Annotated in this window: 56 protein-coding genes (1 of these 56 cut by a window edge); 33 read left to right on the forward strand and 23 right to left on the reverse strand. The window is 64.1% G+C overall.

Annotation, left to right across the window (positions count from 1 at the left end):
* The 6 genes from AB4068_RS08715 to AB4068_RS08740 all read right to left on the reverse strand — a co-directional run.
* Positions 1–237, reverse strand: the 5' end (the start) of a protein-coding gene (locus tag AB4068_RS08715) for a hypothetical protein (protein WP_284754665.1). Its footprint begins 633 nt before the window's first position; the window shows 237 of its 870 coding nt (coding positions 1–237); it begins with the start codon at positions 235–237; its stop codon lies off the left edge, out of view.
* 32 nt (positions 238–269) lie between these two features.
* Positions 270–1,076 carry an exodeoxyribonuclease III gene (locus tag AB4068_RS08720; protein WP_284991862.1) on the reverse strand — a complete coding sequence of 269 codons (807 nt, stop codon included), beginning with the start codon at positions 1,074–1,076 and terminating at the stop codon, positions 270–272.
* Positions 1,077–1,139: 63 nt separating this feature from the next.
* Positions 1,140–1,706 (reverse strand): HdeD family acid-resistance protein, encoded by a 567-nt coding sequence (locus AB4068_RS08725; RefSeq protein WP_059388482.1) that lies wholly within the window; start codon positions 1,704–1,706, stop codon positions 1,140–1,142.
* A 66-nt stretch (positions 1,707–1,772) separates the two neighbouring features.
* Positions 1,773–2,357 (reverse strand): dihydrofolate reductase family protein, encoded by a 585-nt coding sequence (locus AB4068_RS08730; RefSeq protein ID WP_441433170.1) that lies wholly within the window; start codon positions 2,355–2,357, stop codon positions 1,773–1,775.
* Positions 2,358–2,455: 98 nt separating this feature from the next.
* Positions 2,456–3,082, reverse strand: coding sequence for a response regulator (locus tag AB4068_RS08735; protein WP_441433171.1), 627 nt, complete (start codon positions 3,080–3,082; stop codon positions 2,456–2,458).
* On the reverse strand, positions 3,079–4,302 hold the full coding sequence (locus tag AB4068_RS08740) for a histidine kinase (protein WP_441433172.1): 1,224 nt from the start codon (positions 4,300–4,302) through the stop codon (positions 3,079–3,081). The genes AB4068_RS08735 and AB4068_RS08740 overlap by 4 nt, the downstream gene beginning before the upstream one ends.
* A 161-nt stretch (positions 4,303–4,463) precedes the next feature.
* Between AB4068_RS08740 and AB4068_RS08745 the strand changes: the two genes are divergently transcribed.
* Entirely contained in the window at positions 4,464–5,024 is a 561-nt protein-coding gene (locus tag AB4068_RS08745) for a GlcG/HbpS family heme-binding protein (protein ID WP_441433199.1), read from the forward strand.
* A 114-nt stretch (positions 5,025–5,138) separates the two neighbouring features.
* Here the strand turns inward: AB4068_RS08745 and AB4068_RS08750 are convergent, their stop codons facing one another.
* Genes AB4068_RS08750 through AB4068_RS08760 form a run of 3 tightly spaced genes read right to left on the reverse strand, consistent with a single transcriptional unit; the run spans position 5,139 to position 7,767 of the window.
* Positions 5,139–6,344, reverse strand: coding sequence for an acetyl-CoA acetyltransferase (locus AB4068_RS08750; RefSeq protein ID WP_441433173.1), 1,206 nt, complete (start codon positions 6,342–6,344; stop codon positions 5,139–5,141).
* The gene (locus AB4068_RS08755; RefSeq protein WP_307052890.1) at positions 6,341–7,024 is read right to left on the reverse strand and encodes a CoA transferase subunit B; all 684 of its coding nucleotides are present in this window, start codon (positions 7,022–7,024) and stop codon (positions 6,341–6,343) included. Before AB4068_RS08755 ends, AB4068_RS08750 begins: the two co-directional genes overlap by 4 nt.
* A 26-nt stretch (positions 7,025–7,050) precedes the next feature.
* Positions 7,051–7,767: a CoA transferase subunit A gene (locus AB4068_RS08760; protein WP_441433174.1), complete on the reverse strand. Its 717-nt coding sequence runs from the start codon at positions 7,765–7,767 to the stop codon at positions 7,051–7,053.
* A 208-nt stretch (positions 7,768–7,975) separates the two neighbouring features.
* Here AB4068_RS08760 and AB4068_RS08765 point away from each other — a divergent pair, with 208 nt between their 5' ends.
* From AB4068_RS08765 to AB4068_RS08795, 7 genes are all read left to right on the forward strand, one after another.
* Entirely contained in the window at positions 7,976–8,752 is a 777-nt protein-coding gene (locus tag AB4068_RS08765) for an IclR family transcriptional regulator (protein ID WP_332602495.1), read from the forward strand.
* A gap of 148 nt (positions 8,753–8,900) precedes the next feature.
* Positions 8,901–9,572, forward strand: coding sequence for a fasciclin domain-containing protein (locus tag AB4068_RS08770; RefSeq protein ID WP_441433175.1), 672 nt, complete (start codon positions 8,901–8,903; stop codon positions 9,570–9,572).
* A 74-nt stretch (positions 9,573–9,646) separates the two neighbouring features.
* Positions 9,647–11,038 (forward strand): cryptochrome/photolyase family protein, encoded by a 1,392-nt coding sequence (locus AB4068_RS08775; protein ID WP_441433176.1) that lies wholly within the window; start codon positions 9,647–9,649, stop codon positions 11,036–11,038.
* Between the two features lie 146 nt (positions 11,039–11,184).
* Entirely contained in the window at positions 11,185–12,684 is a 1,500-nt protein-coding gene (locus AB4068_RS08780; RefSeq protein WP_284991241.1) for a CoA-acylating methylmalonate-semialdehyde dehydrogenase, read from the forward strand.
* A complete protein-coding gene (locus tag AB4068_RS08785; RefSeq protein WP_306964096.1) occupies positions 12,684–13,730 on the forward strand; it encodes an enoyl-CoA hydratase/isomerase family protein in 1,047 nt (348 codons plus the stop codon). The genes AB4068_RS08780 and AB4068_RS08785 overlap by 1 nt, the downstream gene beginning before the upstream one ends.
* Entirely contained in the window at positions 13,723–14,643 is a 921-nt protein-coding gene (gene mmsB, locus AB4068_RS08790) for a 3-hydroxyisobutyrate dehydrogenase (RefSeq protein ID WP_284764097.1), read from the forward strand. The genes AB4068_RS08785 and mmsB overlap by 8 nt, the downstream gene beginning before the upstream one ends.
* Positions 14,644–14,722: 79 nt before the next feature.
* Complete coding sequence (locus tag AB4068_RS08795) at positions 14,723–15,502, forward strand: enoyl-CoA hydratase (protein WP_307052885.1); 780 nt, start codon at positions 14,723–14,725, stop codon at positions 15,500–15,502.
* Here the strand turns inward: AB4068_RS08795 and AB4068_RS08800 are convergent.
* From AB4068_RS08800 to AB4068_RS08820, 5 genes are all read right to left on the reverse strand, one after another.
* Positions 15,489–16,319, reverse strand: coding sequence for a sulfurtransferase (locus AB4068_RS08800; RefSeq protein ID WP_441433177.1), 831 nt, complete (start codon positions 16,317–16,319; stop codon positions 15,489–15,491). The two genes, AB4068_RS08795 and AB4068_RS08800, sit on opposite strands and share 14 nt — an antisense overlap.
* Positions 16,320–16,405: 86 nt before the next feature.
* Positions 16,406–16,912 carry a MarR family winged helix-turn-helix transcriptional regulator gene (locus AB4068_RS08805; RefSeq protein ID WP_306964104.1) on the reverse strand — a complete coding sequence of 169 codons (507 nt, stop codon included), beginning with the start codon at positions 16,910–16,912 and terminating at the stop codon, positions 16,406–16,408.
* 26 nt (positions 16,913–16,938) lie between these two features.
* Positions 16,939–18,654 carry an AMP-binding protein gene (locus AB4068_RS08810; RefSeq protein ID WP_284991246.1) on the reverse strand — a complete coding sequence of 572 codons (1,716 nt, stop codon included), beginning with the start codon at positions 18,652–18,654 and terminating at the stop codon, positions 16,939–16,941.
* A 255-nt stretch (positions 18,655–18,909) separates the two neighbouring features.
* The gene (gene nadE / locus AB4068_RS08815) at positions 18,910–19,731 is read right to left on the reverse strand and encodes an ammonia-dependent NAD(+) synthetase (protein ID WP_059388495.1); all 822 of its coding nucleotides are present in this window, start codon (positions 19,729–19,731) and stop codon (positions 18,910–18,912) included.
* 296 nt (positions 19,732–20,027) lie between these two features.
* Entirely contained in the window at positions 20,028–21,047 is a 1,020-nt protein-coding gene (locus AB4068_RS08820) for a LacI family DNA-binding transcriptional regulator (RefSeq protein ID WP_441433178.1), read from the reverse strand.
* Positions 21,048–21,232: 185 nt separating this feature from the next.
* Between AB4068_RS08820 and AB4068_RS08825 the strand changes: the two genes are divergently transcribed.
* The 6 genes from AB4068_RS08825 to AB4068_RS08850 all read left to right on the forward strand — a co-directional run bounded on the left by AB4068_RS08825 (position 21,233) and on the right by AB4068_RS08850 (position 27,480).
* The gene (locus AB4068_RS08825; RefSeq protein WP_441433179.1) at positions 21,233–22,588 is read left to right on the forward strand and encodes an ABC transporter substrate-binding protein; all 1,356 of its coding nucleotides are present in this window, start codon (positions 21,233–21,235) and stop codon (positions 22,586–22,588) included.
* A 12-nt stretch (positions 22,589–22,600) separates the two neighbouring features.
* Positions 22,601–23,596: a carbohydrate ABC transporter permease gene (locus AB4068_RS08830; RefSeq protein ID WP_332602486.1), complete on the forward strand. Its 996-nt coding sequence runs from the start codon at positions 22,601–22,603 to the stop codon at positions 23,594–23,596.
* 83 nt (positions 23,597–23,679) lie between these two features.
* The gene (locus AB4068_RS08835) at positions 23,680–24,513 is read left to right on the forward strand and encodes a carbohydrate ABC transporter permease (RefSeq protein ID WP_307052942.1); all 834 of its coding nucleotides are present in this window, start codon (positions 23,680–23,682) and stop codon (positions 24,511–24,513) included.
* A gap of 2 nt (positions 24,514–24,515) precedes the next feature.
* Complete coding sequence (locus AB4068_RS08840; RefSeq protein WP_284988621.1) at positions 24,516–25,361, forward strand: sugar phosphate isomerase/epimerase family protein; 846 nt, start codon at positions 24,516–24,518, stop codon at positions 25,359–25,361.
* A complete protein-coding gene (locus tag AB4068_RS08845; RefSeq protein WP_441433180.1) occupies positions 25,358–26,572 on the forward strand; it encodes a Gfo/Idh/MocA family protein in 1,215 nt (404 codons plus the stop codon). The genes AB4068_RS08840 and AB4068_RS08845 overlap by 4 nt, the downstream gene beginning before the upstream one ends.
* Positions 26,569–27,480 (forward strand): sugar phosphate isomerase/epimerase family protein, encoded by a 912-nt coding sequence (locus tag AB4068_RS08850; protein ID WP_441433181.1) that lies wholly within the window; start codon positions 26,569–26,571, stop codon positions 27,478–27,480. The genes AB4068_RS08845 and AB4068_RS08850 overlap by 4 nt, the downstream gene beginning before the upstream one ends.
* A 75-nt stretch (positions 27,481–27,555) precedes the next feature.
* Here the strand turns inward: AB4068_RS08850 and AB4068_RS08855 are convergent, their stop codons facing one another.
* Positions 27,556–28,197: an NADPH-dependent F420 reductase gene (locus AB4068_RS08855; protein ID WP_284988624.1), complete on the reverse strand. Its 642-nt coding sequence runs from the start codon at positions 28,195–28,197 to the stop codon at positions 27,556–27,558.
* A 127-nt stretch (positions 28,198–28,324) separates the two neighbouring features.
* Here AB4068_RS08855 and pyrE point away from each other — a divergent pair, with 127 nt between their 5' ends.
* Together pyrE and AB4068_RS08865 are read left to right on the forward strand one after the other, a co-directional pair.
* Positions 28,325–28,897 (forward strand): orotate phosphoribosyltransferase, encoded by a 573-nt coding sequence (gene pyrE, locus AB4068_RS08860; RefSeq protein ID WP_268023778.1) that lies wholly within the window; start codon positions 28,325–28,327, stop codon positions 28,895–28,897.
* Positions 28,898–28,964: 67 nt separating this feature from the next.
* A complete protein-coding gene (locus AB4068_RS08865) occupies positions 28,965–30,014 on the forward strand; it encodes a thioesterase domain-containing protein (RefSeq protein ID WP_441433182.1) in 1,050 nt (349 codons plus the stop codon).
* 10 nt (positions 30,015–30,024) lie between these two features.
* On the opposite strand, the gene AB4068_RS08870 is transcribed toward AB4068_RS08865, so the two are convergent.
* Together AB4068_RS08870 and AB4068_RS08875 are read right to left on the reverse strand one after the other, a co-directional pair.
* The gene (locus AB4068_RS08870) at positions 30,025–30,702 is read right to left on the reverse strand and encodes a tyrosine-protein phosphatase (RefSeq protein ID WP_059388501.1); all 678 of its coding nucleotides are present in this window, start codon (positions 30,700–30,702) and stop codon (positions 30,025–30,027) included.
* Between the two features lie 17 nt (positions 30,703–30,719).
* Entirely contained in the window at positions 30,720–31,550 is an 831-nt protein-coding gene (locus tag AB4068_RS08875) for an HAD-IIA family hydrolase (RefSeq protein WP_113990628.1), read from the reverse strand.
* Between the two features lie 133 nt (positions 31,551–31,683).
* Between AB4068_RS08875 and AB4068_RS08880 the strand changes: the two genes are divergently transcribed.
* From AB4068_RS08880 to AB4068_RS08890, 3 genes are all read left to right on the forward strand, one after another.
* Positions 31,684–32,373 (forward strand): TrmH family RNA methyltransferase, encoded by a 690-nt coding sequence (locus AB4068_RS08880; protein ID WP_441433183.1) that lies wholly within the window; start codon positions 31,684–31,686, stop codon positions 32,371–32,373.
* 96 nt (positions 32,374–32,469) lie between these two features.
* Positions 32,470–33,561: a class II fructose-bisphosphate aldolase gene (fbaA, locus tag AB4068_RS08885; RefSeq protein WP_268819367.1), complete on the forward strand. Its 1,092-nt coding sequence runs from the start codon at positions 32,470–32,472 to the stop codon at positions 33,559–33,561.
* Positions 33,561–33,980 carry a DUF3151 domain-containing protein gene (locus AB4068_RS08890; protein WP_059388503.1) on the forward strand — a complete coding sequence of 140 codons (420 nt, stop codon included), beginning with the start codon at positions 33,561–33,563 and terminating at the stop codon, positions 33,978–33,980. The genes fbaA and AB4068_RS08890 overlap by 1 nt, the downstream gene beginning before the upstream one ends.
* 144 nt (positions 33,981–34,124) lie before the next feature.
* On the opposite strand, the gene AB4068_RS08895 is transcribed toward AB4068_RS08890, so the two are convergent.
* Both AB4068_RS08895 and AB4068_RS08900 read right to left on the reverse strand, forming a co-directional pair.
* Entirely contained in the window at positions 34,125–34,757 is a 633-nt protein-coding gene (locus AB4068_RS08895) for a hypothetical protein (protein WP_059388504.1), read from the reverse strand.
* A 269-nt stretch (positions 34,758–35,026) separates the two neighbouring features.
* Positions 35,027–36,718: a phospholipase C gene (locus tag AB4068_RS08900; protein ID WP_059388505.1), complete on the reverse strand. Its 1,692-nt coding sequence runs from the start codon at positions 36,716–36,718 to the stop codon at positions 35,027–35,029.
* Positions 36,719–37,091: 373 nt separating this feature from the next.
* Here AB4068_RS08900 and AB4068_RS08905 point away from each other — a divergent pair, with 373 nt between their 5' ends.
* The 10 genes from AB4068_RS08905 (at position 37,092) to AB4068_RS08950 (ending at position 46,146) form a co-directional block, all read left to right on the forward strand.
* A complete protein-coding gene (locus AB4068_RS08905; protein WP_441433184.1) occupies positions 37,092–38,381 on the forward strand; it encodes an adenylosuccinate synthase in 1,290 nt (429 codons plus the stop codon).
* A gap of 393 nt (positions 38,382–38,774) precedes the next feature.
* Positions 38,775–39,329: an RNA polymerase sigma factor gene (locus AB4068_RS08910; protein ID WP_059388507.1), complete on the forward strand. Its 555-nt coding sequence runs from the start codon at positions 38,775–38,777 to the stop codon at positions 39,327–39,329.
* A complete protein-coding gene (locus AB4068_RS08915; RefSeq protein ID WP_441433185.1) occupies positions 39,326–40,120 on the forward strand; it encodes a hypothetical protein in 795 nt (264 codons plus the stop codon). Before AB4068_RS08910 ends, AB4068_RS08915 begins: the two co-directional genes overlap by 4 nt.
* 12 nt (positions 40,121–40,132) lie before the next feature.
* Positions 40,133–40,558, forward strand: a complete 426-nt coding sequence (locus tag AB4068_RS08920; protein ID WP_059388508.1) for a CoA-binding protein — start codon at positions 40,133–40,135, stop codon at positions 40,556–40,558.
* A 71-nt stretch (positions 40,559–40,629) separates the two neighbouring features.
* Entirely contained in the window at positions 40,630–41,472 is an 843-nt protein-coding gene (locus AB4068_RS08925) for a polysaccharide deacetylase family protein (RefSeq protein ID WP_306964136.1), read from the forward strand.
* 26 nt (positions 41,473–41,498) lie between these two features.
* Positions 41,499–41,900 (forward strand): MmcQ/YjbR family DNA-binding protein, encoded by a 402-nt coding sequence (locus AB4068_RS08930; RefSeq protein ID WP_441433186.1) that lies wholly within the window; start codon positions 41,499–41,501, stop codon positions 41,898–41,900.
* 82 nt (positions 41,901–41,982) lie between these two features.
* Positions 41,983–42,612: a hypothetical protein gene (locus AB4068_RS08935; protein ID WP_441433187.1), complete on the forward strand. Its 630-nt coding sequence runs from the start codon at positions 41,983–41,985 to the stop codon at positions 42,610–42,612.
* Positions 42,613–42,821: 209 nt separating this feature from the next.
* Positions 42,822–44,231: an N-acetylglucosamine/diacetylchitobiose ABC transporter substrate-binding protein gene (gene ngcE / locus AB4068_RS08940; RefSeq protein ID WP_307052874.1), complete on the forward strand. Its 1,410-nt coding sequence runs from the start codon at positions 42,822–42,824 to the stop codon at positions 44,229–44,231.
* On the forward strand, positions 44,228–45,253 hold the full coding sequence (locus AB4068_RS08945) for a carbohydrate ABC transporter permease (RefSeq protein ID WP_172465567.1): 1,026 nt from the start codon (positions 44,228–44,230) through the stop codon (positions 45,251–45,253). Before ngcE ends, AB4068_RS08945 begins: the two co-directional genes overlap by 4 nt.
* On the forward strand, positions 45,253–46,146 hold the full coding sequence (locus tag AB4068_RS08950; protein ID WP_441433188.1) for a carbohydrate ABC transporter permease: 894 nt from the start codon (positions 45,253–45,255) through the stop codon (positions 46,144–46,146). Before AB4068_RS08945 ends, AB4068_RS08950 begins: the two co-directional genes overlap by 1 nt.
* 97 nt (positions 46,147–46,243) lie before the next feature.
* Here the strand turns inward: AB4068_RS08950 and AB4068_RS08955 are convergent, their stop codons facing one another.
* Positions 46,244–47,101 (reverse strand): DUF1206 domain-containing protein, encoded by an 858-nt coding sequence (locus AB4068_RS08955; protein WP_059388512.1) that lies wholly within the window; start codon positions 47,099–47,101, stop codon positions 46,244–46,246.
* Between the two features lie 82 nt (positions 47,102–47,183).
* Between AB4068_RS08955 and AB4068_RS08960 the strand changes: the two genes are divergently transcribed.
* Complete coding sequence (locus tag AB4068_RS08960) at positions 47,184–47,477, forward strand: DUF503 domain-containing protein (protein WP_236814542.1); 294 nt, start codon at positions 47,184–47,186, stop codon at positions 47,475–47,477.
* An 81-nt stretch (positions 47,478–47,558) separates the two neighbouring features.
* Here the strand turns inward: AB4068_RS08960 and purL are convergent, their stop codons facing one another.
* From purL to purS, 3 genes are read right to left on the reverse strand one after another with little or no spacing between them, the layout of a single operon-like run.
* Positions 47,559–49,877, reverse strand: a complete 2,319-nt coding sequence (gene purL, locus AB4068_RS08965) for a phosphoribosylformylglycinamidine synthase subunit PurL (RefSeq protein WP_441433189.1) — start codon at positions 49,875–49,877, stop codon at positions 47,559–47,561.
* Complete coding sequence (gene purQ, locus AB4068_RS08970; RefSeq protein ID WP_441433190.1) at positions 49,874–50,629, reverse strand: phosphoribosylformylglycinamidine synthase subunit PurQ; 756 nt, start codon at positions 50,627–50,629, stop codon at positions 49,874–49,876. Before purQ ends, purL begins: the two co-directional genes overlap by 4 nt.
* Before the next feature lies 1 nt (position 50,630).
* Complete coding sequence (gene purS, locus AB4068_RS08975) at positions 50,631–50,882, reverse strand: phosphoribosylformylglycinamidine synthase subunit PurS (protein ID WP_028265707.1); 252 nt, start codon at positions 50,880–50,882, stop codon at positions 50,631–50,633.
* Between the two features lie 352 nt (positions 50,883–51,234).
* Between purS and AB4068_RS08980 the strand changes: the two genes are divergently transcribed.
* The 3 genes from AB4068_RS08980 to AB4068_RS08990 all read left to right on the forward strand — a co-directional run bounded on the left by AB4068_RS08980 (position 51,235) and on the right by AB4068_RS08990 (position 55,318).
* A complete protein-coding gene (locus AB4068_RS08980) occupies positions 51,235–51,420 on the forward strand; it encodes a hypothetical protein (protein ID WP_059388516.1) in 186 nt (61 codons plus the stop codon).
* A gap of 135 nt (positions 51,421–51,555) precedes the next feature.
* A complete protein-coding gene (locus AB4068_RS08985) occupies positions 51,556–51,846 on the forward strand; it encodes a DUF1540 domain-containing protein (RefSeq protein WP_059388517.1) in 291 nt (96 codons plus the stop codon).
* Positions 51,847–52,126: 280 nt separating this feature from the next.
* Positions 52,127–55,318, forward strand: coding sequence for a S8 family serine peptidase (locus AB4068_RS08990; RefSeq protein WP_441433191.1), 3,192 nt, complete (start codon positions 52,127–52,129; stop codon positions 55,316–55,318).
* Positions 55,319–55,398: the final 80 nt, after the last annotated feature.

The raw sequence follows: 55,398 nt of genomic DNA on the forward strand, positions 1-55,398 counted from the left end.
AGTGATGCGCACCAGATCCGTGCTCCCGGTCGGGAAAGGGTCCCCGCCCTTGCGGGTGACCCGTCCGAGGGAAGCGAGCAGCTCGGCATTTTCGACGGCGGCCCGCGAGCCGCTGCGGGTACCGCTCGCCACGAGCTGCTGCCGCTGGTCCTCGGGGAACGCTTCGAGCGGTTCGTAGACGCGCAACGCCGAAGAGAAGGGCAGTCCTGCCTGGCTCCCGTATAGCTTTCCGCTCATCGCGGGCCCGCCTCCTCCGTCATTGTTGCTACTCAGTCCGTAAGCTCCACGATCACGGGAGCGTGGTCCGAGGCGCCCTTGCCCTTGCGTTCCTCGCGGTCGATCGACGCCCCGGTGACGCGGGCGGCCAGCGCGGGGGAGGCCATGACGAAGTCGATGCGCATGCCCTCCTTCTTGGGGAACCGCAGCTGTGTGTAGTCCCAGTAGGTGTAGACGCCGGGACCTGGTGTGTAGGCGCGGGCGACGTCGGTGAAACCGGCCGTTTCGAACGCCCGGAAGGCCTCGCGCTCGGGTTCGCTGACGTGGGTGAGTGCGTTCGCCCTGAAGTAATCGATGTCCCAGACATCCTCGTCAAGCGGCGCGATGTTCCAGTCGCCCATGAGCGCCACCTGGGTCTCGGGGTTCTGCGTGATCCAGCCGGCGGCGTGGCCCTTCAGGGTGTCCAGCCACTTGAGCTTGTACGGCATGTGTTCGTCGTCCAGGGATCGGCCGTTGGGAACGTACAGGCTCCACACCCGTACCCCGCCACACGTTGCCGCAATGGCGCGGGCTTCCTGGACAGGGTCCTTGCCGGCCTTTCCGAAGGCGGGCTGGTCAACAAAGGTGCGTTCGACGTCGTCGAGCCCTACGCGCGAGGCGATCGCAACGCCGTTCCATTGGCTCAGGCCGAAGTGGGCAACCTCGTAGCCCATGCGCTCGAAGAGCTCCCACGGGAAGTTGTCGTCCTTGCACTTGGTTTCCTGCATGGCGAGGACGTCGCAGTCACTGCGCTGCAGCCAGGCCTCGACGCGGTCGGCACGTGCGCGGAGCGAATTTACATTCCAGGTAGCTATCTTCACAGCCACTAACTTACCGAACTTGGGACCTTGCGCATCCCCTCGCAGCAGATTGCTGCCGCAAGCCTAATGGGCGAGCATCACCGAAGAGGAGGCGCGCCTGCGGAGCTTGATGCCGGAGGCGATCAACAAAACGCCGCTGACCGCGGAGTATGTCGCGAGGAGTGCCACTACGCCCAGGAATCCCGCGCCCGGATTGACCAGCACAAAGAGCCCAAACAAAGTTGTGACCAACGCCGTCAACATCCAAATCCACCAAGCCCTGACCGTCGTCCTGGTGTCCATGGCAAGGATGATCTGCGAAACCCCGAGGACCAAGGCCCATGCTCCTATGAGGACGCCTAGTGCCGCGGCGGTAATTCCCGGCCACGAAACGGCAACGATGCCGGTCGCGACCGAGATGAAGCCGCCGATCAGGCTCCAGCGGGAGTGCCGTGCAGGATCGTAGAAGTAGTGGGCCATATTGGTGAGCCCGTCGGTCATGGCGTACACGCCAAACACGTAGACGAGGGCAAACACCGTGGCGACCGGCAGGGAAGCGACCAGGAAGGCCAAGAGAAGGGCCAAAGCTCCCCGGAAGATCAGCGCCGTTCCTGAATGCTGAAACAACTTGCGACCTGCGGTGTCGGACATAGGGTCAGTTTAGACCCGGCGCGGTAGCTGGGGAATGGGCCGGCACGCGTGAGGCCACCCCTTTCGTTATCGGCGGGTGTAGTGGGCGATGATGACGCCCTTGGTGGTGGTGACGGAGCCGGTGAGCTCGAACTCGGTCAGCGGGGCTGGACCTTCGAACAGCCGCGTCCCGGTACCCAGGGTGAGCGGGTGGATCAGCAGCGTGAAGTTGTCGATGAGGCCTTCGGCGTGCAGGGAGCGGACAAGCGACGCACTGCCGATGATCGTCAGATCGTTCCCCGGCTCGGCCTTGAGTTTGGCCACCGTCTCGGCGGCCTCGCCGGAGAGCAGAATGGAGTTCTGCCAGGCGTCGGCGTTCTCCAGCGTCCTTGACACAACGTACTTCGATGCCGCGTTCATGTACACGGTGAACGGGTTGTCGTCGGCGCGGGTGCCCCAGGCGGTGATGAAATCGGTCCAGGTCCGGTGTCCGAACAGCATGTCCGCGGTTTTCGCCATGCCCTTGCCCATCTCACGGCCCATGACCTCGTCGTTGTACCTGCCGCCCCACCCACCGTGGGTGAAGCCACCGCGGGTGTCCTCGTCCGGACGGCCCAGGCCCTGAATGACTCCGTCGAGGGTGATGGACAACGTGGCATTTATCTGGCGCATGACATGCTCCCTCGCTCCTGCAGACCGCTGTCTGCGGCCCTGTCACCCCCTATACGAATGGCGACCGGTCAAATCGACACCGGCACCCGCATTTTTTCTTAACGCATCCCCTCGCGGCGAATGGCCACCGCAATCGCCGCGGCCCGTGTCTCGACGCCGAGCTTGGCGTAGATGTGCGCCAAATGCGTTTTGACCGTGGCCTCGGAGATGAACAGGCGTTTGCCGAGCTCGCGGTTGCTGAGGCCTTGAATGAGGAGGCTGAGCAGTTCGGCTTCCCGCGGGGTGAGGACCTCGTCCGGGTTGCGCAATTGCTGGAACAGCTTGCTGGCCACAGGCGCGCTCATGACGCTCTTGCCTTGGGCCGCGCCCCGGACCGCGGCGAAGATCTCCTCCGGCGCGGCGTCCTTGAGCACGTAGCCCATGGCACCTGCATCCACGGCCCTCACGATGTCGGCATCGGAATCATAGGTGGTGAACACCAATACCGCTTGCTGCTTGCTCGCTTGGAGCAATCGCTTGATCGCCTCGATTCCGTCCATGCCCTCGCCCATGGCTAGGTCCATCATGACGACGTCGGCCAGGTGTTGTTGTGCAATGACGAGGGCTTCCTCGCCCGATGCGGCTTCGGCGACGACGGTGATGTCCGGCTGGGTGCCGAGCAACGCCTTGAGTCCGCTGCGGACCACCAAATGGTCATCGACGAGCAGGACCGAAATGGGGTTCATGGGGCGTCTTTCTTGATGGGCGACTGGTGTGCTTGATTCGGTTCTGTAACCGGCAGCGGTAGTTGCGCGGCTACGACGGTTCCCTCTCCGGGGGAGCTCTCCACCGAAAATACCCCGCCGAGTTGTTCCACCCGTTGGCGCATGGCACGCAGACCGTAGCCGCCCTTTTCCGACGGCGGAGGTACCGCAATGGGATCAAAGCCGCGGCCGTCGTCGAACACGTCCAGGGTGACGGCCCCGGGCAGGAATCCAAGCGTCAAACTGGCCTGTTGAGAGTGGGCGTGGAGCTTGATGTTGGCCGCCGCGCTTTGCGTCACGCGCATCAGGGCGTGGCGAACTTCGGCCGGTACCGGGCGGGGATCCCCGGTGACGTGGACGATCACGGAGTCGAGGTATTGGCGGGCGGCCTGTTCGAGGGCCTGGGGCAGCGGTCCGCTCTCCAGGCCAGGGGCGGAAAGTTCGTGGACCAGGCTGCGGGTGTCGGCCAGGTTCTGCCGCAGGAGGGTCCCGGCCTTCTGCACTTCCGCTTTCGCGCCCTCTTCAGGCCACGAGCGCTGCGCGGCTTCGAGCAGGAGCAGGCTGCTGGCAAGGCCTTGAGTGACGGTGTCGTGGATTTCCCTCGAGACACGTTCGCGCTCCGCGGCGATCCCGGCCGCGCGTTCGCTCGCGGCCAGGCGTTCCTGCGCTTGGGACACGTCGGCGTGGAGTTGGCGTTGCAGCGCGGCGTCGTCCTCAATGCGGTCGTAGATCAACGTGAGCAGAACCGCTGCGGCGATGGGCCCGAGCAGCATGGCTACGTCGGTGTCGCCGCTGAGGCGGAACAGCCCGATGGCCGTGGCACTTGCCGTCAAACCCGCGGCCAGATAGGCGATCCAACCGCTGAAGGCCGCGCGGGACAGGAAAAACAAAGCGAAGGAGCACCAAGCGAAACTCGGTGCGGCAATGACCAGCACGGCCCAGGCGAGCACGAGCGCCACCATCCACAACAGCCACGGTTGGCGCCGCTTGGCCAGCACCGCCACCACTGCATAGAGAACGCAGACCGCGGCAGCCAGGGCAACAGTCCAGAGATTGTCGGCCGGGCTGTGCCGCAGGACGTAGCGCACGCCGGATGCCACCATGAGCACGGCGAAGCTGAGGTGGACCACTGCATCGATCGGGCCCCGGGTGGGGCGGAAGGCAGCGGGACGGGAGGCCATCCTGTTCGGAGATTCCGGCATTCTTCCCATGCTAGGCGCGTTCAGGTCGCTGGTCTCTCCGCCTTTTGGCTGATACCGGGACCGGAAGGGATGAGGCCGGGCACGACGAGCGCCGGATGTGGTGAGGGAGCCCTACAGGAAGCATGGAACTGTACCCGTTGCCGACCTCCCGGAGGACCACCATGAAGAAGTCCAACAAGATCTTTGCCGCCGCTGCCGTTGGAGCCTTGCTCCTGACCGGAGGGGCAACCGCCGTCGCGAACGCCGTGACGCCGGCCGCGGCCAAAACCGCGACGGCCGCCGTTGACGTCAGTCCCTCCGCGGAAAACGTGGTCCCCCAGAACCGCATCACCGTCGGTGCATCCAGCCAGGCAGTCAACGCCGCTTTGGCGAAGTGCCAGGCCGACAAGCTTCCTTTCGTCACGGTTGCGCTCGTGGACCGCTTCGGGACAGTCCAAGCCTTGCTCCGCGGCGACAATGCGGCCGAACACACCATCGAGGCCGCCAAGCAGAAGGCCTACACCGCAGCCGCCTTCGGTGCGCCCACCAGCGAACTCGCCAAGCGAATCAACGGCAACGGACCGTCGATCGCCGACCTCCCGGGCACACTCTTCCGGCCCGGCGGAGTGCCGCTCAAGGTGAACGGCGTGTCCGTGGCGGGGATCGGCGTCGGCGGCGCACCGGACGGCGCCCTGGACGAAGCCTGCGCGGCAGCTGGTGCGGCGGTGCTAGCGGCGAAGTAGGGCCGCGCCTGCACCTCCGGGTGCCCAACTGACTCGCAGTTGTTGTCGTTATGCGGGCTGAAAACGACAACAACTGCGAGTCAGTTGGGGTGGCCGCCCCGTGAAATACCGAGGCTAGACTGCTTCTAGGACGCTCACGTAGTTCGCGATGCCTACGCCGCCCATGTTCTGTACGGCTCCGCGGCGGGCGTTGGGCAGTTGCATCGCGCCCGCGGTTCCCGTGAGCTGCATGGCTGCGATGACGTGTTGCGATACCCCGGTGGCGCCCACTGGGTGGCCTTTGGCCTTGAGCCCGCCGGACACATTGATGGGCAGCTTGCCGTCCTTGTAGACCCAGCCTTCCTGCATCGCGCGGGAACCTTCGCCGCGCGGCGTCAGCCCCATGGCCTCGTACATGATTAGTTCGGCGATCGTGAAGCAATCGTGCACTTCGGCGAAGTCCAGCCCGTCGATCCCGACGCCGGCCATCCCCAGCGCGCGCTCCCAGGACACCCGCGTGGCCGCGAACTCCGTAGGGTCGCGGCGTTCTGCCGGGAAGAAGTCGTTTGCGTGCCCGAAGCCCGCCAGCCGCACGGGTTCAGTAGCAGCGCCCGACGCCGGGCCGAGGGAGAGCACGACGGCGGCGGCGCCGTCGGACACGGGGGAGCAGTCGGTGCGGCGGAGCGGTTCGGCCACCATGGGATTCTTCTCGGAAACCGTCCGGCAGAACTCCTCGCCGAAGTCCCGGTGCATCTGCGCGTAGGGGTTGTCCATGCCGTTGTGGTGGTTCTTGGCGGCGATGGAACCAAGGATATCGCCGAGATCCGCTCCGCCCAGGCCCGCTCCGTAGCGCTTCTCGTAGTGCTTGGCCACCTCGGCGAAGAGCCCCGTGAAGCCGGTGGTGGAGGCCTTGCCTGCCATCTCGTAGGACGCGCCAAGGAGTGCGGCTCCCACCACGTCGGCCCCGGCGTCCGTCATCTTTTCGGCACCGATCACCAGGACGTTGCGGGCCGTCCCGGCAAGCACGGATTTCACGCCCTGTTGGAATGCGGCGGAACCGGAGGCGCAGGCGTTCTCCGTCCGGGTAGCCGGCACGTTGGCGAGGTCCTCGGACAACTGCAGGGCCAAGGAAGACGTGAAGCCCAGGGGCTGCATGCCCGAGTTGAACTGGCCGAGGTAGATCTCATCGATGTCCCGCGGCTCAAGGCCCGAGTTCCGGATGGCCTCCGCGGACACCTGAACGATCAGGGACTCGAGCGTCTCGTCCGTGAGTTTGCCGAACTTGCTGTGTCCCCAACCGGTGAGGAGGACGTCTTTGCCGAACTGGTTTTGCAGGCTCATGCTGTGGCTCCTTCGAGGGCGGCTTCTTCCAAGGAGACCGTGAACGCGGCCCCCGTCTTGCTTTGGATCTCTTCGACGGTGACCCCGGGCGCGAGGCGGGTCAGCGTCAGCTGCCGCCCATGGTCGTTGTCGTTCTTGAACAAATCGAACACTGCGAGGTCACTGACAATGCGGTCCACTACCCGGAGGCCGGTCAACGGCAGGGTGCATTCCCGGACGATCTTGGCGCTCCCGTCCTTGGCGTTGTGCTCGGTGAGGACCACGACGCGCGGTGTCCCGGCCACCAGGTCCATGGCGCCGCCCATGCCCTTGACCATCTTTCCCGGAATGGTCCAGTTGGCGAGGTCGCCGTTGCCCGAAACCTGCATGGCGCCGAGGATGGCAACCTTGACGTGTCCGCCGCGGATCATGCCGAACGACGTCGCGGAGTCGAAGATGCTGCCGCCGGGCAGGACTGTGACGGTCTGCTTACCGGCGTTGATGAGGTCAGCGTCTTCCTCGCCTTCGTAGGGGAAAGGCCCCATCCCGAGGAGGCCGTTCTCGCTCTGCAGCACGACCCGTACGCCGTCGGGCAGGTTGTTGGCTACGAGGGTGGGAATGCCGATGCCGAGGTTGACGTAATCGCCGTCGTTGAGTTCCTGGGCCGCAATGGCGGCCATCTCGTCGCGGGTCCATGCCATGGTGGTACTCCTTCGCTTGGTGGTGTTCAGACGGCCAGGGCTTCAGTGCGGGGCCGGACGGTACGCTGCTCAATGTCCTTGGCCCGGCCGCTCGCCTGGACCAGCCGCTGGACGTAGACGCCGGGTGTCACGACGTGGTTCGGATCCAATTCGCCGGGCTCCACGATCACTTCGGCCTCCGCGATGGTCACGATTCCCGCCGTCGCCACCACCGGGTTGAAGTTCCGGGCCGTGTAGCGGTAGATCAGGTTGCCGTCCGTGTCCGCGGTATGGGCGTGGACCAGCGCGACGTCGGCGACGATCCCGCGCTCGCGGACGTACGTGACGCCGTCGAACTCTTCGAGCTGTTTGCCCTCGGCAACCAGGGTTCCGACGCCGGTCCGCGTGTAGAAGGCGGGAATGCCGGCACCGCCGGCGCGGAGGCGTTCGGCGAGGGTGCCCTGCGGGGCGAACTCGACCTCAAGCTGGCCGGAGAGGTACTGCTCGGCGAAGAGCTTGTTCTCGCCCACGTACGAGGCGATGACCTTGCGGACCTGGCCGGCTTCGATGAGGACGCCGAGGCCCTTGCCGTCAATGCCCATGTTGTTGGAGACCACGGTCAGCTCCTTGACGCCGGAATCGCGGACGGCGTCGATCAGGTCCGCGGGGATGCCGCTGAGGCCGAAGCCCCCGACGGCGATCGTCTGGCCGTCGCGCAGGACGTCTTGCAGTGCAACGGCGGCGCTGGAATGGATTTTGGCCATGGCGTTGTCCTCGTCTTTGAGTTGGGTCGCTCAGCAGCTATCCACTTTGTGGACATTGGGCTGAGTTGGCGGTCTGAAAAGGAGCATAGGGCGGTTCTGCGCGGAGGGTCAACGGCGTTCCTTGGCCAGTAAGGCTGAACTTGCACAGTGTGGACGCTACTCTTTGAAGTGTCCACATTGTGGAGGAAATCTTTGGAGAGGGGTAGCGTTGCCAACTCAGCAGCCGCAAACCAAGCCGGTCCAGGGCGCCCAAGTGGTAGGCCGGGTCGCTGCGCTCCTCCGGCTCGTGGGACGCAAGCCGGAGGGCATGTCCATCGCTGGCCTGGTCCGCGAGTCGGGCTTGACCCGCCCCACGGTGCACCGCTTGCTCGCGTCCCTCGCCGCTGAAGGCCTGCTGGACCACGATCAGCGGACCGGTAACTGGATCTTGGGGCCGGAGATCTTCCTCCTGGGCTCGGTGGCGGCGGCCCGGTTCCCGGTTGAGGACCTGGCGCGGCCCAGCCTCCGCCGCCTCGCCGAGGAGAGCGGCGAAAGCGCCTTCTATTCGATCCGTCGTGGCCACGAAACCGTGTGCGTGCTTCGCGAGGAAGGCAGCTTCCCGGTGCGGTCATTCGTCTTGCACGAGGGCGTCAGGTTCCCGCTCGGCGTCGCGTCGGCGGGCACAGCGATCATGGCCTTCCTGGCGGACGAGGAGCAGGAAACGATCTTGTCCGGCTGGGAACGGCACGCCGGGGACTTCGCCGCTGGCCACACCGAGAGCGTGGTGCGCCGGAACCTTGAGCAGACCCGGATGGCCGGGTACTCGGTGAATCCCGGTTTGGTGCTGGAGGGTAGTTGGGGGATGGCCGCCGCCGTCTTCGACCAGCTGGGCCGGCCAATCGGCGCTTTGTCCCTCACAGGGATCGAACCGCGGTTCCGTCCTGAACGCCAGGAATTCCTCGGCAAGTTGCTCATGGAAGAAGCCCACCGCATGAGCTCCGCTTAACCCCTTTCAAATTAAGTTTTGAAACTCACCCATCCCTGTGGCCCGCACCTCCGAATAGCTGGCATAAGGACTTAGCCCGCAAGGGTGAAGTGCTTTCACGCCGGAATCAACCGGCACCGAATGTCAGTCCGTTTGAAGGAGAAATGTCATGCTTGCTACAAAGCGCACGTCTTTTGCGATCGCCGGCCTCGCCGCTTCCGCCCTGCTGGGCCTCACTGCATGTGGCGGCTCCGCTACCACGGCTTCACCCTCATCGGGGGCTCCGAGCCCGTCGTCCACCATGGCAGCGACCCCCTCAGCGTCGGCAAGTGCCGCGATGGACCCGAGCAAAGACCTGGTTGGCCCGGGCTGTGCAGCTTACGCCTCCCAGGTTCCCAGCGGTGCAGGTTCCGTTGCCGGCATGGCGCTCGACCCCGTAGCCGTGGCCGCTTCCAACAACCCGTTGCTCAAGACCCTGACGGCCGCTGTGTCCGGCAAGCTGAACCCCAAGGTCAACCTGGTGGACACGCTTAATGGCAGCCAGTTCACTGTCTTCGCTCCCGTGGACAGCGCTTTCGCCAAGATCCCCGCCGCCACCATCGACGGCCTCAAGACCGACGACGCTACACTGAGCAAGATCCTCACCTACCACGTCATCCCCGGCCAGCTGACCCCGGACCAGATCGTGGGAACCCACAAGACGGTTGAGGGCGACTCCGTGACCGTTACGGGAACCAAGGACGCACTCAAGGTTGACGGAGGTTCCGCCGTGATCTGCGGCGGCGTCCACACTGCCAACGCCACGGTGTACCTGGTTGACTCCGTCCTGATGCCTAAGTAAATCTCAACACAGATCATGCCCCTTAGGATTCGTCCTAGGGGGCATGGCCTTTGCGCGAAATCCGAGGGGAAATAGTGAAGCCGTCGATCGTGTGGTTCCGGGACGACCTCCGGGCCACGGACAACCCGGCGCTGCGGGCGGCAGCCGAGGACGGCGCCGCCGTCGCGCTCTATGTACTCGACGAGGAATCGCCGGGCATCAGGCCGCTTGGCGGAGCCTCCCGATGGTGGCTGCATCATTCCCTGCTTGCCCTTCGCGAAGACCTCGCCGCCCTGGGCGTGCCGCTCTTGCTGCGCCGCGGACGGGCGGCGGAGATCGTCCGGCAGACCGCGACGGCGATGGGTTCCGGATCGCTGTACTGGAACCGCCGTTACGGCGAGGCAGAGCGAACGCTCGACGCCGGCATCAAGGCCTGGGCGCGCGAGTCCGGAATGCACTCGGAGAGTTTCCAGGCATCGTTGCTGCATGAACCGTGGGCCGTCACCACGAAGCAAGGGGGGCCGTTCAAGGTCTTCACGCCCTTTTGGCGGACCGTGTCCGGGCTGGATTTCCGTGATCCGTTGGAGGCTCCGGAACCGGGCCGGGGATTCTCCGCCCAGCTGCCTGAATCCGAGGAATTGGACTCTTGGGGATTGTTGCCCCGCAACCCAGACTGGTCGGCCGGATTGTCCGAAAGCTGGCAGCCGGGTTCGGCCCAGGCACATGAGTTTCTTGATGACTTCGTGGAGCACGGGCTGGCGGACTATTCGGTGAACCGGGACCGGCCGGACCTGCCGGGCAGCAGCCGGTTGTCGCCCTTCTTGCGGTGGGGACAGCTCAGCCCGTTCGAGGTGTGGCATGCCCAGCAGGGCCGGCGCCGGGAACCGGGCGACGGTGCGGCAGTTTTCGCCTCGGAACTCGGTTGGCGTGAATTCTGCTGGCACCAATACTTCCATCATCCGGACCTGGCAACGGCCAATTTGCGGCCCGGTTTCGACCACTACCCGTGGGCTTGGCCGGGTGGTCAGGGTGCAGGCCCGCTTGGAGAAGTCACGGAGGCCGCCGACCTCCTTCGCGCATGGCAGGAGGGCCGCACCGGGTTCCCCATGGTGGACGCCGGCCAGCGGCAATTGTGGCACACGGGATGGATGCACAACCGGGTCCGCATGGTTTCCGCCAGCCTCCTGGTGAAGAACCTGGGCATCCATTGGCAAGTGGGCGAGCAATGGTTCTGGGACACCTTGGTGGATGCCGATCCTGCGTCCAATCCTGCGAACTGGCAGTGGGTAGCCGGTTCCGGCGCGGACGCCTCGCCTTTCTTCAGGATCTTCAATCCGGAGACCCAGGCAGCGAAATTCGATCCCGACGGCAGATACGTTGGCCAGTGGATCCCTGAGCTGTCCACGGCGGACTATCCGGAGCCGGTGGTGGACCTTAAGGCCTCGCGGCGGGAGGCCCTGGATGCCTACGGCTCGCTTCCTCGTTGAGCCAGGCCACCTGGGCACGAGCTGACGTCCTCTAGAAATTAGTAGGAAGTCCGAGTATATTCGGGATCAAAGACGTCCGGGAGCGCAGTTGGACTTGCGCTTTCGAGGCCGATGGCGGGCATTCCCCCTATGCAAAGGAGCATTCCATGGTGCGCGAACTTTCCCACTACATTGACGGCCAGAGGGTCGATGGCACCTCCACGCGCTTTGGCGATGTCTACAATCCTTGTACCGGCGAGGTCCAGGCCCGGCTTCCCCTGGCAAGTGCTGATGAGGTCAGGAACGCCATTGCGAGCGCGGAGAAAGGCCAGCTCGAATGGGGCGCCATGAACCCGCAGCGCCGCGGCCGGATCCTGCTGAAGTTCGTGGACTTGGTCAACGAGCACATGGACGAACTCGCCACGCTCCTTTCGTCCGAGCACGGCAAGACCTTCCCCGACGCCAAGGGTGATATCCAGCGCGGCATCGAGGTGGTGGAGTTCGCCGCCGGGGCACCGCACCTGCTCAAGGGCGAATTCTCGGACAACGCCGGCACCGGCATCGACGTCCACTCGCTGCGCCAGCCGCTCGGCGTCGTCGCGGGCATCACGCCTTTCAACTTCCCGGCCATGATTCCGCTCTGGAAGTCCGGCCCGGCGCTGGCGGCCGGCAACGCCTTCATCCTCAAGCCTTCGGAGCGCGACCCTTCGGTGCCGCTGCGCCTGGCGGAACTTTTCACCGAGGCGGGGTTGCCGGACGGCGTCTTCAACGTCATCAACGGCGACAAGGAAGCCGTGGATACCCTCCTCGAGGATCCGCGGGTGAAGGCTATCGGCTTCGTTGGATCCACGCCGATTGCCCAGTACATTTACGCCACGGCAGCGGCCCACGGGAAGCGCGCCCAGTGTTTCGGCGGCGCCAAGAACCACATGGTGATCATGCCCGACGCCGATCTTGACATGGCAGCGGATGCCCTCATCGGTGCCGGCTTCGGTTCCGCCGGCGAGCGTTGTATGGCGATTTCGGTGGCCGTGCCGGTTGGCCAGGAGACGGCGGACCAGCTCGTCTCGAAGCTGCAGGACCGCATCAAGGGCCTGAAGGTGGGCCCCAGCCTGGCTGCGGATTCGGACTTCGGACCTGTCGTGGCCGCCTCGGCGAAACACCGTATCGAGGGGTACATCCAGGCCGGCGTCGACCAGGGTGCCACGCTCGTCACCGATGGGCGCGACCTGAAGGTGGACGGCTACGCCGGAGGTTTCTGGGTGGGCCCCACCCTCTTCGACAACGTCACGAAGGACATGTCCATCTACAAGGAGGAGATCTTCGGCCCGGTCCTGAGCGTCCTCCGCGCAGCTGACTACGAAGAAGCGCTGCGGCTCTGCTCCGAGCATGAGTTCGGCAACGGCGTCGCGATCTTCACCCGCGACGGCGACGCTGCCCGCGACTTCGCGAGCCGCGTCGAAGTGGGCATGGTGGGCATCAACGTTCCCATTCCCGTCCCGATTGCGTACTACACGTTCGGCGGATGGAAGGCCTCGGGCTTCGGCGACCTCAACCAGCACGGCGCGGACGCGTTCCGCTTCTACACCAAGACCAAGACGGTCACCACCCGTTGGCCCTCCGGCATCCGCCAGGGCGCCAGCTTCGTGATGCCGGCCGGCAGCTGATGGCCGAGGTCCTGTTCGAGAAGCGCGGCCACCTCGGCGTCATCACCCTGAACCGGCCACAGGCCGTCAACGCCCTCACCGCCGGCATGGTGCACGCCATGCTGGAGCAGCTCACCGCGTGGGCGGAGGACGACGCCGTCAAGACCGTTCTGGTGCACGGCGCCGGGGACCGCGGACTATGCGCGGGTGGGGACATCGTGGCGATCTACGACGACATCCTGCGCCGCGGAGACCGGACCGCGGATTTCTGGGCTGCGGAATACCGCTTGAACTCACTCATTGCCCGGTACCCGAAGCCCTACGTGGCCTTCATGGATGGACTGGTCCTCGGCGGCGGGGTCGGGATATCGGCCCATGGCTCAGTCCGTGTGGTCACAGAGAGGACCCGCACGGGCATGCCGGAAACCACCATTGGTTTTGTGCCCGACGTCGGCGGGACCCTTCTGCTCTCCCGCTCGCCGGGGGAGTCCGGTACCCACGCCGCCCTCACGGGTGCCCATTTAAGCGGAGCTGACGCCTTGTTCCTGGGGCTCGCGGACCACTTCGTCCCGTCCGAAAGCCTGCCCGCGCTCGCGGAAGCGCTGGAAAGCTCGACGGCGGAGGCCGCCGTCGGGCGTTTCGCGCAGGAACCGCCGGCCTCGGCGCTGTCCGGCCAGCGCAAGTGGATCGACGACGCCTACGCTTCGGATGACGCCGAGGAAATCGTCGCGAGGCTGCGCAACGCCGGCGGGGAAGCCGCTTCAGCCGCCGAGACGATCGGGGCAAAGTCGCCTACAGCCGTGAAAGTCACCCTGGAATCGCTGCGGCGGGTCAAGGGGCTCTCCCTCGACGAGGCCTTGGAGCAGGAATACCGCGTTGGCGTGCGGTGCCTGGCCGGGCCTGATTTTCGCGAGGGGATCCGTGCCCAGGTGGTGGACAAGGACCGCAACCCGCAGTGGAAGCCGGCTTCCCTGGCGGAGGTGTCGCCGGCCGCCGTCGAGGGCTTCTTCGCGCCGCTCGGCGATCGTGAACTCAAACTTCATTCAAAGGAGTCCGACCATGTCTGACGCAGTTTCCGGCACCATCGCTTTCCTCGGCCTTGGCCACATGGGCGGCCCGATGGCCGTGAACCTTGTCAAAGCAGGGCATCACGTCGTCGCGTACGATCCCGTGCCGGCAGCACTCGAGGCGGCCCGTGAACACGGTATTGCCACGGTGGATTCCGCCCCGGAAGCGGTCGCGGGGGCCTCCGTTGTCCTGACCATGTTGCCCAGCGGCAAGCACGTCCTGGACGCCTACCGGGGAGTGGACGGAGCACCGGGCCTGCTCTCGGTAGCTGCGCCGGACACGCTGTTCCTCGACTGCTCCACGATCAACGTAGACGAGGCCCGCGAGGCAGCAGCCATTGCGCTGGAGGCTGGCCACCGCTCCGTGGACGCGCCGGTTTCCGGAGGCGTGGTGGGTGCCGAAGCCGGGACCCTGACCTTCATGGTGGGGGCACTGCCCGAGGACTTCGAAACGGTGAAGCCGATCCTGGAACTCATGGGCCGGAGGATCGTGCACTGCGGCGACCACGGAGCCGGGCAGGCCGCCAAAGTCTGCAACAACATGATCCTGGGCGTTTCCATGATTGCCGTCAGCGAGGCGTTCGTGCTGGGCGAGAAGCTGGGCCTCACTCACCAGGCGTTGTTCGACGTCGCCTCCAACGCCTCGGGGCAGTGCTGGGCGCTGACCACTAACTGCCCGGTTCCCGGACCGGTTCCCACGAGCCCGGCCAACCGCGACTACCAGCCCGGATTCGCCGGAGCGCTCATGGCCAAGGACCTGCGGCTCGCGGTCAACGCGCTTGAGAGCACCGGAGTGGACGGGCAAATGGGACACCTCGCCTCGAGGATTTACGACGCTTTCGCCGCCGAAGGCGGAGCCGGGCGCGACTTCTCCGGCATCATCACGGACATCCGGGACAAGTCCGCCAAGTAGCCTTGGCGGGTAGGTCATTTCCGGGGGTCCACAACGTGGGCAACCGACACAACTGAGCAACCGACAAAAGGGGCACGGCTTGGCGCAGCAGTACGAAAACATCCTGGTGGAACTCCGTGGACGGGTAGGCCTGGTGACCCTGAACCGGCCGAAGGCGCTCAACGCGTTGAACCAGGCCACCATGAATGAGATCGTGGCCGCCGTGTCGGACATGGATGCGGATCCCGGGGTGGGCGCCGTGGTGATCACCGGCTCGGAGAAGGCCTTCGCGGCCGGCGCCGACATCAAGGAGATGGCATCCAAGGGGTACATGGAAATGTACGCCGCCGACTGGTTCCGCGCCTGGGAAAACCTCACGCGCCTGCGCATTCCCGTGATTGCCGCGGTGTCCGGTTTCGCCCTCGGCGGGGGCTGCGAACTTGCCATGATGTGCGATTTCATCATTGCCGGGGACAACGCCAAGTTCGGCCAGCCGGAAATCAACCTCGGCGTCATTCCGGGCATGGGCGGCTCGCAACGGTTGACCCATGCCGTGGGCAAGGCCAAAGCGATGGACATGATCCTCACCGGGCGGTTCATGGACGCCAATGAAGCCGAGCGGGCGGGACTCGTTTCCCGCGTCGTGCCGGCCGCATCCGTGGTGGAGGAGGCCCTGGAGGCCGCCAAAGTGATCGCGTCCAAGTCCAAACCGGTTGCCATGGTGGCCAAGGAAGCCGTCAACGCAGCCTTCGAAACCGGCCTCTCCCAGGGTGTCCTGTTCGAGCGCCGGATCTTCCACTCATTGTTTGCCACCGAGGACCAAAAAGAAGGCATGGCGGCGTTCACCGAGAAGCGCCAGCCGGAGTTCAAGCACCGCTAGTCCCGAGCTCGACCGGGTATTCGAGCGCGTGGCCGTATTGGGACCACCCTCCGGTGAAGAGCCGCCCTTGTCCGAGGCCGGCGTGCTCCAGGGCTAAAAGATTGTGGCAAGCCGTTACTCCGGACCCGCAATAGCTGATCACGTTCTCGGCCGATGTGATGCCCGCCGTAGCGAAGATGCGCAGCAAATCGGCCTTGCTGCGCAGTTTCCCGTTGGGGTCCAGGTTCTCCCTGCACGGGACGTTCCGCGCGCCGGGCACATGCCCGGGCCTTGGATCGATGGGGTCCTGCCTGCCCTCGAATCGGTCGCGGTTGCGTGCGTCCACGGCGAGGTTTGATTCGATCGAGAGCTCGTGGATCTCCGCCAGGCGGTTCCTGGGCCACGGTTGTGCGGTGAAATCACCTGCGGGCCTCGAAGGATGTTCGGTTTCCAAGGGCCCTTCATAGTTCGCCAACCCGCCATCCAGCAGAGCGGAGCTGTGGCCTGTGGCGCGCAGCATCCAAACCAAGCGTGCGGCGATGACTCCGCCGGCGTCGTCGTATGCCACCACGATGTCGTCGTCGCTGATTCCCACTTCCCGCATCCCAAGGGCAAAATCTTCCGGCGGGGGGAGCGGGTTTCTTCCCTTGAGAGGCGATCCCTCAGCCGAGAGCCATCGATCCAGGTCGACAAAAACGGCACCGGGGATGTGCCCGCCGTCGTACGCCGCCCGGCCCGAGCGCCCGTCGAGGTACCAGCGCACATCGGCCAGTACCACGCGGCGACCGTTTTGAGATAACCATTCGACGTCGACAAAGGGTTCCACGGCTGAGCTCATGGCCACAATGCTACGTGTGAGTCTCACTATTTGATATATGAATCTCGCAATGTGGTCAAGAGGTGGTGGGCCTACGCCGGCGGGGTTCAGTCCGTGAAGTCGCCCGCCGCCTTGCGGAAGTCTCCCAGTACGCGGATCAGGTGCTCGACGTCTTCGTCCCCGAAACCGGACTGGCCGAACACCTCGTTGTTGAGTGCCGTCGTCGCGCGCTTCGCGAGGGTGCGGCCCTCCGCGGTGAGCTCGATCAGCGTGGTGCGCCCGTCAGTGGGGTGCGGGGAGCGGACCACGAGGGCTGCCTTTTCCAGACGGTCGACGGCGTTGGTCACCGACGTCGGATGCACCTGGAGCAGCGCGCTGGCCTTGTTCATGGGCAACGCGCCGCTGCGGGCGAAACTCAGTAGCGCCAGGAGCTCGTAGCGCGCGAAGGTCAGGCCGAATGGTTTCAAGACCCCCTCGATCCGCGCCAACAGGATCTGCTGCGTGCGCATGATCGCGGTGATGGCCGCCATGGGCGCGGCGACGTCGCCCCAGCCGTGGCGTTCCCAGTTTCGCTGGGCGTCGGCGATGGGGTCGCGGGGGAGTGGGCTGCCCACGGTACCTCCTGACATTGCTTGGCTGCCTATTCTTTCAGACTCGGGAACTCGTCCTCGGTGTACTCCACACCCAGGCCGGCCGGCAGCGGACCATCGCCATGGCGGGCCACCTCCGTGCCCCGAAGTTCGACGCGCCTGATCTTGCCGGAAATCGTCTTGGGCAGTTCGCCGAATTCGAGCCGCCGGATGCGCTTGAATGGCGCCAAATGCTGCCGGCAGTATCTGAGGATGTCCTCCGCCACAGCCGGGCCGGGCTCGTAGCCGGCGGCGAGCACCACGAACGCTTTGGGCACCGAAAGCTTCACCGGATCCGGAGAGGGCACGACGGCGGCCTCCGCCACCGCGGGGTGTTCGATCAGGACGCTTTCGAGTTCGAAAGGGGACAAGCGGTAGTCCGATGACTTGAAGACATCGTCCCCGCGGCCCACGTAGGTAATGACGCCGTTCCCGTCCCGGCTGGCCATGTCGCCCGTGTGGTAATAACCGTCGCGGAAGGCCTCGGCCGTCTTTTCCGGGTCGCCGAAGTAGGACTTCATGAGCCCCACGGGGCGGGGGTCCAGGCGCAAGCACAGCTCGCCGTCGTCGGCCTCTTCGCCAGTGGCAGGGTCAACGAGCACCACGTCGTAGCCCGGCAGCGGCCGTCCCATGGAGCCTGTCTTGACCGGCTGCCCCGGAGTGTTCGCGACCTGGACTGTTGACTCTGTCTGGCCGAAGCCGTCGCGGATGGTTTGGCCCCAGGCCCTCTCCACCTGCCCGATCACCTCGGCGTTGAGCGGTTCGCCCGCTGAAACCACCTTGGTGGGCGGGGTTTTGAGCAGGGTCAGGTCGGCCTGGATGAGCATGCGCCATACTGTGGGCGGGGCGCAGAAACTCGTGACTCCTTCGCGGCCCATCTGTTCCATGAGGGCCTTGGCATCGAAGCGGTCGTAGTTGTAGACGAAGACGCAGGCCTCGGCGATCCAGGGCGTGAAAACGTTGGACCACGCGTGCTTGGCCCAACCGGGGGACGCCACGTTGAGGTGGACGTCTCCAGGCTCCAGGCCGATCCAATACATTGTGGAGAGGTGCCCGACCGGATACGAGGTGTGGGTGTGCTCCACCAGCTTCGCCCGCGACGTAGTGCCCGAGGTGAAGTAGAGGAGCATGGTTTCGTCGGCGACGGTGGGGGCGTCCGGGACGAACGTCGTCTCTGCGGAACCCGATTCGACATACTGAAGGGCACCGGGGGTCTGGCCGTCGCCCACTTCAATGAGGGTGTAATCGCCCGGGACCTCGGCGAACTTGGCGATATTGGCGCTTCCGACGGCGGCCCAGCGGGCGCCGCCGCGTTCCACGCGATCCGCGATGTCGCGTGGGCCCATGAGCGTGGTGGTGGGGATCAGGACCGCGCCGAGTTTGATCCCGGCGAGCATGAGTTCCCACAGTTCCACCTGGTTGCCGAGCATGATGATCATGCGGTCTCCCCGACGGACGCCCTTGGCTTGGAGCCAGTTGGCGAGCTGCGAGGACCGTGCGGAGAGCTCGGCGAAGCTGCGGCGGGTGGAGCTGCCGTCCTGCTCGACGATGACGAGCGCAGGGTTGTTGGCCATGGCGGGATTGGCTGCGATCTGGTCGAACCAGTCGAGGGCGAAGTTGAACTCGCTGAAGCGGGGCCACTGGAATTCGCTGTGTGCGCGGGAGTAGTCGGTGCGCAGCTCAAGGAGCCGGTCGCGGGCTGCACGGAAGTCGTCGGTGACTGTCATTGTCTGCCTTTCGCCCTGCGTGGAATGGGTAAACGCGGACCGGGAAGGGGCTGCCCGTGTGATCCGCCTCACCTGCAATATACTAGGACATCCAAGGGTTTGGAAGAGGCAGCCGTGCGGTGGTGCGTCCCGTCACGCAGGGCAGGCTTTTGTGGAATGACGACGGCGGCGCCCCCCGCTACGGCGCGGCAGACCGCCGTCGTGCGCTGCAAAAAGTCGCTCGGCGTGACGGCGGCGCGCCGGTTCAGGCGATTGCTATTTCCACCACGTGTCGAAAATCGTGACCGGAACGGTGCGCTTGTGCCGCGTGCGCAGGTACTTCTGTTCGATGGTCTCCGCGACCTCGTCGGAGACGTCCCGGCCTTCGAGGTAGTCGTCGATCTGGTCGTACTTGATGCCGAGCTCGTCCTCGTCGGTGCGGCCGGGCGTGCCGTCCAGGAGGTCGGCCGTGGGGACCTTGTCCCAAATGCGGGACGGGGCGCCCAGCTCGGCGAGGAGTGCACGGTTCTGCCGTTTGTTGAGGCCGAAGAGCGGCAGGATGTCCGCGCCGCCGTCGCCGAACTTGGTGAAGAACCCGGTGACGGATTCGGCTCCATGGTCCGTGCCGATCACCAGGTAGTTGTGCTCGCCGGCGAGGGCGTACTGGGCGGTCATGCGGGCCCGGGCCTTCGTGTTTCCCTTGTGGAAATCCGAGATGCGCGCGCCCGTGGTCTTTTCGAACTCATCCTCGAAACCGTCCACTGCGCGCGAGATGTTGAATGTCCATTCGGTCTTGGCCTGGATGAAGTCGAGCGCGGCCTGGGCGTCGTCCTCATCGTGCTGGGTGCCGTAAGGGAGCCGGACGGCCACGAAGTTCGCCTCGACGCCCTCGGCCTCAAGCTCTTGGACGGCCAGCTGGGCAAGCCGGCCGGCAAGGGAAGAGTCGAGTCCGCCGGAAATGCCGAGGACAAAGCCCTTGGTGTGTGTGGCCTTGAGGTATTCCTTCAGGAACGTGACGCGTTTGCGGACCTCCTCGGCAGGGTCGATCCGGGGCTGGACGCCCATTTCCGCAATGATCGTGGCCTGGAGTGTGCGCATGTCCCCAACACTAGTAACCAGTACTTGAAACACTCAACTGTGTCACCTCAAGTCCGCCAATCGAGGAACGCTCGCTCAGATGATGTGAGCGAGGGTCGCGCCAAAACGCACTATAAGTGAGCGAGCGTCCTGGGAGGGGCTCCGCCGTCGTGTGTCCGGGCTGTTTGTCACCACCCCCTGAGCTACTTCGACGATCGCTCGCTCAGATATGGGCGCCAATCGAGGAACGCTCGCTCAGATGATGTGAGCGAGGGTCGCGCCAAAACGCACTATAAGTGAGCGAGCGTCGGTGGGGATTACGACGGCGCGGTGCCCGTCGATGCCCGGACCGTGAGGTGCGTGGGCATGACCGCCAGGCGCCGGCTGGTGCCGCCATATTGGGGATTGAGCCTGGACAACAGCATGGAGACGGCCACTCGCCCGGCCTGTTCAATGGGCGACGCCATGGTGGTCAGGGGAGGGTTGCAGAAATCGGCTCCGAAGATGTCGTCGCAGCCCACAATGCTCATGTCATCGGGCACCCGAATACCGCGTTCGCGCAGGCGCTGCAGCATTCCGATGGCCAGCAGGTCGTTGAAGACGATGCACGCAGTGGCCCCAGTGTGCACTGCGGCGTCCGCTGCGGCCGCTCCGGAGGTGGTCTTGGGCGCGAACGGCCCCACGCTGAACGTGGTCAGCTTCCGCTCGGTGGTTTCGTCCTGGAATGCCTGCCACCGCTTGGCATTGGACCAGGACGTGGCCGGGCCTCCTACAAAGCAAATACGTGTGTGCCCCAGCGAGACCAGATGTTCCAGCGCCTGGATGATGGCCGACGGCGTATCGATCACCACGGTGGGTGCGATGGCCGGAGCCCGGTTGATGGTGACCAAAGGCTGCTGTGCCGCCGCCTCGGCCAGCTGCGCATCCGTCAGGCGGGACGCGGCAAGAATGAATCCGTCTGCCGAGCGGCGCATTTTCTGCAGGGCATCTGCTTCCATCTCCGCTGATTCCTCGGTGTCTACGAGCAATTGCGTGTAGCCGGCGGCCTTCAACTGGTGCTGCGCCCCACGGATGATGTCGAAGTAGAACGGATTGGTGATGTCCGGAACCAGGACGGCAACTGTCTGGGTGCGTCCGGAGCTGAGCCCGCGGGCCTGGGAGCTTGGAATGTAATTCAGTTGCGCGGCCGCTTCTTCGATCCGCTCGCGCGTTACCCGGTTCACTCGGCCGGGATTGCTCAGGGCCCTCGAGACTGTTGATGTTGCCACTCCCGCAAGCTCCGCGACATCGCGGATAGTGGGCTGCCTGCCTGGTGACTGGAGCTGGAGTTCTGCCATCGCCTAGGTGTTCCTCATCTGCCGCAGCCGCTCTTCAACGAGTGACTTGTCCCACAATTGCAGCACCGATGACAATTTTTGGCAATCGCTTGTCATCGCTGTTGCGCTTCCCTAGACTCGGAGAAATCACCCGATGTGACGCGCACCACGCCAATGAGGCCATCGGGTCTCCAGGGAGGAAAACAATGAAGTTTGCATCGTCCGCCAAATTTGCCGCTGTTGTCGTAACAGCCGCCCTAGCTTTGACCGCTTGCGGAGGCGGCACCAGCAGCTCCGGGGGGAGCGCCGGACCCGTTGACGGAAAGGGCAAGAAGCTGAGCGTCCTGGTCAACTCCAACGCAAACTATCCGGCACAGCAGAAGCAGTGGTTCACGGATATTGCCGCCAAGTTCAAGGCACAGACCGGCGCCGACGTCGAATTCGAAACGTTCGCGTCGGGAAATGACGAACTCACACGGATCCAGACCTCCGTGGTGTCGGGTCAAGGCCCGGACGTCTATAGCCTCGGCACCACCTTCACGCCCACGGCCTATGCAACCAAGGCCTTTGTGACCTTGTCCGATGACGACTGGAAGAAGGTGGGCGGTAAGGACCGGTTCAACCAGGCAGCTCTGGGCATCTCCGGCCCGGACGCCCAGCACCAAGCGGGGATTCCGTTCGTCAGCCGGCCGTTCGTGATGGCCTACAACAAGGACATCCTGAAGGCGGCGGGGATCGATAAGCCCGCCACCAGCTGGGACGAGCTCGCAGCCCAGGCCAAGAAGATGACCAACCCGGCCACCGGAACTTTTGGGCTCGCTACCGGGTACAAGGACAACTTTGATCCGTGGAAATTCATCTGGGCCATGTCCGTCCAGGCAGGCAACCCGCTCGTGGACGGCAAGACTCTCAAGCTCGACGACCCGACGGTCAAGAAGGCTTACGAAACGTACTTCGGATGGCTCACCAAAGACAAAGTTGTCGATCCGGCGTCTGTTGGCTGGAGTAACAGCAACGCCCTGGCGGCATTTGCGAGTGGCAAGGCCGGTTATCTGATGATGACGACCTCGAGTTCCGTCCCGACGCTTGAGAAGTCCGCTGTCGCCGGTAAGTACGCTTACACGGCCATGCCGACGACGGCCCCGGGCCAGACGTCTCCGCAGGGCGACGCCGCGAATGCGGCGAGCATCCTCTCCGGTGACAACGTGGTTGTCGCCGATTACTCGAAGCAAAAGGACCTGGCCTTCGCTTACATCAACCTCATCACGTCCAAGGACGAGCAGCTGAACTACCAGAAGATCTTCGGAGATCTGCCCGCCAATGCCGAGGCGCTGAAGTCTCTGAATAACCCGATACTCCAACCGGTTGCCGATACCGCCGCCAAGTCCAAGGCAACGCCCTTCACCGGCGCTTGGGGCGACATCCAGTTGGCCCTCGTCAACGTAGTGGTCCAGTCGATCCCTGATCTCTCCAAGGGGTCCGTGGACGATTCGAGCCTCCAGACGCGCCTCAAGGACGCACAAACCAAGGGCCAGGCCTCACTTGACCGGGCATCGAAGTAAGTAGGAACTGACATGTCCACCGATTCACTGACTGCGGGCAAGTCCACGCGCCGCAAGTCGTCCCGCGCTGCCAAGCCGGACCCGCAGTCACCGAATGACACTTCCCGGCGTCGCAAGGGGCTGAGCGAACGCAACCGCCCCTTGTGGATGCTGATTCCAGGCGGCCTGCTGATGACAATCATCATCGTGGTGCCGCTCCTGCTCGGAATCTTCATGTCGGGGCTGGACCTGGACCAGTATTCGCTGCGCAAGTGGGTCAGCGCTCCGTTCATCGGAGTCCAGAACTTCGTCGAAGCGCTGACCGCATCGCCTTTGCTGCACGCCATCTGGCTCAGCGTCAGCTACTCCTTGCTCGCCATGGTGGTCACTATCCCGCTCGGCATCGCCGGGGCAGTCGCCACCCAGAACGCGTTCAAGGGCCGGGCAGTGATCCGTTCCATCTTCCTAATCCCCTACGTCCTCCCTTCCTTCGTGGTGGCGACGGTGTGGCGGACCATGTTCCAGCCGGGCAGCGTCATCGACTCCATGCTGCATTCGGTGGGCATCGACCCCGGACTGTGGCTCAACGGTCCCCAGTCGTATTGGACGCTCATCCTTGTCCAGATCTGGGCGTCGTGGCCGTTTGTCTACCTGCTGGCTTTGTCCGGGCTCCAGTCCGTGGACCATGAGGTCCACGAGGCCTCGGCCCTTGACGGCGCCCTGTGGTGGAACAAGCTCCGCTACGTGGTGTTCCCTTACCTGAAGGGTCCGCTCTCCTTGGCATTCCTGATCGGCATGCTGCACCACATCAACAACTTCACCTTGCCGTTCGTCCTGTTCGGGGTACCTGCTCCGTCCGATGTGGAACTGCTCCCGATCCTCACCTACGTCACCAGCTTCCAGAGCTTCCGGTTCGGGCTCAGCGCGGCCATGGCGTTCATCTCGCTGATCCTGATCGCGATTCCCTTGTTCGTCTATCTGCGTGCCGTCAAACTCGACGACGCCGAAACACCCGGAGGCAAAAAGTGAGCACCGCAACTACCGCCGTCGGACGCAAATCGAACGAGGACTTCCGTCCGGGCTCCAAGCGCCAGCATGAAGTCACCCGGCTCATGCCAGGGCCGATGCTCGCCATCATCCTGACTCTGTTGTGTGCCCTGGTGCTGATTCCGGTGGCGTACATCTTCCTCGCGTCCGTGAACTCGGACATCGGCGTGGCCAGGGGCGAGTTCTTCCCGTCCAGTTTCTCCTTTGAGAACTACTCGACCATCTGGACGAGCGTTGGACTGGCCACCGGCTTGGCCAACAGCGTGCTTGTGGCCGGTTCCACCGCCGTTGTCTCCGCGCTCATGTCGATCGCCACCGCCTACGTCCTGGTCCGCTACCAGTTCCGCGGCCGCTTGACGATCCTTCGCGGGCTGCTAGGACTCCAGTCGGTTCCCGGCACCCTCATGGTCCTTCCGGTCTTCGTCCTGTTCTCTTCGTCCGCCACCTATCTGGGCATCCAGGTCATCGGCACGCAGTGGGGCTTGTTCATCACCTATTTGACGTTCGCGATGCCGTTCTCCACCTGGGTGATGGTCACCTATCTGCGCGGCCTGCCGCGCGAACTCGAAGAAGCGGCAAGGATCGACGGTGCCAGCAACCTGGGCGTGCTGGTGCGGATCATCCTCCCGCTGAGCTGGCCCGGCGTCGTCGTTTCCGGCATTTTCGCCTTCCTGCTCGGCTGGAACGACGTCCTGTTCGCCTCAGTCATGACGCGGCCGGAAAGCCAGACCGCCGCCGTCGCGCTCCAGGTCTTCGGCGCCTCGCAGGAAGGCGGCGCGATTCCCTTCTACGGCCAGATGATGGCAGCTTCACTTGTGTGTGCTGCCCCGGTGGTCATCCTGTACCTGATTTTCCAGCGTTACCTAGTGGGCGGCCTGACCGCCGGAGGAGTCAAGTAACTATGAGCACGCCAGCTGTTGAATGGGAGCTCTCGGGCTTCGGCGACGAGATCGACGACGACCCCAAGATCCAGATTGCCGTGATGCAGGCATTGGGAGCCAAGCACATTGAGGTCCGCAGCGCCTGGGGCACCAACATCGTGGATCTGGACGACGCACAGCTTCGTGAATTGAAGTCCTTGCTGGATGCCGCGGACATGAAGGTTTCCGCGATCGCCTCGCCGATCGGGAAAGTGGATGTTTCCCTCCCCGTCGAGCACGAGGTGGAAAGGCTCCGCCGGGCAGTCAACGCGGCACAGGTCCTGGAATCCCGCTACATCCGGATCTTCTCCTTCTACTACGGCGAGGACGTGGCGGTGGAGAGCATCCGGGAGGCGGTCATCGAACGCATGCGTGCCCTCGCGGACGTGGCGGAAGAGTCCGGCGTCGTTCTTCTGCACGAGAACGAGAAGGACATCTACGGCGACATCCCCGAACGGGTCCTGGACATCATCGAAACCGTGGCCTCTCCCGCGCTGAAAGTGGCTTGGGATGCCGCGAATTTCGTCCAGGTGGGCGTCAAGCCTTTCGAGGACGGCTACGCCAAGCTCCGCCCGCACCTTGAGTACCTGCAGGTGAAGGATGCCTTGTTCTCGAACGCCCACGTGGTCCCGGCGGGCGAGGGCGACGGCGATGTGCTCCGCACTGTCGAGGCCTTGAAGGCCGACGGGTACACGGGTTTCGCGAGCCTCGAGCCGCACTTGGCCGGCGCCCACGGACTGGGCGGTTTCTCCGGCCCGACGGCGTTCGGGATCGCAGCGAGGGCATTCGCGAAAGTCCTCAATGAAGCAGGAGTTGAGACGAAGTGAGCGAGGCCTCAAACGCTTCCGGCGCGGAGATCCGGGCCGCAATCGTAGGGTGCGGCGTGATCGGCCGCACCCACTCGGCCGCGGTCCGCGAATTCCCGGAGATCGTCATCACGGCCCTTGTGGATGTGGTTTCCGAGGCTTCCGAGGCGCTCGCCACCAAGATCGAAGCCCAGGGCGACCCGAGGCCGGCAGTCTTCCCGACTCTCGCCGAGGCGCTCGCCGCTGTACCCGTGGACCTGGTCATCGTCTCGACGCCCAGCGGGCTGCATATCCAGCAAGCGCTGGAAGCGCTCGACGCCGGCAAGCACGTGGTGATCGAAAAGCCCCTTGACGTTGACTTGGTCAAGGCGGACGAAATCCTGGCCGCGGCCAAAGCTGCCGAGGCCAAGGGCTTGGTGGCCACGGTGATCAGCCAGCACCGCTTCGATCCGGCCAGCCGGGTGGTGGACGAGGCCCGCCGAGCCGGACGCTTCGGTACGCTGACCTCGGCCGTCGCCTCGGTCAGCTGGTGGCGGAGCCAGGGCTACTACGATTCGGGCGCATGGCGCGGAACCTGGGCCATGGACGGCGGAGGCGCCATCATGAACCAGGGCGTGCACACCGTGGACCTGCTCTTGTGGTTCCTCGGCCGGCCCCTTGAGATCAGCGCCAAGACCGCCCTTCTCGCCCACGAAGTTGTTGAAGTGGAGGACACCGCCGTAGCTACCGTCACCTTCGAGTCCGGGGCCCTTGCCGTGCTGCACGCGACGACGGCGGCGTACCCTGGCTTGACGGTCCGCCTCCAGGTGATGGGCAGCAAGGGTTCCGCAGTGATCGACAACGACGACCTCGCGTACTTCCACGCATCAGACGCCGCCGATCCTTCGGAGAGCAGTGCGATGGGCATCCTCGGCGGCGGGAACCAGGCCGCCGTCGAGCTCGCCAAATACCCTGACGACACCGTCGAAGCACTGGATCCCACGGTGTACCCGGCTGGACATGTCCGGCAGTACCGCGACATCGTCGCGGCGATCCGGGAAGGACGCCCCGCGGGCGTTACCGTCCGGGACGCCGTGACCGCCTTGGCCACGGTGCGCGCCCTGTATGTCTCGGCAACCCTGGGCCAGCCGGTGCTGATCGACGATGTCATAGCGGGCAAGTACAACAACGTGGAGGTCCGTACCGGCGGGGCCGCTTCCCACCCGGACGCCCGCGAGGAGGTATCGGCATGAAGTTCTCCGTCTTCACCGCATCCACGCCCGAATGGTCGCCGCAGGAAGCCGCCACCAAGCTCGCCGCCCAAGGGTGGGACGGCATCGAATGGCGGGTCACGGACCAGGCAGAGGCAGCAGAACCGGGCTTCTGGGCAGGGAACCGTGCCACCTGGCCCATGACGGGCCTGGAAGATTCGATCCCGGAGATTGCCCGGCTCACCGCCGATTCAGGGTTGGAATTCTCCGGCCTCGGCGGCTACGCCCGCTGCGACAACCACGACGACGTCGATCGGGTCCTCGCGGCGACAGCGGCCTTGGGTGCCAGGCAGGTCCGGGTGAACGTGCTGCCGCTGGGCAACTCGAACATGGGCGGCCCCGAACCCACAGGCCTGCCCTACCCGGAACTCTTTGCCGCCACCCGGGAACACTACGAGTGGGTTGCTTCCCGTGCAGCACACCACGGCGTCAAAGCCCTCGTGGAACTGCACCATGGAACCGTGACGGCGTCGGCCTCCTCGGCCCGTCGATTTGTTGGAAGGCCTGGATCCGCGGCATGTCGGCGTTATCCACGACCTCGGCAATCTGCTGATCGAAGGCTGGGAATCACCCTTGCCAGCACTCCAGCTCCTCGGCCCCTATTTGGCACATGTCCATGTGAAGAACGCCCGCTGGGTCCGAACCGACTCGAAAGACGATTCGGGTGCGGCCGTGTGGGTCAACGAATGGGCCCCTCAGCCGAGGGCCAGGCGAGTGTCCTCGCCTACTTCCGGGCGCTCGCTGACGTCGGCTACGACTCCTGGGTCACGCTGGAGGACTTTTCCACCGAGCTTCCCTTGGAGGAACGGACGGCGTCCAACTTGGCTTATGTCCGCAAGGCAGCCGCCTTGGCGGGGTTCGCCGTCGTCGATCCCGCTTCTGCATCCTGACCGGGCGTCCACGCCTAAACACAGCAGCCGCTTGCCTTTAGGAGGCAAGCGGCTGCTGTGTTGTTTAGAGGTTGCTCAGATGGTGCGCGGTGCCTTCGCCAGGTTGTCCTTGAGTTCGGCAGCGTTCTGCCGCACCACGTAGGCCGGGCGGTCACGCTCCACGCGCCAGCTCTCATCGAGCGGGCCGATGTTGACGGTGTCGAAACCGAACTCGTCGTAGAGCTTCGCCACGAGTTCCGCCGCCTCGGGGTAGTCGCTGGCGGTGGCCAATGCGCGGCGGTTCTCGGCGCCTGACGGGGAGCCGTCAGTGCCGATCTCCTTCGCCATGATGTGGTTGAAGCCCTTGGCCACCTTGGACGTGGGCAGGTGCTTCTGCAGCAGGCCCGACGTGGTGGCCTCGCCCTTGTCGAGCTCCGGGATGCGGCCGTCCCGCTCCCAGTAGTAGTTGTTCGTGTCGATCACAATCTTGCCCGCGAGCGGTTCCACGGGAATGTCCTGGTAGCTCCTGAGCGGAACGGTCACGACGGCGAAATCGCCCGCCGCTGCTGCCTCGGCCGGTGTTGCGGCCCGGGCATGTTCGCCAAGCTCCGCCACCAGTTCCGCCAGGGTTTCCGGTCCCCGCGAGTTGCTGATCACTACGTCATAGCCAAGCTCGACTGCTTTGCGGGCGACTTGGCTGCCAATGTGTCCTGCACCGATGATTCCGATTGTTGTCATATGTGCGGGAACACCGCCTCCCGCGCAGATATTTCACAGGTTACGGCGGGTGACGTGCCGGCGCCGTGGACAGTGCATGACGCTCGCCATTCCCTTGCGTCGAACGGCTTTACGTAGAATGGGCACCATGACTCCCGCTGTTGACACTGCCGCTGCCCGTGCCCGCCTCCTTGAATTGATCAAAGAACTGGCGGTTGTCCGCGGCAAGGTGATCCTTTCCAGTGGTGCCGAGGCGGACTACTACATCGACTTGCGGCGCATCACCCTCCACCACGAGGCTTCGAAGCTTGTTGGCCAGGTGATGCTCTCCATGATCGACGACGCCGGAATCGCCGTTGAGTGCGCCGGTGGCCTGACGATGGGTGCGGACCCGGTCGGGACCGCCGTGATGCACGCCGCGGCCGACGCCGGCCGCGCGGTTGACGCTTTCGTGGTGCGCAAGGCCCAGAAGTCCTACGGCATGGGCCGCCAGGTTGAGGGTCCCTCGGTGGAAGGCCGGAACGTCGTGGTTCTCGAGGACACCTCCACCACCGGCGGCTCGGCACTGACCGCCGTCGAGGGCGTCCGCAAGGCCGGTGGCAACGTGGTGGCCGTGGCCGTCATCGTGGACCGCAACACGGGCGCCAAGGAAAAGATCGAGGCCGAAACCGGCGTGCCGTACCTCTTCGCCTTCGGCAAGGACGAGCTGGGACTCGACTAACTCTGCCAAGGCCGGGCGGGTTTGAGGGGACCGTGTGCCCGTCCGCCGAAGCGCCTAAGCTGGCTGCGTGAACTATCGGGCGGGGAAATTCCCTCGGAGGCAGCAGCGCTGGCAGGACCCGGGCTCCCTTGCCCGGGTGCTCCGCCAAGCCGCCGAGCTGAAGAGCTTTTCCCGCCGTTCCTTCCTGATTGGAGCCGGTGCTTCCACGGCCCTCGCAGCGGACATGCTGTTCACCCGCCAGGTCCAGGCGGAACGCCGCACCACCAAGATCCTCCCGGTAGGGGACGATTTCGCGGAGTCGTACTACCCCAACTCGAGTTGGATCCTCTTTCCCGGCTATAAGACGAGCTGGGAAGAGGCCCAATGGATCCTCAACTCGATCCGCGGTTCGCTCCGGCAGCGCGGCCAGATGGCCGCCGTCGGATACTCCAACCTGGGGATGGAAGTCACTGATGTGGTGGACGCTGTGCTCGCCTATATCAATGAGCGCAAGCTGAACACCCTGTATTTCTACGGCCACAGTTTCGGCGGGATGTTGGCCACTGAGGTGGCCGCACGCCTGCGTGAACGCAACGTCAGCGTCAAGCTGATCCTGTTGGATTCCTCGCCGTTCAGTAAGTACGACATCCTCGACCAAAGCTGGTTCGACGGCGTCGTGTTCTTGTACGAGAGCGGCTTCCAAGTTCCGTCAGTCCTCCGCGGCGGCTATGAGCTGGGCGAGCGCGTGGTGAACAAGCACGAACGCACATGGGGGCAGATCTGGGACCAAACCTTGGAGCAGCTCTCGCCGATCGCGCCGTCGAGCGTGCTGATCCAGAGCGAATCGGACTACATCTACCACTTTGACGGCACACGGTTTGTCGACGGGCTGGGAGACACCCGCATGGCCTTTATCGGAAACCCGAACGATGACACCGTGAACTACGAAACCGCCCGGGCCGCGTGGGCCAAGGCATTCCCCCTCAACATCGCGTCCACGGGCCGCAGGACCGACGGCGCCCGCCCCGCCCATGCGAGCCCGCAGTGGAATCCCTTTATCTACAATCCGATCATTGAGGACCTGGAGAACGAGCTGTTTCCGCTGCCCCGGGCCGGCTCGCGGGTGGTGTTCTACTGACGGTGCCTCCCTACCTGCGCCGCAGTCCGTCCAGCTCGGAACCGCTGAGGCCTGCGACGCGCAAGTAATCCGCCGCGTCGCCGAACTCGTGCCCGAAACGGTCCAGGAAGTATTCCATCGCGGCTTCGGGGGATTGCAGCAGCATGAGCGAGGGACTGAATGCCTCCTCCGGAACCTCGGGGACAGCCAGCCGCCAAGCTGCTGACATGGTTTCCAGCATTGTGGGGAGGGCCGCGGTGCTTGCGGCGTAGTCCGCCACGACGGCCGCGCGGTCAGCGCCCGTCGCGAGGAGCGCCAGAGCGGATACGACGCCGGTGCGATCCTTGCCGAGCGAGCAGTGGATGAGCGTCCGCTTGCCTTGGGCCGCGGGACGCAGCGATTCGGCCACCCAATCCGGGCGGGCGCGAACCCACCCAAGGTACAGCTCGCCAAGGTCTTCGGCCGTGTGGATCGATTGGAGCCCAGCAGAAGCGGTACGCGGATCGAGGGGGTTCTCCACGAGCTCCACCGCGCCGTTGGCAAGTTGCCAGGGCACGATGGCGCGCTCGTACGCGCTCCGGAGATCCACGACGGCCTGGATGCCATGACGTTCCAGGAACGCGGCCGTCGCCGCGGTGTCCATGCCAAATGGCTGGCTGCCCCTCAGGATACGGCCACCGGCCAGGGACCGGAGGTTCAGCACAGCCATGGCACCGGCCCTTCTTCTTAGATCTGGTTTTTGAGGTCCGCTACCGAGTTCAGGACCTGGTTCGGCCGGAACGGGAAGGCCGCGATGTCCTCCCGCTGGGTGATGCCGCTGAGCACCAGGACCGTGTGCAGCCCGGCTTCCATGCCCGCGATGATGTCGGTGTCCATGCGGTCACCGATCATTGCCGTGGTCTCGGAGTGCGCGTCGATCTGGTTCATCGCGGAACGGAACATCATGGGGTTCGGCTTGCCCACAATGTAGGGCTCGCGGCCGGTCGCCTTGGAGATGAGCGCGGCGATGGCGCCGGTGGCGGGCATCGGCCCGTCCTTCGAGGGACCGGTGGCATCCGGGTTGGTGGCGATGAAACGCGCCCCCGCGAGGATCAGCCGGATGGCCATGGTGATCGCTTCGAAGGAGTAGGTGCGGGTTTCGCCGAGCACCACGAAGTCCGGGTTCTGGTCGGTGAGGATGAAGCCGGCCTCGTGCAGCGCCGTCGTGAGCCCTGCCTCACCGATGGTGTAGGCGCGGTTCCCGGACTCGGAGCCCTGCACCTGGTCCTTGAGGAACTGGGCCGTGGCCAGGGCCGATGTCCAGATGTTCTCTTCCGGGATTTCCAGGCCTGAGGAGCTCAACCGGGCTGCCAAGTCCCGCGGCGTGAAGATGGAGTTGTTCGTGAGGACGAGGAATCGCTTGGAGGTGTCCACCCAGCGCTGGATCAGTTCAGCCGCTCCGGGAACAGCTTGGTTTTCGTGGACAAGGACACCGTCCATGTCCGTGAGCCAGCATTCGATTTCGTGTCCGTTGCGGTAAAGGGCTGAGCTCTTGGGGGCCTCGGTTGCGTTCTCCATGCTTTTCCTCCGCGTAGTGGCTGCTTCTCGTCCCAAGTCTTTCATCTTTCGGTCTCCGAGACACCCGGGTGTCCTGCGTTACGGGGCCGGGTATCGGCGCCGCATGCGGCACTGGCCGGGCTAGGGTTGAGGAGTGACTGACCGGCCCCAGAACCCTGCCCCCACCGACCCGTCGTTCGTCTCCTCTAGCGAAGGGGAGTCCGAAGCGAAACCGGAGGTCGGCGTCGGGCCCTGGGAAGGCGACTGGCCGGAAGGCGAGCAGTGGGACCCGGACCTCCTGGCGGACGGCGACCGCCGCAATGTCGTGGACAAGTACCGGTACTGGAAGCACGAGGCGATCGTCGCGGACCTGGACGCCCACCGGCACGATTTCCACATTGCCATTGAGAACTGGCAGCACGACCTGAACATCGGCACCGTAGTGCGTACGGCCAACGCGTTCCTCGCCAAGGAGGTCCACATCATCGGACGACGCCGGTGGAACCGTCGCGGCGCCATGGTCACCGACCGCTACCAGCACGTCCGCCACCACCCCACCGTGGAGGATTTCGTGGAGTGGGCGCAGGGGGAGGGGCTGGCCATCATCGGCATCGACATCTTCCCCGATTCCGTGCCGCTGGAAACCTACGAACTTCCGCGCAACTGCGTCCTTGTGTTCGGGCAGGAGGGCCCCGGCCTGACTCCCGAGGTGCACGACGCCGCCGTCGCCACTTTGTCGATTGAGCAGTATGGTTCCACGCGGTCCATGAACGCGGCGTCGGCCGCGGCCATCGCGATGCACGCGTGGATCCGCCGGCACAACTTCGGCCAGCGCGTGTCTTGAGTCAGCCCGTCCTGAGAGGACCCGGCGGCAAAAGGTCCGCAAGTGTTACCCGTCTCCGTGACCGGAAACACGGTGTCGGATTCTTCAGTCGCTAGGATGGTGCCTAGCCGTATAGGTCTACTCCAGGGTCAACAAAACCCACAGACGAAAATCAGCATAGGAGTCAGCATGCCCATCGCAACCCCAGAGATTTACTCCGAGATGATCGACCGCGCGAAGGCCGGTGGATACGCGTTCCCGGCAGTGAACGTGACCTCGTCGCAGACCCTGAACGCCGCCATCCGCGGCTTTGCCGAGGCCGAATCGGACGGCATCATCCAGGTCTCCACCGGTGGTGCTGCCTACTGGTCCGGCGCCTCCGTCAAGGACATGGTTGCCGGCTCCTTGGGTTTCGCGGCTTTCGCCCGCGAAGTCGCCAAGAACTACAACGTGAACATCGCCCTCCACACGGACCACTGCCCGCAGGACAAGCTGGCTGATTTCGTCCTGCCGCTGCTGGCCGCTTCCGAGGAAGCCGTCAAGGCCGGCAAGGACCCGATCTTCAACTCGCACATGTGGGACGGTTCGCACGAGACCCTGTCCGAGAACCTGCGGATCGGCCGCGAACTCCTGGAACGCGCAGCTGCGGCCAAGATCATCCTCGAGGTTGAAATCGGCACGGTCGGCGGCGAGGAAGACGGCGTCGAGAACGAGATCAACGAGAAGCTCTACACCACCACCGAAGACGCCCTCGCCACCATCGAGGCACTCGGCGCCGGCGAGAACGGCCGCTACCTGACCGCCCTGACCTTCGGCAACGTGCACGGCGTGTACAAGCCGGGCAACGTCAAGCTCCGCCCCGAACTGCTCAAGCAGATCCAGGCCGAGGTCGGTGCCAAGATCGGCAAGACCAACCCGTTCGACCTCGTCTTCCACGGCGGCTCCGGCTCCACCGAGCAGGAAATCGCTGACGCTGTTTCCTACGGCGTCATCAAGATGAACATCGACACCGACACCCAGTACGCGTTCACCCGCCCGGTTGCCGGACACATGTTCTCGAACTACGACGGCGTCCTGAAGGTCGACGGCGAAATGGGCAACAAGAAGACCTATGACCCCCGCGTCTGGGGAGCCTCCGCCGAAGCCGGCATGGCTGCCCGCATCGTGGAAGCCGCAAAGCAGCTCGGTTCGGTAGGCAAGACCTTCTAATGTCCGACGAATTCCGCAAGAACCTGATGGGCCCGGAGCCGACGCTTCTCCCTGCCGAGACCGAGGTGTACCAGCACCTTGCCTTGGGGCAGGAGGCCCTGGACCTCGTGGCCAAGTACCCCACGTCTTCGTTGCTGTGGGCGATCCTGGCCGAAGAAGCCTGGGCTGACGGCCGGACCATCGATTCCTATGCGTATTCCCGCGTGGGTTACCACCGCGGACTGGATTCGCTGCGGCGCAACGGTTGGCGCGGCGTCGGGCCCATCCCGTGGGAGCACGAGCCTAACAGGGGATTCCTGCGCGCCCTGTACTCCCTCGGCCGGGCGTCGGCTGCCATCGGCGAGGCTGAGGAACCGGAGCGGATCGAGAAATTCCTGAACGACTCCGATCCCGCCGCGAAGGCAGCGATCGAAGGCTAGGACAAGTGAATTAAACGCCGACGGCGGCCTCCCACTCAGGTGGGCGGCCGCCGTCGCGCTTTCCCCACCCAACTAACTCGCAGTTAATGTCGTTATGAGGCGTCATAACGACAACAAATGCGAGTCAGTTGGGTCGGGCGGGTCCTAGGAGACCGGGGTGAGGCCGGTCCGGGCCATGGCCTCGGCGTAGGCGCCATGAATGAGGTCCAGGTACTCCTGCTGGCGCGTGGGGGAGCCGGCGAAGGAACGCCCACCGAGCGAGCGGACCTTGAATGTCTTGAAGCCGCGGCGGTGGATGCTCTGCGGAGCAGCCTTCATCAGCTGGTCTGCCAATCGATGGGCTTCATTGCCGTGGGCTACCAGCACGGACGTGCGCGGCACGATCGCCAGCAGGCGCAGGAGCGGTTTGAGGCCTTCGGTGATGTTGGCAGGAGTCAGCTTGCCCGGTTCGCCGTCGGGCTCGATCCACGGGTAGACGTTCCACGGCATCATGAGTTCGGGACGAAGGCCCAACTGCCACTGCATGCCCACCATGCGGGTGGTGGCATCCGCGTCACCCGGGACGATGAAGCCCGAGCCCTCCGTGGTGCGGGTGTTGGAGAAAAGGCTGATGATGCGGCACTCGTCAACGCTGTGGACGGGGTCCACGTAGAGGACTTCGCTGCCCGGCTTCTGTTCTTTGAGGGAATCGCAAAGCCCCGTGACCTCGGCGATGTGGGGTTCGAAACGTCGGTTCCAGAGCTGCTCTTCGCGTGTTTCAGTCGCCAGGTCTTGCATATGGGCTTGGGTCTCCTACGTGTAGCGAGGCGCACTTATCCGGCCGGGAGCGGTTTGCCGCGACCGGTCAGATTGGGTGCAGTGTTGGGGGCTGGTTAACTCTACCGGAACGGCGGTGAGCTGTGGGGTGAATCGGGACTTCTGTGGTGGGACTCTCGACGGCGGGAGCCGGCTTCCGGGCATGGACCGGGCCGTGCGCTAGGCCGTACGTTAACGGAAACGGCACCATCCCGATGCATTCGGGACGGTGCCGTTTCGGAAGTACCTTGCTACTGCTTGTTCTCGTTCTGGTCGTCGCTTTCCTTGGTCCGGGAGACCACGGTGCCGTTCGATTCGTTGAGGATAAGCTTCACGTCCCGCGCGTTGTCAAAGTTGAACATCGCGTTGATGGAGCCGGCCTTGGCGTCCGCCGAGGAGTCGCCGATCTGGCCGGTGTGCCAGTTGTCCTCGATGAAGCGAAGGATGGATGACTGGTCCGTCTGGGTGTGGTCCACGAAGTTCTTCTTCGCGAAGGGCGAGATCACCACGAGCGGCTGGCGGGGGCCGGGGCCGCAACGGTCCGCATAGCCTCCGGCCATCGGGACACCCTTGTTGTACGCGTTGAGGCACCATGCGGCGTCGTCAGTGGTGTTGGAGGAGTTCTTCACGCCAGCCGCGACGTGGTCGTACCAGCCATCGGAGTCATCGTAGGCGAGGACGATTGCGGTGTTTTCCCAGTTCTTCGAGTTCTGGATGGCGTTCACCTGCTGCGTGATGAACTTCTGCTCGTCCAGGGGATCGGAGTATCCGGCGTGGCCGTCCTGGTAGTTACCCGCCTTCAGGAAGGAGACTGCAGGCATGTTGTCCGAGTTGACCACCTTCGCGAAGTCCGTGGTGTCGTACTGGTGGTTGGCCTGGCCGTTGTGTCCGATTTCGTCCACGCTGGCCGGAGCAAGGTGGTGGGGGTTGGACGTTGACTTGTAGTACTGGAACGGCTGGTGGTGCGGGTTGTAGTCAGTCACCGTGGCACCCGCGATGTTGGTGTGGGTGGTCATGCAGGCTGCCGGCGTGGTGTCCGTGGCCGGCGTCGTCGGGGCGAAGCCGCCCTGGAACCAGCCCCAGCTGACGCCCTTGTCGTTGAGCAGGTCGCCGATGTTCTTGCCCTGCATGCCGGCGAGGTTGTTCTTGCTTGCGTGGCTCTTGTTGGAGCAGTCGTCGTAGACCGGATCCGGGTCTTCCGTCATGGTGCCGACGCCGTTCGCGTCAGGGAACTTGACCGTGTAGTCGCTGCTTGCCGGTTTGACGGGCTGTCCGGCGGCGGTGAATTCGGTGACGCCGTGGGTCTGGCCGGACACGAGGTTGAGCGCGCCGGGGCTGGACGGGCCGAAAACGGTGCTGAAGTGTGAGTCGCTCATGGCGAAGTTCTGGGCGTAGTTCCAGATCCCGGTGACGGTGTTGCCGTCGTAGTAGTCCATGGTGAGCCCGGGACGCCCGAACTGGCCACCCGAACAGGTGTCCATACTCGTGTTCTCGACGAACTTGTTCATCAAGCCACCGTTGTAGGCCTTCTGCTCCGCGGTGTATTCGTGGTCCTGGTCGCACGTGATTGCCTGGCCCGGAGTCAGCCGCTGTGGTTGGACCGAGTTGGGATTGTTAGGTGCCAAGAGCTTGTCGTTGGCGAGGGTGGCGATGTTCTTCGGCGTGTTCTTGGCCGCCGTGAACGCGGGAGCCGCTGCGCCGCTGCCTTGCTGGGTTTCGCCGGCCGTGTTGGCTGCCTGCGGATACGTCGCGAAGTAGTGGTCGAAGGAGACGTTCTCGCCGAAAATTACGACGACGTGCTTGATAGGCGTCGCGGTGTCCTTGTGGTCGTTATTGGCCGAGGCCGGCGTCAGGCCGAACCCGATCATGCCGGCAGCGATCGTGGATGCTGCGAGTGCGCTCACTCCTGCCGTTGACAAGAGCCGCTTGTTGCGAAAATTCATCGATTTCCCTTCAGATTCACGGAAGTGCCCGCTGGGGGTGAGGATTCACAAAGAATGTAGCCGCTCGCCTGGGGCCCGAGGGCCGTTTTGGAGGCTCGAAGCGGACTGTTTGGGAAGAGTTCACATTCTGCTCACGGGGAACTTCGAGGGCGCCCTCCCTGTTTTCATGTCGCCTTCCGACCGTGTGACAACAGGTCCAAGAGCCGCATCGGCTAAACTTGGCTGGTAAGAGCCCCGGAACTCTTGCTGATCCCGCCGATGAACTTTTGCGAAAGTCTGCGGGCAGGACCGAAAGATTCGGGGCGTTCTCATGTACGGCGCTGAGCCTTGGTGATCCCGCCAGGACCGGCCCGAAAGAATGGGGGAGGATCCCATGCCAGCTATCGTGATCGTCGGAGCCCAATGGGGCGACGAAGGCAAAGGCAAAGCAACCGACCTGCTCGGTGGCCGCGTTCACTACGTGGTCAAGCCCAACGGCGGCAACAACGCCGGGCACACCGTTGTGGTGGGCGGTGAGAAGTATGAGCTCAAGCTCCTTCCTGCCGGCATTCTGAGCCCCAACGCGATTCCGATCATCGGCAACGGCTGCGTGGTGAACCTTGAAGCGCTGTTCCAGGAGATCGATGGCCTGGAAGCCCGCGGCGCAGACACCTCCCGATTGCGTGTCTCCGCGAATGCCCACCTCGTGGCGCCGTACCACCAGGTGTTGGACAAGGTCACGGAGCGCTTCCTCGGCAGCCGCGCCATCGGCACCACAGGCCGGGGCATTGGCCCGGCCTACATGGACAAGGTGGCCCGCCTGGGTATCCGCGTGCAGGATGTCTTCGACGAATCGATCCTCCGCCAGAAGGTGGAAGGCTCGCTGCGCCAAAAGAACGAGCTCCTGGTCAAGGTCTACAACCGCCGCAATGTGGTGGTGGACGAGATCGTGGAGTACTTCCTGTCCTACGCCGAGCGCCTGCGGCCGCTGGTCATTGACAGCACGCTGGTCCTCAACAACGCACTGGATGAGGGCAAGGTGGTCCTCATGGAGGGCGGCCAGGCCACGTTCCTGGACGTCGACCACGGCACTTACCCGTTCGTGACGTCGTCCAACCCGACCGCCGGCGGCGCGTCCGTTGGCTCGGGCATCGGACCCACCCGGATCTCGCGGTCCATCGGCATCATCAAGGCCTACACCACGCGCGTCGGCGCCGGCCCGTTCCCCACGGAGCTCTTCGACGAGATGGGCATGTACCTGCAGAAAACAGGCGGCGAGTTCGGCGTCAACACCGGCCGCCCGCGCCGCTGCGGCTGGTACGACGCCGTCCTGGCCCGCCACGCATCCCGCGTCAACGGCTTCACGGACTACTTCGTCACCAAGCTGGACGTCCTGACCGGCATCGAGCAGATCCCGGTCTGCGTGGCCTACGACGTCGACGGCGTCCGCCACGACGAAATGCCCATGACCCAGACCGAATTCCACCACGCAGTGCCGATCTTCGAGTACTTCGACGGCTGGACCGAGGACATCACCGGCGCCAAGACGCTCGAAGACCTCCCCGAGAACGCCCGCCGGTACGTGCTGGCCCTCGAGAAGCTCTCCGGCACGCGCTTCTCCGCGATCGGCGTCGGCCCGGACCGGGACCAGACGATCGTGGTGCACGACCTCATCGAGGACTAGTCACCACAGCTAAATCACGACGTCGGCGGGTCGCCCTTTCAGGGGTGGCCCGCCGTCGTGCGTTCCGCGCCAAAAGGCACACAAAACGCCGTCGGAAAAAACTTTTGGAATCCGCGTAACCCTTTGGGGTGCCCCGACGATTACCTCTTTGAAAGGCCGAGCTGAAATTTGTCCCCCATCATGTTTCAGCTCGGCCCTTTTCATGTCTGAAGGGGTTTCGTGGATGTGCAAAAAGTCCGGGAGAGGCAGGTCCCCGGAACCGAAGGCTGGTCCTTGGGCATAGCGGGAGCAGCGGTTAAGCTAGGTGAGGTTGCCAGGCCCTGCCGCGTTTGGGCGGCACCGAGGATCTCGCATGGATCCGGACATTCGCTCCCCAACGAAAGCCACGCTTCAGTGACCGACGCCTTGACCGATGCAGCATTGCTGGCCCTTCGCGGCCGCGAAGCTGAACTGTTCAGCGCCGTCTACCAGGCCTTTGCGGGCCAGGTGCTCGGCTACCTGACGGCGAAAGGTGTCTCGGATCCCGAAGCTGTCACACAAGACGTTTTTCTTGCCGTCCTGCCTCGCGTCGAGACGATCACGGGCGGCGTCAGCGGTCTGCGGACGTTCGTGTTCTCGGTGGCCCATGCCCGGATGGTGGATGACCATCGTCGGCAAAGCAGGGCACCTGAGCACCACGAGTTTGAACCTGAACGTGACACGCGCCAGTCGAATTCGGCAGAAGCCGAAGCGATGAACCGCGTGGCGCCCGGGGAAGTCATGGCGCTGCTGGACCTCCTTGGGGAAGATCAGCGGGAAGTCCTGACCCTTCGTATTGTTGCCGGTCTGACCGTTGACCAAGCAGCCGAAATCATGGGGAAAAGCCAAGGCGCAGTCAAACAACTGCAGCGCCGGGCGTTGAATTCACTCCGCGAGCACTCGGTAGTAAAGGAATACGTGGCACCATGATGCGTTGGGATTGCAAGGACATTGACCGCGACGCGGTCATCCTCGAGCTCATGCTTGAGGCTGGCCTCACGGACGCCCCTGAAGTCACGGATTCGTTGAAGGCACTGGAATCGTTTGCCTCCATGCCGGCGCCTGTCCCCGGCCCCGCGCTCGCGGCGATGTTGGCTGGCTCGGCTGTGGGCGAGACTCTTCCCCTCGACGAGCTCGGCAAGCGGCGTCAGTTGCGCAAGCATCGCCCCGCCGTTATTGGTGCTGCGGTCCTGACCGCCATGGGCCTGGGTGTTGGTGGCGTTGCGGCCGCGAGCGGCGGATTCAGCAAGGGAACGCCGGAATTCATGCAGACGCTGATCTCCGGCTGGGCGCCCGCTTGGACCACAGCTCCGCCGTCGCTGGTACCTCCGGCCCCCGCCCAGGACTCCCCGAAGGTTACGACGCACCCGGCGCCCGTTGACCTGCCGCCGGCGCCCCCGGTGGCGGGCCCCTCGGCGGATCCCGTGGTCACTGCTCCAGCTGGTACTGGCGAGGCGGCGCACGAGCCGGAAGCACCGGCGGCCGGTCGGGCTCCGGCAAGCCAGCCAACGCAGGAGCAAGCCCCGAAGGCAGCCCACACCGAGCCTAAGAACGATTCGCAGGGAATCCTTCCGCAGCCCAAAACCGCCATCCCATCAGCCCCCACGGCGAAGGACCTCCAAAACGGAGTGCAGCAAGCAGTCGAGAACACCCAGGACGACGTGTCCCTGAAGCCTGCCGGGCCCTCGCTGCGTTGGCTCCTTGGACTGCTGTCCCGCTAGTAGGCTGAAGCTATGACACATGTCAACGATCCGGCAGTCATAGACCGGCTGATGCGAACAAAGGGCCGCTGGGCCATCGTGGGACTCAGCACGAATGAGTGGCGCTCCGCGTTCGAAGTAGCCCTCTACGTTCGCGACACCATGGGCATGGAGATCATCCCGATCAACCAAAAAGGCGAGGACGTCCACGGCGAAACCGGGTACAAATTCCTTGCGGATGTGCCGCTTGAGAAACAGCCCATCGACGTCGTCGATTGCTTTGTGAACTCCTCGCGCGTCGGCGCGGTGGTGGACGAAGCGATTGCCGTGGGAGCGAAAGCTGTGTGGCTCCAGCTCGGAGTCATTGACGAGGATGCAGCGGAGCGGGCCAAAGCTGCGGGCCTGGACGTCGTCATGAACGCTTGCCCGGCCCAGATGGGCTGGCGGAGCGGCATTTAGCCGTCGTTTTCTGTTAACCGGCCGCTGGTATGTTTTGGAGGCAATCACCCTTTCGAGACCAGGGAATCCCCATGTGTGACCACCACCCCTCCACCGCCAGCCGGCGCACCGCGCTCGGTTTCCTCGGGGCTTCCCTCGTGGCCGGACTGGGGGCATGCGCGGTCCCGGGAAACCAGTCCGCGGAAAGCCCGACGGCGGCGCCCCGCACGGTGGGCCTCTCGCCGTCGTCGTCCGCAAGCGCCGCGGTGAGTCCCACGCCAAGCCCTGCGGGTCCCGGGCGGCTCCGGAACCCCTTCGTCCCCGACTTCACGCTGCCGCCAATCCAAGGCGGACTGGCTCCCGTGATCACCAAAATCCCCACCAAACATCCCGTGGTGTTCCTCACGATCGACGACGGACTGGTCAAGTCCCCGGAAAGCGTCCGGCTCCTCGCGGAGAACGGCTACCCGGCCACGCTCTTCCTGACGAGCAACACGGTCCGCGACAACCCCGCCTTCTTCAAGGCATTCATGGCGCAGGGGAGCCTGGTTGAAAACCACACGGTCAGCCACAACGTCAATATGACCACACAATGGGGTTACCAGCGGCAGCTTGACGACATCGCAGGCATGCAGGATTTCGCCCTCCAGCAGTATGGCCGCAAGCCCACCCTGTTCAGGCCTCCTGGAGGTACCTATTCGACCGCCATGCGGCAAGCCGTGGCCGCCGCCGGCTTGAAGGCGATCGTTACGTGGGAGGCCAAGGCCAATGCCGGGCGGATGGACTACCAGTACGGCAATTCCCTCCGGCCGGGCGACATCGTCCTGATGCACTTCCGCCCCGAATTCGCGGCGGACTTCGAGGCCTTCCGCTCGGCGCAAGTGGCTGCTGGCCTGGAAGTGGTGCTCCTCGAGGACTTCCTGGACGTTGCGTGAGGCGATCGGTCCGCTAGTCTCGCTACATGGACGCTGCGACACTCCGCCAAATCTGCCTTGGCTTCCCCGGGAGCTATGAGGACTTCCCGTTCGGCCCGGAAACCTCGGTTTTCAAGGTCCGGGCCGCCGTATCCGGCGGATCCAAGCAGGAAGGCAAGATGTTCGCCGCATCCGCCATGGACGACCAGAACCTGGCAGTAAGCCTCAAATGCGATCCCGCCTTGGCCGTGCAACTCCGCTCGGCCCATCCGGAAATCACCGGTGCCTGGCACATGAACAAGACGCACTGGAACGGCGTGCGCCTCGATGGTGCGCTCCCTGACTCCATGGTCCGGGACATGGTGGAGGATTCCTATGACCTGGTGGTTTCCTCGTTGAGCCGCAAGCAGCAGGAGCAACTGGGCTGGGCCCGGCTCGCCCAGGACTGACACGCGGACCCCGCCTGCCGCTTCGGCTAGATTGTGAGTGGACCGCACCTTCCATCGCCTCGAAGCAATCAGGAGGAGCCAGATGCTGGAACAAAAGACCCTCGATGAGCTGTGGAATTTTGAGGACCCCGCGTTGTCGGAAGCCCGATTCCGCGAAGCCATGGCCGATCCCGCCTACGATCCCTTTGAACGGGCCGAGCTCGCCACCCAATTGGGCCGGGCGATCGGCCTGCAGGGCCGCTTCGAGGAGGCGGACGCCCTCCTGGACGGGATCGACGCCGAAGAGGAGCCCACCATTGCGGTGCGGATCCTCCTGGAGCGCGGCCGCCTGCTCAGCTCCGCCGGCCACCCTGCCATGGCCGTTCCGCTCTTTGAGCAGGCCGCCGAGATGGGCGACCTCCTGGGCGAAGATTTCCTCGCTGTGGATGCACTCCACGTGCTGGCCATCGCCGACTCCGGACACCAGGAATCGTGGACGCGCAGCGCGCTTGAGTACGCGTCCGCCGTCGAGGATGCACGCACCAAACGGTGGATGGTTTCCCTGCACAACAACCTCGGTTGGGCGATGTACGACGACGGTCGCCGCACCGAGGCGATGGTGGAGTTCCAGCTCGCCGAGCAATGGGCTGAGCGGGTAGGAACCGAGCAACAGCAGCAATGGGCGCGCGAGGCTATCGCCCAGTGCGCAAAATCCCTGAATTTACGGGGCTAAAACACCCAAACGACCCCGACGGAGGGCAGGATCGTCAGATCACATTTTGACAAAAGTTGATTGAAACTGCCCTCAAATATTGCTTTTCAATCACTCGTGGTGAAGTATGTCACACGAAGGGCGCGTCGCAGCGGCGGTGCCCTGACCGATCGACTGCCGGCCGAGGCGCCGTCAGCGTGAGGTACTACGAGTCTCTGGAGGGTTTTAGGATGAACGTTCAGCAGCAGTCTTTTGCACGCCGCGGTTTCCTCCGCGGCGCGCTTGCCGCGGCCGTGCTTGTGCCGTTGGCCGGCTCGATGGCGTCCTGCGCGGGGGGTGGCGGCGGAGGAACAACTGGTCCAACGGGAACCGTCTCGGACACCAATCCCTTCGGCATGGCAGACAAGTCCACCGTTGACGCAGTGATCTTCAAGGGCGGGTACGGAATCGACTATGTCGACTTCGCGGGCAAGGGCTTCGAAAGCGCACATTCAGGTTCCACTGCCAAGATTTCCCCGTCCACGGACATCGCACAGGAACTGCAGCCACGATTCGTCGGAGGCAACCCGCCGGACCTGATCGACAACTCGGGCGCCAAGGCAATCGGCTTCAGCACCATCCTGGCCCAGCTTGAAGACCTCACCAGCGTGGTCAACGCCAAGAACCTTGAGGGCAAGGTCATCAAGGACACCCTCTACGGCGGAGTGCTCGCCCCGGGTACCTTCGAGGGCAAGCTGGCGGCCTTGAACTACGTCCTGACCGTCTACGCGATGTGGTACTCGGATGCCCTGCTCAAGGACAACGGCTGGTCCGTTCCAAAGACCTGGGATGAGATGTACGCGCTCGGGGAGCAGGCCAAGGCCAAGGGCAAATACCTGTTCGTCTGGGGCAAGGAAGCCGCCACGTACTACCAGGAAATGGCGATCGCCTCCGCTATCAAGGAGGGTGGCCACGACGTTCGCCTCGGCCTTGAAAACCTGAAGGCAGACTGCTGGTCCCACCCCGCGCTCCAGAGCGTCTTCACCGCCCTGGAAAAGATCGTCAAGGCAGGCCACTTCAAGCCAGGTGGCTCGGGCACGCAGTTCACGGCAGCACAGGCACAGTGGAGCAACGCCCAGGAAGCAGTGTTCTACCCGTCCGGTTCGTGGATCGAAAACGAGATGAAGGACCAGACCAAGGCCGGCTTCAAGATGACCGGTGCGCCCGTCCCCTCGGTGACCACCAGCTCCAAACTGCCGTACGCGGCACTGCACAGCGCAGCGGGCGAGCCCTTCGTGGTTCCTTCACAGGGCAAGAACGTTCCCGGCGGCAAGGAATTGCTCCGCGTCATGCTCTCCAAGGACGCTGCGACCAACTTCGCCAAGACCAAGCTGGCCCCCACCATCGTCAAGGACACCGTTCCCTCCGATGGCTTCGGCTCCACGGCACTCGTCTCCCAGACGAAGCTGCTCAGCGACGCGGGCGACAACATCTACACCTGGAACTTCGTTGACCTTTACGGCACCAACAAGGACCAGCTGGTTGTGTGGAACACGTTCCTCGATGGAAAGTCCGATGTCGCCACACTGACGTCGGACCTGCAGAAGATCACCGACAAGGTCCGTAACGACAGCTCGGTCAAGAAGATTGAAGTGAAGTGACTTCAGTGAAAGCAAAAACCCTCCGGGTCGACGGCGGCGCGTCCGCCGTCGTCGTTCCGGATACCGCACCACCCGTCTACAAGAGGCGGCGCAAGCCCCTGACGTTCGACAAGGTCAGTTTCTTCGTGGTCTTCCTGGGCCTGCCCCTGGCGATCTACCTCCTCTTTGTGATTTGGCCTTTCATCCAGGCGTTCGGCTACTCCCTGACTGACTGGAGCGGTTTCTCACCGGACCAGAACTTCATCGGACTCGAGAATTACCGGAAGCTCTTCACGGATGACATCTTCATGAAGGCCATGGGGAACAACATCCTGCTGGTCATCTGCCTGCCCATCATCACCATCATCCTCAGCCTGGTGCTGGCAACCTTGGTGACAGTGGGCGGCAGCAGCAAGGGCCAGATCAAGGGCCTGCGCAACTCCAGCTTCTACCGGGTTGTCTCTTTCTTCCCCTACACGATTCCGGCGATCGCCATCGGCATCATGTGGGGCCAGATCTACGATCCTTCCGGGGGTCTGTTGAACGGCATCCTCACTTCCCTCGGCATGGACCAATTCAAGTCCTACGCGTGGCTTGGAGATAAGAACACCGCCATGATCGCCACGATGTTCGTGATCGTGTGGGGCTTCATCGGCTTCTACATGGTGCTCTTCGTGGCGGGTATCAAAGGTATCCCCGCCGAACTGTTCGAGGCGGCCCGGATTGACGGCGCGGGGCGCTTCCGCACTGCCGTGTCCATCACCATCCCGCTGATCCGGGACAACATCCAGACGGCGTACATTTACATGGGCATTTTGGCGCTGGATGCCTTCGTCTACATGGCCGCCCTGAACTCCGGCGGTGGTCCGGACAACTCCACCCTGGTGATGTCGCAGCAGCTCTTCTTCACCGCCTTCACGAAGGGCCAGTTCGGACTGGCCAGCGCCATGGGCGTTGTGCTGGCCGTAGCCACCCTGATCTTCTCCGGCCTCGTGTTCCTGGTCAACAGGCTCACTGGTGGCGACAAGGATGTGTCCCTCTGATGACTACCAAAATAGCCAGCCAGGAAATGAAGTCGCTGCACTTCAACCCGCGCAAACCGGCCACGACACCAGGGGACAAGGTGGTGGGCGCCGTTTCGCACACTGCCCTGACCATCTGGTCGCTGATCGTGATCCTGCCTTTGTTGTGGACTTTCATGTCCTCCTTCAAGACCTCCAGCGAGATCTTCGCTTCGCCGTTCGCCCTGCCCTCCCAGTGGCGCTTCGACAACTACGTCAAGGCCTGGACCGAGGCCGGCATCGGAAGCTACTTCCTCAACTCCGTGATTGTGGTGGGCTGCGCCCTGGTCATCGTCATGGTCCTCGGAGCCATGTGCGCCTACGTCCTGGCGCGCTATGTCTTCTTCGGTAGCACGGCGATCTACTACCTCATGCTGGCCGGGCTCACGTTCCCGATCTTCCTCGCCATGGTGCCTTTGTTCTTCGTCATGAAGAGACTCGGCCTCCTCAACACCCTCCCGGGTTTGACCTTGGTGTACGTCGGCTTCGCGCTGCCGTTCACGGTCTTCTTCCTGTTTTCCTTCTTCAAGTCGCTCTCTCACGAAATCACGGAAGCGGCTGCCTTGGATGGAGCAGGCGAGTGGCGGACGTTCTTCCAGGTCATGCTGCCGATGGCCAAACCGGGACTCGCTTCCGTGGCCATCTTCAACTTCCTGGGTTTGTGGAACCAGTTCCTGATTCCGGTGGCCATCAACGCGGCCGGGCCACGCGTGCTGTCCCAAGGACTGGCCGCTTTCGCCGGCCAAATGGGTTATGCGGTGGACTTCGGCGCCTTGTTCGCAGCAGTCACCGTCACGGTGGTTCCGGTCCTGATCGTCTACGTCATCTTCCAGCGCCAGCTGCAGGGTTCGGTGTCGCAAGGTACGTCCAAGTAGCACAACCTGGCTAAAAAAGCGCCCGACGGCGGTTCCCACCTTTGGTGGGGGCCGCCGTCGGGCGCTTCTGGCCACCACGCGAAGGTGAGGCCCGCTTTCAGAGCCGCTGGTAACGGGAGCGGAACAAGGAGTAGACGCCGTAGGCCATCAGTCCGAGGCTGACGAACCCGAGCACCCATCCACCAAAGGGCTGTTTCAGGAAGGCCTTGAGTGCGGAGTCGAGGCCGCCTTGTTGGGAGGGGTCGTGCTCCGCCGTGGCAATCAGGATGAGCAAGCCGACGGCGCCAAGCGCCACCCCTTTTGCGCAATAGCCCACTACTCCAAGCACCGTGAACGCATCTCCCAAGGCTCCCGACGGTTTTCCCCTCAGGTTCTTTTCGTACCTGCGTGTGATCCCCAGGAAGACGTAGGTGCCGGCAGCCGCCAGCAACGCCACTCCGATGATCACCAAGAGGACAGTTCCCGGAGTGCTGGACATGAGGTCTGCACTGGTCGAGCGGGATTTCTCGCTGCTGCTGCTCGGACGGCTGAGCGCGAAGCTTCCGAAGGTCACCGCGGCAACAGCAAAGACGATCGCCTGCCCGGCTGCCTTGAGCCGATTCATCCAGGGCTTCGAGCTGCCACCCCCGCTCCACCCCATCACGGCGTCGCTCGCCATGTAGAGCGCGAGGACACCGCAGGCCACGAGTCCCGCCCATAACAGGACGACGCCGCCAGGCGTGGCGGCCAGTTGGCTGACCGCACCGCTTTGGTCGGCTTGGCCGGATGCGCCCAGCGCGATCCCCAAGGCGATGATCCCGATCAGGAGGTGTATCAGCCCTAAGGCGACGAACCCGGCCCGTGCCACTACCCTGACGGTGCGTGAATCCTTCGCATCGTCTACGGCGTCACCCACCGAATCGGCACCCCGGGATACTGCGTTGCCGGCCTTGTTCGTATGATCGTCCGCGCCCATGGAGCTCCTTTAGTCTGCCCTTATCTTGCCACCGTGGGCTCCGAAGCGGGAGGGCGCGCGGACTACTGGATACGATGGGCGCATGTGGATCGCGTGGATTGAGTTCGACATCCTCCTCGGCGAGGTGCACAGCCTGAAGGAGAAACGTTCCCTCGTGCGTCCGCTGATCGCCGAGTTGAAACGGCGTTTCGAAGTCTCTGCCGCCGAGACCGGGCATTTGGACCAGCATCGCCGTGTACTCATCGGCGCGGGGGCAGTGGCGGCAGACCGGGCGCATCTCGTCGAGGTGCTCGACGCCGTCGAACGCTTCGTTGCAGCACGCCCGGAACTGGAGCTCCTGAGCGCCCGACGCCGGGACCTCCACAGCGAAGACTGAAAACACAACGCGGGGTCACTTACGGCCCATCCCGAGGGGATTCTTGGGCCGTAAGTGACCCCGCGTTGGGGGTCCCAGGGCTTAGCCGAAGTACTTCGGCAGCGTGGCCTCGTGGGCTTCGTTGAGAGCGTCCAAGGAGAGCTCGTCCACGCCGTTGATCTCCAGCTTGCCGCCGGCAGCGTCGACGACGCCGATCCGGAGGTGGGCGAAGCCGCGGGCCGTGCACATGTCCTTGAAGCGGATTTCCTCGGAGCGCGGAACGGACACGATGGCCCGGCCCTGGGACTCGGAGAACAACGCGGTGAACAGGTCCACGCCGTCGCGCTCCACGAGTTCGTCCAGCGCAATCCGGGCGCCGACGCCGTAGCGGAGTGCGGACTCCACCAGCGCAGCGGCAAGGCCGCCCTCGGAGAGGTCGTGCGCGGCGTCGATCATGCCGTCGCGCGAGGCGTTGATGAGGATCTCGCCGAGCTGGCGCTCGATGGACAGGTCAACCTTCGGCGGCAAGCCGCCGAGGTGTCCGCGCAGGTTGGACCATTCGGAACCGTCCAGTTCCGCGGCCGTGGTGCCCAGGAGGTAGATGGCCTGGCCATCTTCCTTCCAGCCCGACGGCGTGCGGCGCGCGACGTCGTCGAGCTTGCCCAACACGGCAACCACGGGGGAGGGGTGGATCGGCACGGTACCGGTCTGGTTGTACAGCGAGACGTTGCCGCCGGTGACCGGGACGCCCAGTTCCATGCACGCGTCCGACAGGCCACGAATGGACTCGGCCAGCTGCCACATGACATCCGGGTCCTCGGGGGAACCGAAGTTCAGGCAGTCGCTGACGGCTATCGGGACGGCGCCGGAGGTGGCGACGTTCCGGTAGGCCTCGGCCAGTGCCAGCTGTGCGCCGTGGTACGGATCGAGGTAGGTGTAGCGGCCGTTGGCATCGGTGGCCAGGGCCACGCCCAAGCCGGTTTCCTCGTCCACGCGGACCACGCCGGCGTCGTCCGGGAACGCCATGGCGGTGTTGCCGCCGACGTACCGGTCGTACTGCTTGGTGATCCAGGCCTTGCTGCACATGTTCGGCGAAGCAATGAGCTCGGTGATGGCGGCAGCCAGTTCCCCGGAAGTGGAGGGGCGGCCGGCGTCCTGCACGGAGCCCGTGAAGGTATCGGCCTGGACGGAATCCTGCCATGAGGGGCGGGCAAACGGGCGGTCGTAGACCGGACCGTCGTGGGCGACGGTGCGCGGATCGACGTCGACAATGACTTCGCCTTCCCACGTGATGATGAGGCGGCCGGTGTCGGTCACTTCGCCCAGCCAGGAGTACTCCACGGCCCACTTGTCCATGACCGCTTCAAACGCGGTGATGTTCTCCGGCGTGACAACGGCCATCATGCGTTCCTGCGACTCGGACATCAGGATCTCGCCCGGGGTCAGGGTCGGGTCGCGGAGCAGCACGGAAGTCAGCTCAACCTGCATGCCGCCGTCGCCGTTGGAAGCGAGCTCGGACGTGGCGCAGGAGATACCTGCCGCGCCGAGGTCCTGGATACCCTCAACGAGAGAACCCTTGAACAGCTCCAGGCAGCACTCGATGAGCACCTTTTCGGCGAACGGGTCGCCTACCTGGACGGCGGGGCGCTTGGAAGGCTTGGTGTCGTCGAAGGACTCCGAGGCCAGCACCGAGGCGCCACCAATGCCGTCGCCGCCGGTGCGCGCACCGAACAGGACAACCTTGTTGCCCTTGCCGGACGCGTTGGCCAGGCGGATGTCTTCGTGGCGCATGACGCCGACTGCCAGCGCATTGACCAGCGGGTTGCCCTGGTACACGGAGTCGAACACCATTTCGCCGCCGATGTTCGGCAGGCCCAGCGAGTTGCCGTAGCCACCGATGCCGGCAACAGCACCGTGCATGACGCGGGCAGTGTCCGGGTGGTCGATGGCGCCGAAACGCAGCGGGTCCATCACGGCCACCGGGCGGGCGCCCATCGAGATGATGTCGCGGACAATGCCGCCGATGCCGGTCGCGGCACCCTGGTAGGGCTCCACGAACGACGGCGAGTTGTGGGACTCGATCTTGAACGTCACGGCCCAGCCGTCGCCCAAGTTGGTGACACCGGCGTTTTCACCGATGCCCACGAGCATGTCCTTCTTCATCTCCTCGGTCACCTTTTCGCCGAACTGGCGCAGGTGGTTCTTCGAGGACTTGTAGGAGCAGTGCTCGCTCCACATCACGGAGTACATGGCGAGTTCGGCGCCCGTGGGGCGGCGGCCCAGGACCTTGACGACCTCGTCGAACTCGTTCTGCTTCAGTCCGAGCTCGGCCCAGGGGAGCTCGGTGTCCGGGGTCTTCGCGGCGTTCTCGACGGTGTCGATGTTGAACTTCTTGCCGACGGTTTCAGCTGAGGTGGTCACTGTGCGCCTCCCACGATCTTGTTCAGGACGGAAGTGAAGAAGCCCAAGCCATCCGTGCCGGCGTTGGACTCCGGACCGAATCCGGGCTCCACCGCGTGCTCGGGGTGAGGCATGAGGCCCACTACGTTGCCGGTGGCGTTGCTGATGCCGGCGATGTCGCGGCGTGAACCGTTCGGGTTCCAGCCGACATAGCGGAACACGACGCGGCCCTCTGCCTCAAGGGCGTCCAGGGTCTTGTCGTCCGCGATGTACTGGCCATCCTGGTTCTTCAGCGGAACCGTGATTTCCTGACCGGCCTCGTAGTCCGAGGTCCACAAGGTGTTGTTGTTCTCCACGCGCAGGACCTGGTCGCGGCACAAGAACTTCAAGTGGTCGTTCTTGATCATGGAGCCCGGGAGCAGGTGCGACTCGGTCAGGATCTGGAAACCGTTGCAAATACCCAGCACGGGCAGCTTGGCGTCGCTGTTGGCGGCATCGATGATGCGGGACATCAGCGGAGCGAAGCGCGAAATCGCGCCTGCGCGCAGGTAGTCGCCATAGGAGAAACCGCCCGGGATGACCACGGCGTCCACGTCGGCCAGCTGTGTGTCCGCATGCCAAAGTGCGACGGCGGTGCCGCCTGCGAGGCGGACCGCACGGGCGGCGTCGCGGTCGTCAAGGGTGCCAGGGAAGGTGACGACGCCGATTTTGGCCCCGGCCAAATGGGGTTCGACGGCCACGGGGGCTCCGCCGATCAAAGGAAGTTCAGTCATGTCAGGCCTCGACGACCTCGACGTTGACGACGTCTTCGATCACCGGGTTGGACAGCAGGGTCTCGGCGGCCTCACGGGCTTGGGCGAGGATGGCATCGGTCACCTCGCCGTCAACGGTCAGTTCGAAGCGCTTGCCTTGGCGGACAGCGCTAAAGCTGGTGAAGCCGAGGCGGGGCAGTGCGCCCACGATGGCCTTCCCCTGAGGGTCCAGAATCTCGGGCTTGGGCATGACGTCGACGACGATCCGGGGCATCCGGTAACTCCTGTGCGTGAGCGTTGGTTAAACCTTGGTTAAAGGCTGCCGCGGAGTGGTGCCGTCTCACGCCGGAACTGCCTTTAAACAGCGTTCAGCAACAGTGTTTACCGGCAGGGTCTTACGGAATAAGGGGGGCGCTCCGCGAGCTTGCATGCCCATTCTACCGGCCAAATCGCTACATACCCTATTTGCGGGGGATCGGTGAAGAGGTGGCTACCAAGCAAAAGGTACGCGCCAATTCGCGGCGGCGCCCCGCCGTCGTCGGGGGTTTTGGATGAACGACGGCGGCTCTGGCCACCGAACGACGGCGGCTCTGGCCGGGGGTGGTTTGCGTCACTAGGATTGCGGCATGGCCGAGAACGCTAAGTCGATGGTTTTACCCGTGGTCCTTGCCGCTGTATTTGCCGGCCTGGGGAGGATGGTTTTCCAAAGGATCATGGCGGACCGGGCGGCCCGGGAAAACCGCATTTCCGTCCCGCCGGATGCTTCGACGAGGGCCAAAATCAGCGACGCGTTGCGAGGGATCCATTCCTAGCGCGGCCTGCCCGCCGGCGCCACGTTGAGCGCAATAGGGTACGCGCAAATGCGCTAATCCTCCGGGTTAAAGGCGCGTATTCGGGAGTAGCTTGGAATTACTGTCCAGGAAATTCCCCGTCCACCAGGAGGAGCAATGACCGAACACGTCGCCGAAGTGTCCGCCTGCAGCGTTGGCAGCTGCGGATTCAACCATCATGGCTGCACTGCCTTCGGGATCACCATTGGCGGAACCGCGGACCACGCATCCTGCGCCACCTTCATTGACACCACGCTCATGGGAGGACTCCCCAAAGTCCTGGCGCATGTCGGTGCCTGCCAGCGCTCGGAATGCACCCACAACAACAACCTCATGTGCGAGGCCCACGATGTCCGGATCGGCCCCGGTGCCGAAGCGGCTGATTGCCTGACGTACCAGCACGCCTGAGGCGCCTTTCAGTCCGTCTTCGCCTGAATATTTGAATATCCGCCCAGCGGGCACGTCCCCTTCCGACGGGGGCGTGCCCGCTGCTGCGGGCGGATGTATTCTGATGCCGAATGACATGACAAAAAACGTGAAATGTGTCCTATGTCATATTCGACTATCGCTCTGTACTCTATGAATCGGCTGGGCTTTACCTGATTACAAGAACTGTCAATCGGTGCCCATCCTTTGTTGATTGATCTTGACATGACCGCCACGATCGCCCGGAAAGGTGCAATCACTCGTGAATTCACAAGGAAAGAGCTTCATTGGAAGCGGGGGGCTTCGAAAAGCTGCGGCGCTAGCCGTCGGATTACCGGTTCTGCTCTCCTCGGTGGCGTTGACACCCGCACAAGCAGCGCCCGCTTCCGGTTCAACGGTCCTCGGATCAACGGCCGCGGGAGTTGCCCGCAATGTCGACCCCAAGTCTTACCAGGATGGCCGTTACGTTGTGGTGCTGGCAGAGAAGCCGGCGGCCACTTACGACGGCGGAACCCCCGGCTATGTGCCCACCAAGCCGCAGGCGGGCAAGAAACTGGATGTCGGCAAGGCCGAAGTGAAGCAGTACCAGGCCCACTTGCAGCAGAAGCAGCAGGACGTGGCCAAGCAGCAGAGCGTAACCATCAACCGCGACTACACCACAGCCATCAACGGCTTTAGCGCCACGCTTTCCGCGAACCAGGCGGTCAATCTCGCGAAGAATCCCGATGTTCTCCTCGTGGCCCCGGACACGCAGTCTGCTCCTGACTACTCCACCACCGATTTCCTCAACCTCAGCGGACCGAATGGTGCTTGGAATACCCAGTTCGGCGGCCAGGACCAGGCCGGCAAAGGCACCGTGGTGGGTGTCATCGACACCGGCTACACGCCCACAAGCAAGTTCTTCGCCGGCGATCCCGTCCAGCCGCTGGTCGGGGACCCCCAGGTGGGCGTCCCGTACCGCACGGGTGACGGCAAGATCGCCATGCTGAAGGCCAACGGAGACACCTTCGTCGGCGAGTGCCAGAAAGGCACCGACACCGGAGCGGCCTTTGACGGAACTGCCTGCAATTCCAAAGTCCTCGCCGCCCACTACTTCGCAGATGCCTTCCTCCAGACGGTTCCGCCAGCCCAACGGGCACCCCAGGAACAAATCTCGCCCATCGACGTCGTGAGCCACGGTACGCACACGGCCAGCACCGCCGCCGGCAACCCTGGCGTGGAAACGTTCGTGGATGGCCGGAGCTTCGGCAAGACGAGCGGCGTGGCACCAGCTGCCAAGCTCTCCATCTACAAGGTGTGCTGGGAAGACACCGACCCCAATACGGGCGGTTGCTACAGTTCCGCGGCCATCGCCGCCATTGACCAGGCCATCGCCGACGGCGTGGACGTCCTGAATTACTCCATTTCCGGCGCCACGGACACCACCACCGACCCTGTCTCGCTCGCGTTCCTGTCTGCTGCGTCGGCCGGCATCTTTGTGGCGGCATCCGCGGGTAACTCTGGACCTCAGGCCAGCACCGTCAACCACGGCGCACCCTGGATGACCACGGTTGCGGCTACCTCCTTCTCCCAGGAACTCCAGGGAACGGTCGAATTCTCCGACGGCACCAAGTTCCGCGGAGCCAGCATCATGAACCACCAGGTGAGCGGGGCCGGCGTCGTGCTTTCCGCAAACGCCGCGTCAGGCGCCGGTAACGCGGCACTTTGCGCGCCTGGGTCCCTGGACCCGGCGAAAATCGCCGGCAAGGTAGTGGTGTGTGACCGTGGAGTGGTTGACCGCGTCGCGAAGAGCGCCGAGGTGCTCCGCGGTGGCGGCGTGGGCATGATCCTGGTGAACCTCACCAGTTCCTCGTTGGACACGGACAAGCACGCGGTGCCTACTGTCCACGTGAATCCTCCCGCCTCGCAGGCCATCAAGGACAAGGTCGGGGCCAACCCGGCACTTACTGTTTCCCTGGTTGACCACGACACCACTGGACTTCCGCTCGAGGCCCAGCCGCAGATCGCCGGATTCTCCTCCCGCGGCCCGCTCCTCGCCACCGATTCGGATCTCCTCAAGCCGGACGTCTCGGCTCCCGGCGTTGCGGTGCTCGCGGGTGTTTCGCCGATCGGCAGCAAAGGTGATGAGTACGGATTCATGTCCGGTACCTCCATGGCCTCCCCGCACATTGCAGGTTTCGGAGCCTTGATCCTGGCGAAGAATCCCGATTGGTCCCCCGCGACGGTCAAGTCGGCCATGATGACGACGGCGAGTGACGTCAAGCTGGCCGATGGAAGCAAGAACCAGGATGTCTTCGCCACCGGTGCGGGAGAAATGAACCCTGCCAGCGTGCTGGAACCGGGCCTGGTCTACGATGCCGGAACCGAGGACTACCTGAAGTTCATCCAGGGTACCGGCGTCGATCTCGGCAAGCCGGGGCTGGGCTCGACACTGCCCCGCGACATGAACCTCCCCTCGTTCGCCTTGGGTAACCTCGCGGGCAAGATCGAGGTCACCCGCACCGTCACCGCCCTGACTCCGGGACAATACCGGGCCACAGTCAATGTCCCCGGCGTTGACGTCAAGGTCACTCCGTCCGTGCTGAACTTCAACGAAGTCGGCCAGAAGAAGACCTTCAAGGTGACCTTCGAAAACAAGACGGCCGCACTGGGTACTTTCGCGATGGGATCGCTGAAGTGGGAAGGTGCCAACAAGTCGGTGGTCTCTCCAATTGCGGTCCGTCCGCAGTCGGTGCTGGCCTCCAAGAGCATCGCCTTCACGTCCCAGGAGGCAAGCGGATCGGCGGACATCAACATCGTTTCCGGTTCCGACTCACCCACTGCTGTGACCATTGACGGTCTCTCCAAGGCTGATTCCTCGGCCGCGGAACTTGTTCCGGGTCCCGTGGCTGTTGCGAACAACGCCTCGAACTTCGTCAAGACCGCCACGGTTCCGCCCGGAACGGCGTTCGCGAAGTTCTCGGTGATTTCCTCCGATCCCACGGCGGATTTCGATCTGTATGTCCTGTCGCCGTCGGGCCAGTTGTTCACGGCAGCGACACCGAGTGCCAGCGAGTCGCTCTCGCTCGACAACCCCCAGCCTGGAACGTACACCATCATCGCGAACCTGTATGCAAGCCCGAACAACCGGCCCACCAAGGCCAGCGTTGACGCCGCGATCCTGGGCGCGAACCAAGGCAACGCCTCGGTCAAGCCCAACGCCACGGTTACGCCCAACCCGATCAAGATGAAGAACGGCAAATCCGGGAAGCTCAGTTTCGCGTGGAACAACCTGACTCCGGGTTCCTACATCGGCCGACTCACTTTTGACGGCACCAGCGCGCCGACGTTTGTGTCCGTCCTGGTCTCGGCAAGCGGCACCGTGTCCGTGGTGCCGAACGACGACCAAGAAGGCGAACATGGCAAGGGCAAACTGCAGAACGCGGGGGAGGACCAGTCAAACAACGCGCCGTAGCGCGGCATTAATGGTCTGACAGATATGCGAGGCAGCGGCCGGCGGGATATCCCGCCGGCCGCTTTCTTATCGTCCCCCGG

Origin of the sequence: Arthrobacter sp. 2RAF22 (assembly GCF_052115325.1) — a bacterium.
Classification (GTDB): Bacteria; Actinomycetota; Actinomycetes; order Actinomycetales; family Micrococcaceae; genus Arthrobacter.

Coding starts and splice junctions, on each gene's coding strand:
- AB4068_RS08850 (WP_441433181.1), top strand. CDS start 26,569: ATGAAGTTCTCCGTCTTCACCGCATCCACGCCCGAATGGTCGCCGCAG.
- AB4068_RS08875 (WP_113990628.1), bottom strand. CDS start 31,550: ATGGAGAACGCAACCGAGGCCCCCAAGAGCTCAGCCCTTTACCGCAAC.
- AB4068_RS08725 (WP_059388482.1), bottom strand. CDS start 1,706: ATGTCCGACACCGCAGGTCGCAAGTTGTTTCAGCATTCAGGAACGGCG.
- ngcE (WP_307052874.1), top strand. CDS start 42,822: ATGAACGTTCAGCAGCAGTCTTTTGCACGCCGCGGTTTCCTCCGCGGC.
- AB4068_RS08830 (WP_332602486.1), top strand. CDS start 22,601: ATGTCCACCGATTCACTGACTGCGGGCAAGTCCACGCGCCGCAAGTCG.
- AB4068_RS08920 (WP_059388508.1), top strand. CDS start 40,133: ATGACACATGTCAACGATCCGGCAGTCATAGACCGGCTGATGCGAACA.
- AB4068_RS08740 (WP_441433172.1), bottom strand. CDS start 4,302: ATGCCGGAATCTCCGAACAGGATGGCCTCCCGTCCCGCTGCCTTCCGC.
- fbaA (WP_268819367.1), top strand. CDS start 32,470: ATGGTGCCTAGCCGTATAGGTCTACTCCAGGGTCAACAAAACCCACAG.
- AB4068_RS08785 (WP_306964096.1), top strand. CDS start 12,684: ATGGCCGAGGTCCTGTTCGAGAAGCGCGGCCACCTCGGCGTCATCACC.
- AB4068_RS08925 (WP_306964136.1), top strand. CDS start 40,630: ATGTGTGACCACCACCCCTCCACCGCCAGCCGGCGCACCGCGCTCGGT.
- AB4068_RS08985 (WP_059388517.1), top strand. CDS start 51,556: ATGACCGAACACGTCGCCGAAGTGTCCGCCTGCAGCGTTGGCAGCTGC.
- AB4068_RS08840 (WP_284988621.1), top strand. CDS start 24,516: ATGAGCACGCCAGCTGTTGAATGGGAGCTCTCGGGCTTCGGCGACGAG.
- purS (WP_028265707.1), bottom strand. CDS start 50,882: ATGCCCCGGATCGTCGTCGACGTCATGCCCAAGCCCGAGATTCTGGAC.
- AB4068_RS08835 (WP_307052942.1), top strand. CDS start 23,680: ATGCCAGGGCCGATGCTCGCCATCATCCTGACTCTGTTGTGTGCCCTG.
- AB4068_RS08955 (WP_059388512.1), bottom strand. CDS start 47,101: ATGGGCGCGGACGATCATACGAACAAGGCCGGCAACGCAGTATCCCGG.
- AB4068_RS08730 (WP_441433170.1), bottom strand. CDS start 2,357: ATGCGCCAGATAAATGCCACGTTGTCCATCACCCTCGACGGAGTCATT.
- AB4068_RS08855 (WP_284988624.1), bottom strand. CDS start 28,197: ATGACAACAATCGGAATCATCGGTGCAGGACACATTGGCAGCCAAGTC.
- AB4068_RS08870 (WP_059388501.1), bottom strand. CDS start 30,702: ATGGCTGTGCTGAACCTCCGGTCCCTGGCCGGTGGCCGTATCCTGAGG.
- AB4068_RS08760 (WP_441433174.1), bottom strand. CDS start 7,767: ATGGCCAAAATCCATTCCAGCGCCGCCGTTGCACTGCAAGACGTCCTG.
- AB4068_RS08800 (WP_441433177.1), bottom strand. CDS start 16,319: ATGAGCTCAGCCGTGGAACCCTTTGTCGACGTCGAATGGTTATCTCAA.
- AB4068_RS08900 (WP_059388505.1), bottom strand. CDS start 36,718: ATGAATTTTCGCAACAAGCGGCTCTTGTCAACGGCAGGAGTGAGCGCA.
- AB4068_RS08960 (WP_236814542.1), top strand. CDS start 47,184: ATGTGGATCGCGTGGATTGAGTTCGACATCCTCCTCGGCGAGGTGCAC.
- AB4068_RS08745 (WP_441433199.1), top strand. CDS start 4,464: ATGAAGAAGTCCAACAAGATCTTTGCCGCCGCTGCCGTTGGAGCCTTG.
- AB4068_RS08735 (WP_441433171.1), bottom strand. CDS start 3,082: ATGAACCCCATTTCGGTCCTGCTCGTCGATGACCATTTGGTGGTCCGC.
- mmsB (WP_284764097.1), top strand. CDS start 13,723: ATGTCTGACGCAGTTTCCGGCACCATCGCTTTCCTCGGCCTTGGCCAC.
- AB4068_RS08950 (WP_441433188.1), top strand. CDS start 45,253: ATGACTACCAAAATAGCCAGCCAGGAAATGAAGTCGCTGCACTTCAAC.
- AB4068_RS08750 (WP_441433173.1), bottom strand. CDS start 6,344: ATGAGCCTGCAAAACCAGTTCGGCAAAGACGTCCTCCTCACCGGTTGG.
- AB4068_RS08770 (WP_441433175.1), top strand. CDS start 8,901: ATGCTTGCTACAAAGCGCACGTCTTTTGCGATCGCCGGCCTCGCCGCT.
- purQ (WP_441433190.1), bottom strand. CDS start 50,629: ATGACTGAACTTCCTTTGATCGGCGGAGCCCCCGTGGCCGTCGAACCC.
- AB4068_RS08780 (WP_284991241.1), top strand. CDS start 11,185: ATGGTGCGCGAACTTTCCCACTACATTGACGGCCAGAGGGTCGATGGC.
- AB4068_RS08935 (WP_441433187.1), top strand. CDS start 41,983: ATGCTGGAACAAAAGACCCTCGATGAGCTGTGGAATTTTGAGGACCCC.
- AB4068_RS08755 (WP_307052890.1), bottom strand. CDS start 7,024: ATGGCATGGACCCGCGACGAGATGGCCGCCATTGCGGCCCAGGAACTC.
- AB4068_RS08890 (WP_059388503.1), top strand. CDS start 33,561: ATGTCCGACGAATTCCGCAAGAACCTGATGGGCCCGGAGCCGACGCTT.
- AB4068_RS08980 (WP_059388516.1), top strand. CDS start 51,235: ATGGCCGAGAACGCTAAGTCGATGGTTTTACCCGTGGTCCTTGCCGCT.
- pyrE (WP_268023778.1), top strand. CDS start 28,325: ATGACTCCCGCTGTTGACACTGCCGCTGCCCGTGCCCGCCTCCTTGAA.
- AB4068_RS08895 (WP_059388504.1), bottom strand. CDS start 34,757: ATGCAAGACCTGGCGACTGAAACACGCGAAGAGCAGCTCTGGAACCGA.
- AB4068_RS08820 (WP_441433178.1), bottom strand. CDS start 21,047: ATGGCAGAACTCCAGCTCCAGTCACCAGGCAGGCAGCCCACTATCCGC.
- AB4068_RS08930 (WP_441433186.1), top strand. CDS start 41,499: ATGGACGCTGCGACACTCCGCCAAATCTGCCTTGGCTTCCCCGGGAGC.
- nadE (WP_059388495.1), bottom strand. CDS start 19,731: ATGCGCACACTCCAGGCCACGATCATTGCGGAAATGGGCGTCCAGCCC.
- AB4068_RS08915 (WP_441433185.1), top strand. CDS start 39,326: ATGATGCGTTGGGATTGCAAGGACATTGACCGCGACGCGGTCATCCTC.
- AB4068_RS08905 (WP_441433184.1), top strand. CDS start 37,092: ATGCCAGCTATCGTGATCGTCGGAGCCCAATGGGGCGACGAAGGCAAA.
- AB4068_RS08810 (WP_284991246.1), bottom strand. CDS start 18,654: ATGACAGTCACCGACGACTTCCGTGCAGCCCGCGACCGGCTCCTTGAG.
- AB4068_RS08825 (WP_441433179.1), top strand. CDS start 21,233: ATGAAGTTTGCATCGTCCGCCAAATTTGCCGCTGTTGTCGTAACAGCC.